Raw genomic sequence first — 56,956 nt, forward strand, 5'->3', positions numbered from 1 at the left:
TTCTCGCCCAGGCCGTCGCAGGCGGGGCAGGCGCCATGCGGGGAGTTGAACGAAAACAGGCGCGGCTCGATCTCGGGGATCGTGAAGCCGGAAACGGGGCAGGCGAACTTCTGCGAGAACAGGATGCGCTCGCCGCCATCCACCATCTCGATGACCGCCAGCCCATCGGCGAGGCCGAGTGCGGTTTCGAAACTGTCGGCGAGGCGGGTTTCGAGGCCCTCCTTCACGACCAAGCGGTCCACGACCACGTCGATGTCGTGCTTGTATTTCTTGTCGAGCGCGGGCGCCTCTTCGATGGGATAGACGGTGCCGTCGATCTTCACGCGCTGGAAGCCGGTGCGCCGCCACTCGGCGATTTCCTTGCGGTATTCGCCCTTGCGGCCGCGCACGACGGGCGCGAGCAACATGAGCCGCGCGCCTTCAGGCATCGCCATCACGCGGTCGACCATCTGGCTGACCTGCTGCGCGGCGATGGGCTCTCCCGTGGCGGGCGAATAGGGGATGCCGACGCGCGCCCAGAGGAGGCGCATGTAGTCGTAAATCTCCGTGACGGTCGCCACGGTCGAGCGCGGGTTCTTCGAGGTGGTCTTCTGCTCGATCGAGATGGCGGGGGAGAGGCCGTCGATATGATCGATATCGGGCTTCTGCATCATCTCCAGGAACTGGCGCGCATAGGCGGAGAGTGACTCGACGTAGCGTCGCTGGCCTTCGGCATAGATGGTATCGAAGGCGAGGCTCGACTTGCCCGAACCGGACAGGCCCGTGACGACCGTCAGCGTCTCGCGCGGAATATCGAGGCTGATGTTCTTGAGGTTATGCTCGCGCGCGCCGCGGATCGAAATGTGGGTCAACATACGGGGGGCTGTCGTTTCCTGTTTGTTCCGGTCGGACACTAGCCGCAAAACGGCGCCGGGGGAAGACAGCAGATGGGGGCGCAGGGTGCGCTTCGCAAGGATGGCAAGCGGCGGACCGGGCATGCGCTCCGATCCGCCAATCGCGTAGAGAGGTCAGGCGGACTTGCGGCGGCGCAGGCCGACGGCGGCGGCGCCGAGGCCGAACAGCGCCAGCGTGGCAGGCTCGGGAACGTCGGTGCCGTAGGGCTCGACCGTCACGCTGTCGAAGTTGAAGTTGAAGCTGACGGCGCCCGCGGGCGGCGCGCCGGTGCCGCGATTGACGAACAGCGAGAAGTTTTTCTGGCCGGTGAAGATCGCGGGATCGAACACGCCGGGGAGGTCCGAGGTCGAGAGCGCGGAGAAGGGGCCGGACATGCCGATCGTCACCTGGAACCGGACGGTGCCTGCGGGCTCGCCCGTCGTTTGGGCCGGCGTCAAGAAGATGTTGTTGAACGACAGCCGGTCCTGCCCGACGGTGAACTGGTCGGAAACCTGCATCGAGCCGAGGTCGCCGCTCGCGGTGCCGCCGATGCCGCTGCCGAGATCGAAACCGATCTCCTTGATCGCGCCCGCGTAATTATACGCCGAGCGGCTCGCGTTGACGACGAAGGGGGTGCCAGCGGTTTCGTCGTCGTAGATCACATAGCCGGTGATCGTGGGCACGGCGGTGCCGAACACGTTGGGCGCGACGGGGCTGGAATTGGTGCCCGTGAAGCTGACCTTGACGAGACCGGCCTCAGCGCCGGTGGAAACGAGCATCGCCAGCGCGGCGACGGAGAGGAAATGACGCATCGCAAATGTCCCTGTTGCGGCCGACACGCGCGGTGGTTGTCGGCGGTTGTAGATGGGACTTCGTTAACCATTGGGTGCGTCGGGGGGATGACGAGGGGGTAACGATTGGGTGACGGTGGCGGAATTGCGATGGACAGAAGCGGAAGGAGAGGACCTCAGAAATTAGTTGGCATGAGATCGTGAGCCGGGAGCCTAAACCGCCCCATAGCTCGCATAGTGCGACCAGAAGTCGTTATCCCTCGCGAAGTTCGTGAAGCTCATGCCGATCGTGACGTCCAGCCCCTCAACATGGTGCCACCAGCCGACGGGGAGGAAGAGCGCCTCGCCGGGGCCGATCTCGGCGATCATGACGGGCGGACGGGTGTCGTCGCCGGGGCCGGGTTCGAGGGGCTGCGTGCCCCAGTCGCTGAAGCAGTGGCGGCTGTTGCGCATCTGCGCGCTGTGGTGGCTGGAGACGAGGCGCACGCGCTTGCGGCCGGAAATCTGCAAGAGAAGATTGTTGGTGAGATCGTGGTGCCACGGGGTGATCGTGCCCTTGGGGCCGATCCAGAGGAAACCGCCGGGGCCGCCGGGTTCGGCGAGATAGCCGGGGATGGGGCCGGTGTCGCCGTAGAGCGGCGCGAGGGCTTCGCGGTTGTGCGTGTGGTTGTTGGCGGTGACGTAGAAATCGTTCGTGGGGGCGGTCTCGCTGGCGCGCAGGCGGGTGATGATTTCGCGGAAAGGCCTGACAGCGCCGTGCGCGTCTGAATTGCGCTCGTAGTCCTGATCTGAATCGCGCGCCCATTGCACGCGGACGTGCGCCTCGCCAACGCGGGCTTCGAAATCATCGAGCGACCAGCGCTTCATCGCAGGCCAGTGATCGACGAGGCCGGTGAGGACGACGGGGCGGTGCGCGGTGTAATAATCCGCGTAGAAGGTTTCGGCCGGCAGCGCGTGGACACGCGGCACTTCGCCCGATGCAGGCGCGGCGAGCTTCGCATAATTGGCGAGGAACCAGTCGCGCTTCTGGAGGCGCGCGCGCAGCCGCTCCCCGGCAGCAAGATAGGGACTCTTTCGCGCGCGTTCGATTTCCGAGACAGCAAGTGCGTGGCCGATGCCCCGGCTGGCGATCCGCTGCGCGAGGCGCGCGGGATCATCGCCGCCGAGCAGCGCCTCGGCGATCTCGCGGCGGAGATCGTCATTCACTGCGGTTACCGCGCCGCCAGCTTTCTTCGCCTTGCTCATGCCTGCCCGATCATCGTGTTCGTGCGCCGTCTATGGGCGGTCGATGTTTCACCGATTTGACACATAGTCGTTTTCGTCCGGCGCTGTCAGCCGTTCGTCGACGGCAATGATCGTTCGTCGAGCGGGCTTCGCGGGCAATCGAAGCGGTGCGGCGGCGACAAACGAAGCGCGGTAACAACAGGATGCGGATCGGGAGCGACGGACCCCACAGTCCCAGCAAAGTCCGGACGTTCCCGGTTCGCAGCCTAGAAATTCTCCGCCTCCCACAGGCGAACAGGAAGGACCATTGTGATGACCCTCGTGAAGATCAGCGCGATTGCGTTCGCCGCCGCAATGACGACTGCCGCTTTCGTTCCCGCCGCCTATGCGATGGACGAAACCATCGTCGAAGCGAACATGGTGCGCACGGTTGCCCATGTGCAGTACGGCGATCTGAACCTTGCCAGCGACGATGGCGTGAAGACGCTGCACAGCCGCGTGCGCCGCGCTGCCCACGCGATGTGCTTCGAAGGCGGACGCCAGGATCTGCGCCGCGACCTGCTGTCGATGGAATGCCGCAATGCCGCGATCGCAAGCGCCAAGCCGCAGATCACCGCCGCGATCAACAACGCCGGTACGCAGGTCGCCGCGAACGCCGGCGCGGCAATCACGATCGCGATGCCATAACCGGCGGCAATCCCAGATGCCGCCATCAGGGCGGGCACCACGTCCCAGGGGTGCCCGCCCTTTTCTTTTTTATTTGGCCGCGATGCGCTTCACGTCGGAGAGATAGGTGCGGCCGATGCGGTGATCGCCGCCGTCGCCAAGATCGACCGACCAGACCCCGTAGCCGAGATGGACGAGGCCCTTGATGCGGTCGCGCCGGATGATCTTCGAACGGTGGATGCGGATGAAGAGATCCGGGTCCAGCCGCCGCTCCAGCTCCTTGATCGTCTGGTGGAGCAGGAACGAGCGGTCGGCGGTGTGGAGCCGCATATAGTCCCGCTCAGCCTCGACCATATCGATCGCATCGACATCGACGCGGATGATTTCCGAGCGATGCGGAACCCAGAATTCCTTGACGTAGCCATCATCTTCCGCAGGCGCTGCGGGCGCGTTCACGCGCAGCTCGCGTACACGCGCCAGCGCCTTGCCGAGGCGCGCCGGATCGACCGGCTTCAACAGATAATCGGCCGCGGCAACATCGAACGCGGTGACGGCATATTGATCGAACGCCGTGACGAACACTACGGCGGGTCGCTGCGGCAGACGCTGGACCGCCTGCGCGACGCCGATGCCGTCGAGCCCCGGCATCGAGATATCGAGCAGCAGGAGATCGGGAGAAAGCGCCTCGATCAGGCGCAGCGCCTGGCCGCCGGTGCTTGCGGTTCCAACAAGATTGACGTCATCGAAACGCGAAAGCAGAACCTGCATACGTTCGATCGCCATGGCTTCGTCGTCGACGACCAGTGTGCGGAGTGGACTATCGGACATAGGATACCGGTCGCTTCACGGGGATGGCAATGTCTACGCGGAAGCCGCCGCCGGGCCAAGGGCCCGCCTTGAACGCCGCGGCATCTCCAAAGCGCGCGCGCAGACGATCGCGGACATTATTGAGCCCGGTGCCGGTGCCGTCCACATGCGCCTGCGGCGCCGCAAACGCGCCGTCGTCCTCCACCACAATATGGAGCATGGCATCGTGCAGGCTCGCCTTCACGCGAATGCACACCGGCGCGTTCGAAGGCGAAACCGCATATTTCACGGCGTTCTCGATCAGCGGCTGAAGGATCAGGCTGGGCACGCGCTGGCGCGAAGCGTCCGGATCGATATCGAAGGCGAATTCGAGGCGGTCGCCGAAGCGGGCGCGCTCGACCTCCAGATAGAGGCGCTGCTGATCGAGTTCGTCGGCGAGCGGAATGTCCTCGGTCGGATCGCTGGTGAGGCTCGCGCGGAAGAAGGTGGAGAGGTTCAGGATCATCCGCTCCGCCTCGTCGTTGCGATTGGTGAGGACGAGCGACGACAGGGAGTTCAGCGTGTTGAAAAGGAAATGCGGATTGATCTGATAGCGCAGCGCGCGGAGCTGCGCGGCCTGCGCTTCCTCGCGGAAGGCGGCGGCGCGGCGTTCGGCTTTCGCTGCATCGGCCGCATATCCGAGCGCCAGATGGAAGGCCGCCCACGCTGCGAAGAAGAAGAACCAGGTGACCGTGCCCTCGAAGATGATCGCCAGCAGCATCGCGAGCGAGCGTTCCTTGTGCGCGAAATCCTCGGCGACGGAAGGCAGCGGTTCGTAGACGTAGAAGGTGTAGAAATTGAAGGTGGTGAATAGCGCCGCAGCGGGCACGCAGAGTAGGAACATCATCAGCGCGCGCCTGCGCAGGGGCGCCTTTTCGAGCGGGGCGAGCGCAAGATAGAGCGCCCAGCTGATGGTCATGCCGATGATCGTGACGACGGCGCGCCGCCCAGCCATCGGAAGCAACTCTTCGAAGCCGAGCGCAAACGCACGCAGCGTCACGATGAGGAAATAAAAGAGCCAGAAGCCGAAAATCGACTGGATGGCTGTGCGTGCCGAATCGTTCGCGAGCACGCCTTTTAGCAACGACCTGTTCATTGGCCTCCACAATAGCGCATTATCGAGGGGATTGCGCGGGGGGAGGTGCATCCTTCGTCGAAGCGCATGGCCGCTTCGCAGGAAAGACGAGACCAAAAGAAAAGCCCGGCGCGTCGTGGATACGAAACGCGCCGGGCCATTCCTCTTTTAACGCTTACTTCTTGGGCGCAGGCCGCGACGACGGACGCGGTCCGCGACGGCGCGGCGTGAGGCCCGCAGGCGCGACCGGCTTAGCGGGCGCAGCGGCGGCAGGCTTCGCAGCCGCCGTCTTCGGCTTCGGACCCGGCTTCGCCTTCGGTGCGGCGGGCGCTGCCGTTACGGCAGGCTTCGGCGCGGCGGCCTTCGGCTTGGGACCGGGCTTGCCCTTCGGCTTCGCGGGCGCAGCGGCGGCAGGCGCGGCTGTTGCGGGCTTGGCGGGTGCAGCAGCCTTCGGCTTCGGACCGGGCTTACCTTTCGCCTTCGCGGGCGCCTTCACGGCCGGCTTTGCAGCAGCGGCCTTGGGCTTCGGGCCCGGCTTACCCTTGGGCTTGGCAGGTGCCGCAACAGCGGGCTTCGCCGCAGCCGCTTTCGGCTTCGGACCGGGCTTGCCCTTGGGCTTGGCAGGCGCCGCAGCAGCGGGCTTCGCAGCCACCGCTTTCGGCTTCGGACCGGGCTTGCCCTTCGGCGTCGCCGGTGCCTTCACGGCCGGCTTTGCGGCAGCGGCCTTGGGCTTCGGACCCGGTTTGCCCTTCGGCTTTGCGGGCGCCGAAGCAGCGGGCTTCGCTGCAGCTGCTTTCGGCTTGGGACCGGGTTTGCCCTTCGGCTTCGGACCCGGTTTCGCCTTGGGCGCAACCTTGGCGCCGATGTTTGTCGACGCAGCAAATTTCGTGATCTCGTTCGCGACGTTGCTGGCGAGTTCCTTGGCAATCTTTTCGAAGCCGGCGCGCGACTTGATGTCGTCGACAAAGGTCTGCACGCCGCTCTTGCGCAGCGTCGAGGATGCCTGATCGAGCCACTGCCCGAACATCGCTTCCGCACGCGCCTGCAGCTGCGCACCGGCGGCTGCGAGATGTTCACCGAAATCCTGACCGGTCGACTGCTTCTTCGCAGCCGGCTTCTTCGCAGCCGGTTTGGCAGCGCTAACCTTCTTCGGCTTCTTAGCCTTCGCTACCGTTTCTTTCTTCTTCGCCATCATGATCTCCCATTGACGGATGGAGGACGCTAACATGTCCACAAAATTTGAAAAACTACCAACGCGCAGATAGTTCGTAATAATTGCCATATTCTTGATGGAATTAGTCATGGCAAAACGCAAGATAGGATTTCTGGAGATGCGTTCGGTTCTCAGGGCCGAGGATGTAAAGCAACTGAAACCCGATCCTTGCGATCAGGATGCGAAGCTCGACATCGAACGCGGCGAGAGTTCCCCGGCAAGTGATCCGCACTCGCGGATGCAGCCGGAACATGACTGAGGGGAGGCAGGAAAATACGATGACGGTCACCAAGCTGATAACACGCCGCATCGAGAAGCCGTGGGGCAGGCGGCATCTCTCACCTTTCTTTGAAGACGTCCCGGAGAGTGATGAAAAGATTGGAGAGATTTGGTTCGAGACTCCCGACGGACGTGACCCTGACCTCCTCATCAAATACCTGTTCACGAGCGAGCGATTGTCCGTGCAGGTGCACCCCGACGACGCCGCCGCGCGCGCTGCGGGCTATGCGCGCGGCAAGGATGAAGCATGGCTCGTGCTTGCTGCCGAACCCCACGGCACGGTTGGGCTCGGCACGGTGCGACCGCTGTCTTCAGAAGAATTGCGCGAGGCTGCGATCGACGGTTCGATCGAGCAATTGATCGACTGGAAGCCGGTGAAGGCGGGTGATTTTATTTATTCGCCGGCCGGGACCGTGCACGCGATCGGTGCCGGAGTCACCATCCTCGAGATCCAGCAGAACGTCGATCTCACCTACCGACTCTATGATTATGGACGCCCCCGCGAGCTCCACCTCGAAGAAGGAGTCGCGGTTTCGAATGCGCATCCGTTCTTCGTTTCGGACGAACGCCACGACCTTTCGCGGGGACGAACGCTGCTGTCATCGGGGGGCAAATTCGTCGTCGAACGCTGGCGCACCGGCGCACGTTTGCACCTCCGTCCACCACGCGGACGGGCCGTGTGGATCACGGTGATCGATGGCCGAGCCGGCGATGCGAGATCGGGCGAGACGCTGCTCGTGGAAGGCGATGCCGATCTCGAAGCCGTGCCCGGCAGCGATCTCCTCGTTGCCTATCCCGGCAGCGAGGTCGCGACGATCCTGGAATTCTGAAGGCGCGTTACGCGCGGCGTGCGGTCTCCAGCGGCTCGCGCGTCACGGGGTAGCCGATGCCTTCCGGGATGCAGAGATGGAGGCCGTCGTCGCACATGCGGACCTCGGGCTGCACGGTGACGATCGGCGTTTCCATCGCGTGCGCGATGAGCGCGTCGATGCTCGCGTGTTGCGCGAGGCGTTCGAGATTGCGGCGTGTGGGGAACATCACGTCGGCTTCCCGGCGATCCGCGCGCGCGATCGCTTCGGCCGGCGTGATCCACCATGACGTCGTCGCCTCGTTCCCGTCATGCCCCGCGTTCGCGCCTTCCGGCATCCGCGCCAGATAGAAGCGCGTGTCGTAGCGCTTGCCGTGAAGGCCGGGCGGCGGCACCCAGCGCGCGAAGGGGACGAGCACGTCGAGATCGATCTGATGATCGTGGCGCGCAAGGAAATCGGAAAACGCGAGCGCGCGCGAAGCGATCGCGGGCTGCGCTTCAATGAAGTCCAGCGCGGCGATCTCCGGCCCGTGGGTGAGGAGCACGCCGGCCTCCTCGAAACTTTCGCGAATGGCGGCGACACGCGCGGCGATCTCTTCAAGATCGAGATTGCCGCTGCTTGCAACGAGCCGCGACGCAGCGAGTTCCATATCGTGGGCGTCCACCTTGCCGCCCGGGAAGGCAATCATCCCCGCTCCGAAACCCATCGTCTTCGCGCGGGTCTGCATGAAAATTTCGGGTCTGCCATAGCCTTCACGCAGAAGGATCAGCGTCGCGGCGGGCATGGCGTCATCTTTAGGCGTAGACATGCCGCGTATGTGGACCCGCAATGCCCGCTTGCCAAGCAGGGCAATGCCTATCATTTTCTCGCGCATGGGCCCGATCGAACTGCTCGGTGTCGCCGCCAGCCTCAGCCTGCTCGCGGGATGGCGGCTCTATGCCACGGTGTTCGCTGCAGGTCTCGCGATGCGGCTGGGTGTCCTCGACCTGCCCCAGCATCTTCAAAGCCTCGATGTTTTCGCCAGTCCCTGGGTGATCGGAATTGCCGCGATCGGTCTCGTCGTGGAATTCTTCGCCGACAAGATCGCGTGGCTCGACAGCATCTGGGATGCGATCCACACCGCGATCCGTCCGCTCGGCGGCGCGCTGATCGCGCTTGCGGTCATCGATGCGGGCGACCCGGCATGGCAGGTGGCGGCGTTCCTGCTGGGCGGCGGCGCGGCGTTCGTCAGCCACAGTGCAAAGGCGAGCGGACGCGCGGTGGTGAATGCAAGCCCCGAACCCTTTTCGAACGTGATCGTTTCGGGTTTGGAGGACGTGCTCACCATCGGCGGCCTCACGCTCACGCTTGTCGATCCGGTGCTCGCCGGGATCGTCGCGGTGTCGCTTCTCGCGGTAACCTTACTTCTTCTTTACGCAAGCTGGCGCATCCTGAAGCGCATCGACGTGGTGCTGCGGAAACTCTGAAATGACCTTCACAGAAGATTATGCCCGGGATGGTTACGCCATCGTTCGGCAGTTCCTTCCGCCTGCCGATGTCGAACGCATCGGCGCGGCGATCGACAGCATACACGCGGAAGCCGCCGCACATGGGCGCAGCTTTCGCCACGGCAATCTCTTCTACAAGATCGCGAACGGCGACGTGCGCATGGCACAGTGGCCATCATGGCGGAGCGCGGCTCTGGATGAAGCGCGAACCGATCCGCGCTTCGCGGCGCTGCTCCGCGGCATGATCGGCGGCGACATCAAGCAGATCATCAACCAGATCCACTGGAAGCGTCCGGGCGGGAAAGGCGACTTCGCCTTTCATCAGGACTCGCGCTTCCGCCGTCCGCCGGATGCCTACCGCAATCTCGGCGCGAGCTACGTGCAGACCGGCCTCGCGATCGATCCGCACACTGCGCGCTCAGGCGGAATGCGCATCCTGCCCGGCAGCCACCGGCTCGGCGCGCTCAATATGGAGATGGACGGCGCGGTGATGGACAATGCCGCCGCCGAAGATGCGCTCGTCGCGCTCGGCCTCGATCCTGCAGGGCTCATCGACCTTGAGCTCGACCCCGGCGATCTTGCGCTCTGGAGCCCCTATCTCGTGCACGGATCGGGCGCGAACCGTGCCGATCACCAGCGGCGCTTCTATATCAACGGTTACGTCCGCGCCGCCGATTGCGACCGTGGCGAATGGGCGTTCCGGGACGGGCAGCCTGTCCCGCTCGGGCCACAGCCGGCGCTCGTCCACTACGAACAGCTTCGCGAACGGCCGGAGCCGCACTTCGTCGATTGATGGGAAAAACAGGAAATCCGGATGGTGGAGCTGAGGGGAATCGAACCCCTGACCTCTGCAGTGCGATTGCAGCGCTCTCCCATCTGAGCTACAGCCCCGATCCGGACGGCGCTCTATAACGATGCCTCCCCGCCGATGCAACGGGGTTTGCACGGGGGGCGAAAATCGCCTTCAGGACTGCTCGTTCTTGATACGCTCGTGGTGGCGGATCACTTCCTCGATGATGAAGCGCAGGAACTTTTCGGCGAGTTCCTCGTCCAGCCGCGCGTCGGCGGCGAGCTTCCGCAGCCGCGCGATCTGGCGGGCTTCGCGGTCCGGATCGGCGGGCGGGAGGCCTGCCACGGCCTTGTATTCGCCCACCGCCTGCGTGATCTTGAAGCGCTCGGCGAGCATGTGAATGAGCGCGGCGTCTATGTTGTCGATGCTGCTGCGATAGGCGGCGAGGCGGTCATCTGAACGGTCGTCGGTCATCAGGCTCCCCAAAACGTCGGCGCGTCGATGTGGCGCGGTGACAAAGCGCCGCGGATGTAGCATGGACGCATGACAGCGGAAACGTCGTGGGACAAGTCAGAGTCGTGAGCGCCACCATACACAGGTTGAATCCGGCGGAGCCTGCGCCGTCGATCGACGGGCTGATGCAGCTTGTGGCGCCCCAAATGAACTCCGTGAACCAGATCATCCTCGATCGGATGCAGAGCCCGGTGGCGGTGATCCCGGCGCTTGCGGGGCACCTGATTTCGGGCGGCGGCAAGCGGCTGCGGCCGATGCTCACGCTCGCCTCGGCGCGCCTGCTCGGCTACTCGGGCGAGCGCCACCACAAGCTCGCGGCGAGCGTCGAGTTCATCCACACCGCTACATTGCTCCACGACGATGTGGTGGATGGGTCGGACCTCCGGCGCGGCAAAAAGGCCGCGAACCTCATCTGGGGCAACCAGGCGACGGTGCTGGTCGGCGATTTCCTGTTCAGCCGCGCCTTCGAGCTGATGGTCGAGGACGGCAGCCTCCGCGTCCTCAAGATCCTCTCGAATGCCTCCGCCGTTATCGCGCAGGGCGAGGTCGACCAGCTTATGGTCGCGCGCCAGATCGAAACGAGCGAGGAAAAATACCTGCAGGTGATCACGGCGAAGACGGCGGTGCTGTTCGCCGCCGCCTGCCAGATCGCCGCCGTGGTCGCGGAGCGCGACGAGGCGTGCGAGGCCGCGCTCGAAAGCTTCGGCCGCAACCTCGGCATCGCCTTCCAGCTCGTGGACGACGCGATCGACTACATGTCGGACGCCGAAACCATGGGCAAAGGGCAGGGCGACGACTTCCGCGAAGGCAAGCTGACGCTGCCCGTGATCCTCGCCTATCGCCGCGGCGACGACGAGGCGCGGCGCTTCTGGCGCGACGCGATGGAAGGCCGCCGCAAGTCCGACGACGACCTCGCCGAAGCGATCGAGCGGCTGAAAACATCAGGTTCGATCGCCGATACGCTGGCGCGCGCGCGGCACTATGGCGAACTCGCCATCGATGCGATTGCGGATATGCCCGCGAGCAGCGCGAAGGCGGCACTTACCGAAACCGTGCGTTTCGCGATCGCGCGGGCGTTCTGACGACTTGACGCGCGGCACGCGGCTGCGCCATTGGCTTTGCGCGACGGTTTCGTGAGGACGACGACGATGGCAGTGCGGATTTACCAGCGCCCGAAAAACGCGATGCAAAGCGGCAAGGCGCGCACGCAGGAGTGGGTGCTGGAGTTCGAACGCGCCGATCCGCAGCGCCCCGATCCGCTCACCGGCTGGGCAGGCTCCGCCGACACGCGCCGCCAGCTGACGCTGTGTTTCGACAGCGCGGAAGCCGCCACGGCCTACGCCGAGCGCGAGGGCTTCGCCTACACGGTGCTGCCGCCGCGCACGCACCGGCTGAAAATCCAGACCTACGCCGACAATTTCAAATAGCGCGCATTTGCGCTAAGGCCCCTTGCGGGCGCCCGTAGCTCAGTCGGATAGAGCACGAGCCTTCTAAGCTTGGGGTCGCAGGTTCGAATCCTGCCGGGCGCGCCATGATTTTTCGGGAGGTATTCCGCGTGAATCACAAACGCGGCAGGCCCAGAAACCGTCGTGCGGGCTGCAAGATGTGCAAGCCCTGGAAGGTCAACGGCCATCGCACCGAGCGTCGCGACGGGGAAAAATTCAGCGACCACCGGCGCCGCACGGGGGCGAGCGACCTGACACGGAGCGAATAGGGCGCCGCAGCCGCTAGTCCGGCCTTTCTCGCGAATTGCCGCGTCGATCCCGGCGATCGCCCCAATCACCGCGGTCGCGGTCCGGCCGCGTGATCCGCGGGCTTTCGTGACCCCGATCGGCGTTCACGCGTCGATCCCGATCACGATCACGCCATTTCTGACGATCGGACCGGTCCCACTTTCCATCGTGCCGATCGCGATGACCGGCATAACGATCGCGTTGACGCTCCATCCAGTAATCGCGTTGCCGCGCATTCCAGCGATGGCGTTTTCCTGCGCGGTCCAGCACATAGTAGCCGCTGCCGGGGTAATAATAGCCATCGTACCAGCCATAGCCGTAGCGGGGATAATCATAGCCGTAGCGATCGTGGTAGCCGCCGTGGCCGACCGAAACACCCGCTCTGCCGTATCCGTCGTACATGCAGCCGCCGAGGGCGACGGCAGACAGCAGCATAAGTGCGCTCGTTACGCGTCTTCGAACAGTATTCATGGCCTTCTCCTGCAGTACAGTGGGCCATGAAGCGCCTGAACCCCAGGTGAAGGCGGTTACCAAAAAAACGCCGGCTCCGTTTGGGAGACCGGCGTTCAGGTGTTGCATTGGGGTCAATGCACTGAACCTGAACGCCTATTGGACGAAATGTTTCCGCCGCCTCAGATTGTGAGGCAGAGGTACTTCATCTCGACATACTCATCGATGCCGTAGCGCGAGCCTTCGCGGCCGAGGCCGGACTGCTTGACGCCGCCGAACGGCGCCACCTCCGTGGAGAGGATGCCCGAGTTGACACAGACCATGCCCGACTCGATCGCTTCCGCCACGCGCCAGACGCGGGAGAGGTTGTTCGAATAGAAGTAGGAAGCGAGGCCAAACTCGCTGTCGTTCGCCATCGCGATGGCGTCCTCTTCGTTTTCGAAGCGGATGACGGGGGCGAGCGGCCCGAAAGTTTCCTCGTGCGCGACGAGCATGTCCTGCGTGACGTTCGCGAGCACAGTCGGCTCAAAGAACGTGCCGCCGAGCGCGTGGCGCTTGCCGCCCGCGAGGATCTTCGCGCCCTTGCCCGTCGCCTCGGCGATATGCTGCTCGACCTTCTCGACCGCCGCCATGTTGATGAGCGGGCCCTGTTCGGTGCCGTCCTCAAGCCCGCTGCCGACCTTCAGCTTCGCGGCGGCGGCGGCGAGCTTCTCGACGAACTCGTCGTAAACGCCGGCCTGCACGTAGAGGCGGTTCGAGCACACGCAGGTCTGGCCCGAATTGCGGTACTTGGAGGCCATGGCGCCGACGATGGCGGCGTCCACATCCGCGTCGTCGAACACGATGAAGGGGGCGTTGCCGCCAAGCTCGAGGCTGAGCTTCTTGATGGTCTCCGCCGACTGGCGCATCAGCAGGCGGCCGATCTCGGTGGAGCCGGTGAACGACAGCTTGCGGACGATGGGGTTCGACGTGAGTTCGCCGCCGATTGCTGAGGCCTTGCCCGTCAGCACGTTGAAGATGCCCTTGGGAAGTCCCGCCTCTTCGGCCAGCACGGCGAGCGCGATGGCGGAGTAGGGCGTCTCGGCGGCGGGCTTCAGCACGATCGGGCAGCCGGCGGCGAGTGCGGGGCCGGCCTTGCGCGTGATCATCGCGTTCGGGAAGTTCCACGGCGTGATTGCGGCAGCGACGCCGATCGGCTGCTTAAGCACAACGATGCGCTTGTCCGCCATGTGGCCGGGAATGACGTCGCCGTAGAGGCGCTTCCCTTCTTCCGCGTACCATTCGATGAACGCGGCGCCATAGGCGATCTCGCCCCGCGCTTCGGCAAGGCTCTTGCCCTGTTCGAGCGTGAGGAGCCGGGCGAGCTCGTCCTGATTGGCCATGATGAGCTCGTACCAGCGGCGGAGGATGACGGCGCGCTCCTTCGCCGTCTTTGCCCGCCACGCAGGCCATGCGCGATTCGCCGCCTCGACGGCGCGGCGGGTTTCGGCCGCGCCGCAGTTCGGAACGGTGCCGAGAACCTCGCCAGTGGCCGGATTCGTGACGTTTATCGTCTCGCCGCTGTCTGCCTTCACCCATTCGCCGTCGATGTAGCAGGCTTCGCGAAGCAGCGGCGAACGGGTCATGGAGACTCTCCTTTTACAGGGCTTTCAGTTTCGGCATGGCCAAATCCAGCGAACGGCGGATGATGTCAACCAGGTCGTCGATTTGCTGGCGTGAGATGACGAGCGGCGGCGACATGACGATGGTGTCGCGAATGCCGCGCACCATCAGGCCGTTTTCGATGCAGAAATCGCGCACGACCGGTCCGGCGTTGCCTTCCTTGCCGCCGAAACGCGCGGCGGTCTTCTTGTCGGCGACGATCTCGACCGCGCCGAGCAGGCCGATCGAGCGCGTTTCGCCGACGAGCGGGTGGTCGTCGAGGCGCTTCAACGCGGCATTCAGATAGGGGCCGACATCGTCGCGCACCTTGCCGACGAGGTTCTCGCGCTCAATGATCTCGATGTTGCGAAGCGCGACGGCAGCGCAGACCGGGTGGCCGGAATAGGTAAAGCCGTGGACGAAATCGCCGCCCGTCTTGAGCACATCCACGACATCCGATGACACGGCGACCGCCGAGATGGGGAGATAGCCCGAGGAGAGCCCCTTGGCCATGGGGACGAGATCGGGCGTGAAGCCGAGCGTCTGGTGGCCGAACCACTCGCCCGTGCGCCCGAAACCGCAGATCACCTCGTCCGCGACGAGGAGGATGCCGTATTTGCGGCAGATGCGCTCGACTTCCTGCCAATAGCCTTCGGGCGGGATGATCACGCCGCCCGCGCCCTGCACGGGTTCGCCGACGAACGCGGCGACGTTTTCGGGTCCGACTTGGAGGATGCGGTCCTCGATCGCCTGCGCGCAGAGCTTGCCGAATTCGCGCGGCTCCATGTCGCGTCCCTCGCCGAACCAGTAGGGCTGGCGGACGTGCTCGATGCCGGGGATCGGGAGGTCGCCCTGCGCGTGCATCGCCTTCATGCCGCCGAGGCTGACGCCCGCGACCGTGGAGCCGTGATAGGCGTTCCAGCGGCTGATGAAGACCTTGCGGCTCGGCTCGCCCTTCACCTGCCAGTAGTGGCGCACCATGCGGAACACGGTGTCGTTCGCCTCTGAGCCCGAGGCGTTGAAGAACACGTGCTGGAGCTTGCCGCCGGTGAGGCCGGCGATCTTCGCGGCCAGTTCGATCGTGGGCGGCGTCGCGGTCTTGAAGAAGGTGTTGTAGAAGGGAAGCTCGCGCATTTGCTCGGCGGCGACGTCGGCAAGCTCTTCGCGGCCGTAGCCGACGTTGACGCACCACAGGCCCGCCATGCCGTCGAGGATGCGGTTGCCGTCGCCGTCGGTGATGTAGCAGCCTTCGGCGTGGGTCACGATGCGGCTGCCGCCCATGTCCTCGATCAGCTTGTAATCCTGCTGCGCGGGAAGGTGGTGCGCGACGTCGAGACGGCGCAGCGCGGGAATGTCGTAGTTCTTGCGGACGGCGGTCATGCTGTTCCCCTGAGAGTCTGGCCAAGCAGTTTGAAGAAGGTCTGGCTGTCCAGGTTCGATTCCGGATGCCATTCGGGATGCCACTGGACGGCGACGACGGGCGATTTGCCGATGGTCGCCGAGTACGCCTCGACGAGGCCATCGGGCGCGGTCGCTTCCACGGTCAGGCTGTCGGCGAGGCGACCGATACCCTGAAAGTGAACAGAGTTCACATCGAGCGATGGCGTATCGTAAGTACGCGCGAGAAGGCCGCCGGGGACGAGATCGACGCGGTGGCGGTGATCGAACATGGCATCGAACGAAACCCCGTCCGGCGCATGATGGCGGATGAGGTCGTCGCTCGCGGAGGTGTCGCGGCGCAGCGTGCCGCCGAGCGCGACGTTGATTTCCTGAAAGCCGCGGCAGATGCCGAACACGGGACGCCCACGCCCGATCATCGCGTCCACCATCGAAAGTGCGATCTCGTCACGGCCGGGATCGAACGGGCCTTCGCCACCCTCATCGTCATAGCGATTTCCCTCGATGTTCGAAGGGCTGCCGGTGAGGAGCACGCCGTCGAGACGGGGGGCGACCTCGGCCGCGGTCATCAGGTCCGGAAGCGAGGGGATCAGCAGCGCGGCAACGTCCGCATAGCGCATCGCCGCGCGCACATAGCGCTCGATGACGGCCTGCGCGGGCTCGGTGCCCACGGTGCGCTGGCAGCAGATGATACCAAGAACGGGACGGGCTGTGGTCATACTCAGTGCTTTATCATGACATGCCGCGTCGCAAGATAGTGTTCGAGGCTGTAGACCGAAAGATCGGAGCCGTAGCCCGAAGCCTTCACGCCGCCGTGCGGCATTTCGGTGGCGTTCACCGAGTGCGTGTTGATCCAGGTGACGCCGTATTGCAGGCGCGCGGCAAACGCCGCCGCCTTGCCGACATCGCGCGTCCATACCGAGGAAGCGAGGCCGTATTCGCTGTCGTTCGCCCAGTCGAGCGCCTGCGCGTTTTCATCGAAGCGCGTGACCGAGACGACCGGGCCGAACACTTCCTTCTGGACGATCTCGTCGCTGTTTTTGGCGCCCGCGATCAGTGTCGGCTGATAGAAGAAGCCGGGGCCCTCGGGCGCCTTGCCGCCGGTGACGACCTCGGCATCCGTGTCGGCGGCGGCGCGGGCGACAAACCCATCCACGCGGTCGCGCTGGCGCGCGGTGATGAGTGGACCGAGGGCGGTGCCGGGCGCGGACGGATCGCCCATAGGGATCGCCTCGACCGCGCTCTGAAGCGCGGCGATCAGGCGGTCGTGGATGCTCGCATGGGCATAAACGCGGCAGGCGGCGGTGCAGTCCTGCCCGGCATTATAGTAGCCGCCCTCGGCAATCGCCTCGACGGCGGCGGCGATGTCCGCGTCCGCCAGCACGATCACGGGCGCCTTGCCGCCAAGCTCGAAATGCGTGCGCTTTATGGTCGGCGCGACGGCTTCCATGATCTTGCGTCCCGTGGCGACGTCGCCGGTCAAGGACACCATGCGCACGCGCGGATGCGCGACGAGCCGCGCGCCGACGTTCGGCCCATTGCCGGTAACGACATTGACGACACCCGCCGGCAGGAACTCGGCGCACACTTCGGCGAGCCGCAGCGCTGTGAGCGGCGTGTGCTCGGATGGCTTCAGGACGACCGTATTGCCCGCGGCGATGGCAGGCGCGATCTTCCACGACGCCATCATCAGCGGATAGTTCCACGGCGCGATGCCGACGACGACGCCAATGGGATCGCGGCGGATCATCGAGGTGTGGCCGGGCTTGTATTCGGCCGCCGCCTGACCGGGGATGGCGCGCGCTGCGCCCGCATAAAAGCGGAAGACGTCGATGGTGTTGCCCACGTCGACGGCGCGCGCGGTACCGATCGGCTTGCCGCAATTGCGCATTTCAAGCTCGGCGAATTCATCCGCCAGCGCCTCGATCCGGTCGGCGATACGGAGCATCCGCAGCGAGCGCTCCTTGGGCGACATTGCGGACCACACCGCGAAACCGCGCTCGGCGGAAGCAATGGCGGCATCGACCTGCGCTCGGCTTGCACTGTTCAGCGTGGCGAGTGTGGCGCCTGTCGCCGGATTGAAAACCGGTTCGTGCGCGTCTTCGCCGTCGAGCGCGTGTCCGTCGATAAACTGGCTGGTCCGGTCGGTCATGAGGGATCGGCTTTCCGCGTGAGAGATCGACCGGACGATAGGGATGGGGCTGCCTCATCGGAAATACGAAATGATACATACTATCTATCGGTTTTCCCGATAGCTTAGCGGTAATCCTCGCGCGCGATTATTCTGGTTCGCATCCCTGCGAGCCACGCTTTCGCTTCGGGCAGGCCGGCGACCTTGGGACCGGTATTTATCGGGACTGTACGCCCGGTCTTTTCTTTCCCCACGGGCGGCGAATAGACCCACACTATGCCGCCACTGTCTGAAGCGGCCTGTTCATAAAGACGTTTTGCCTTGCGATAACTTTGTGGAACCCCGATCCCTGCCTCAAAGCGTTTTCCAAGCGCGAGTTGGGCGTATTTGTCCCCCGCCATCGCGCGCCTGGCCTCTTCCTGGACCAAGGGCGACGCCGCCCCGGGTTGCAGCGCGATATCGGCATAGGGATCAACGGCGCAGCCCACGAGCAGAGCTGCGACAGCGATGGAAAGATGATGGCGCTGCAGGACTGTGCGCCGATTCAGGACTGCAGCACCACCGGGCTCGATCCGTGCCACGAGAGCCAGACCTTGTCGTCCCAGGTGAAGTCTTCCTGATCGTAGCGCGACAGGTTGGGACGAGAGACGCGGATGACGCGGCCGGTATCCAGCTTCACCTCGTAGATCGTGATGTCGCCGAGGTAGGACATGCCGCGGATCTGGCCGTGCGCGATGTTGTCGCCTTCCGGGCATTCCGGGGCCGTCGGCTTGCCCTTCGCCTCGGGAATCATCGCGATCTTTTCGGGGCGCAGCGCGACGTGGACGTTCGCGTCATGCGGACCGGTAACGCCGTGGTTGAGGTAAATGCGACCGATCTCCGGGCAGTCGACGACCGCCTTGTCCGGCTCGTCCACGACCAGCCTGCCGTCGAACAGGTTCACCGATCCGATGAAGTCCGCAACGAAGCGGTTCGCCGGGAACTCGTAGAGGTCGGACGGTGTCGCAAGCTGTGCGACGAGACCCCGGTTGATGACGGCGATGCGGCCCGCCATCGAGAGCGCCTCGTCCTGATCGTGCGTCACTGTGACGAAGGTGATGCCGACCTGCTCCTGAAGATCGGCAAGTTCGAACTGCATCGCGGCGCGCAGCTTCGCGTCGAGCGCGGAGAGCGGCTCGTCGAGCAGCAGCACCTTCGGGCGCATGACGAGCGAGCGGGCGAGCGCGACGCGCTGGCGCTGACCGCCCGAAAGCTGATCGGGGCGGCGGCCGCCGAAGCCGTCGAGCTTCACGAGCGCGAGCGCTTCCTCGACGCGGGATTTGATCTCCGAAGACGGCACGCGGGCAATGCGCAGGCCATAGCCGACATTCTCCGTCACCGTCATGTGCGGGAACACGGCGTAGGACTGGAACACCATGTTCACCGGGCGCTTGTTCGGCGGCACGTGCGCCATGTCCTGCCCGTCGATGACGATGCGGCCTTCGGTCGGCACTTCGAAGCCGGCAATCATCCTGAGCAGCGTGGTCTTGCCGCAGCCCGAAGGGCCAAGCAGCACGAAGAATTCACCGGGCATGATGTCGAGCGAGACATTGTCCACCGCCGCCACCGCGCCGAAGCGCTTGGTGACGTTCTGGATGCTGATGATGGGCTGTTTCGGTGCGGTCGCCATGGTGATCAGTGGCCTTGCGGGGTTCCGCCCATCCGGCTTTGCACCTTCAGGGCTATGGTCGTGAGAATGACGGTGAGGGCGATGAGCAACGCGGAGGCGGCATTCACCTCCGGCGTCACCGAGAAGCGGACCATCGAATAGACTTTCACCGGGAAGGTGATGGTGTTCGGGCCGCTGGTGAAGAAGGTGATGACGAAATCGTCGAGGCTGAGCGTGAAGGCGAGGAGCGCGCCGGCAACGAGGCCCGGCTTCATGTGCGGCAGCAGCACGTCGCGGAACGCCTGCCATTCGCTGGCGCCAAGATCCTTCGCGGCTTCCTCTTCCTCGCGGTTGAAGCTGGTCAGGCGCGAGCGCACCACCATCGTCACGAACGGGAAGCAGAAGGTGATGTGCGCGATGATGATTGCGCCGAGGCTGAAAGGCCACGGCAGGTCGGTCGGGAAACCGATCTTGGCGAAGAACACGAGCATGGCGACGCCCATGCAGATTTCCGGCACCACGATCGGCAGCGCCATCGCGCCTTCGGTCGCGGTCTTGCCCGGGAAGCGGAAGCGCCAGAGCATCACGGCGGCGAGCGCGCCGATGACGACGCTGACGATCGTGCTGATGAAAGCGATGGTGAGCGAGTTGCCCATCGCGACCATCAGCGAGTCGTTGTCGAGCGCTTTCTCGTAATATTTGAGCGTGAAGCCGCGCCACAGGATGTTGCGCTTGCTGTCGTTGAAGCTGAACGCGACGAGCGTGATGAGCGGCGCATAGAGGAAGAACAGCACGAGGCCGACCCACGCGCGCATCCAGAGGCGCTTCGTGTATTCGAGCGGGGCGAGCGGGACGCGGGCCTTGAAGAGGCTCATTGGCGGCGCTCCGCCTGGCGCGATTTCATGGCCTGGAACGCGATGGCGATGAAGGTTGCGTACATCAGAAGGAACGACAGCGCCGCGCCGAACGGCCAGTCGTTGGCGCGCTTGAACTGCCGCTCGATGACGTTCGCGATCATCTGGCTGTCGGTGCCGCCGAGGAGGTCCGGTGTCAGATACGCGCCGAGCGCGGGCACGAAGGTGATGATGATGCCCGAGATGATGCCGGGCGCGGCAAGCGGCGCGACAATGCTGAGCAGCGTGCGGACGTGCCCGGCGCCAAGATCCAGGCTCGCCTCGATGAGCGATTTGTCGAGCCGGTCGAGCGCCGCGTAGAGCGGCAGCACCATGAACGGCAGGTGGACGTAGACGAGGCCGAGGACGACGGCGAAATTGTTGTAGAGCAGCGGGAGCGGCTCGAAGGTTCCGAGCGGTTGGAGACCTGCAAAGGTCATCACCCCGCTCCATTTGTCCCACATCCAGCCGATCGTCTGGTTCGCATAACCTTCGGTCCGTAGCACCGCCATCAGCGCATAGGTGCGGATGAGGAGGTTCGTCCAGAACGGCAGCATGATCGCAAGGAGCAGCCATGGCCGCCACTTTTCCGTCGCGAAGACGATTGCGAGCGCCACCGGGAAGCCAACGACGAGGCAGATGATTGTGGTGAGCGCGGCGACTCCGACAGATTTCACGAAGATGCCGAGGTAGAGCGGTTCGAGCGCCCGCGCATAATTCGCGAACGTGCCGCTGATATCGATTTCGGTGAGGCCGACGTTTCGGCCGAAACTGTAAAGCCAGACGAGGCCGAGGGGGACGACGAAGAACAGGAGCAGCCAGAGGATGGGCGCGCCCGCAATGGTTGCGAACAGCGCCCGGTTCAGCTTCCAGTCCTGCATCTCGCGCTCCCCCTCGCGCCCTGTCCGCTAGGCCGCGCGCACGCGGGTGAAGGCTTCCTCGAAGATCGGCTGCATCTTGCCGTCGTAGGCGGCATACTCGCATTTCGCGAGTGCTTCCGCGGGCGGGAAGATAACAGGGTTGTTCTTGTAATCGTCAGGCATCAACGCCTTCGCCGCCTCGTTCGGCGTGGGATACAGAATATATTCGGCGATCTTCTTTCCGGCTTCCGCATCGAGCAGATAATTGATGAAGGCGTGTGCGTTCAGCGGATGCGGAGCGCCCTTGGGGATGCACAGCGTATCGGAATTGAGCTGGCTGCCTTCTTTCGGAAGCACGAAGGCGATGTCGTCGTCCTCGGCCATGATCTGCGCAATGTCGCCGTTGTATTCCAGAACAAGATCAACCTCGCCCGAGAGCAGCAGATCCTGGCCGTTGTCCTCGTGGAACGCCTTTATGTTCGGCTTCTGCTTGATGAGCATCGCCTCGATCTGCTGCACGAGTTCAGGGGTAACGCCATTCACCGAATGGCCGAGATACTTCGCGCTGAGACGGAACATGTCGCCGGCTTCCGAGAGAACGGCGATGCGGCCTTTGTACTTGTCCGAATCGAACAGCCACTTCCAGCTGTCCGGCACGCCGTCCACCTTCGATTTTCGGTAGCCGATGCCGAGCGTGAGCCAGGTGTACGGCATCGAGAACTTGCGGCCCGGATCGTAGGCGACATCTTTGAATTCGGCGCCGATGTTGGCGATGTTGGGAATCTTCGCATGGTCGAGCGGCATCAGCATGTCCGCCTGCACCATGCGCTCCACGAAGTCGTTCGAGGGCACGATCACATCGAAGCCGGGGTTGCCCGCGCGCAGCTTCGCGAAGAGTTCGTCGTTGGTCGCGAACAGGCTCATGTTGACGTCGATGCCCGACGTGTCCTTGAAATCGTCGAGCGTGGTTTCGCCGATGTACGTGTCCCAGTTGTAGAAGTTGAGCTTGGGCTCTTCGCCGGTGGAGGCTTCGCCGGCTTCCTTCTTCTCGCAGCCCGCGAGCGCGCCGGTGAAGGTGATGCCGATGGCGGCGGCGCCGAGCCCCTGCAGAAGCGAGCGGCGGCCGATGCGTTTACGGATGCTGTCGAAGCTGTTCATGGTCCCTGTCTCCCGTTCATCGCCCGCCAGCGATCATCCCCGGACTTCAACGCTCTGACGGCGCTCGGCGGATGCTAACGCAGCCGTGACTGGCCGCAAGCCCCTCAGTCTCCCGAGGGTCATCAAAACCGTCTACCGCCGCCCGCGCAAATGCATTATGCAAACCGTGAGGTATCGAAAAATCCGATGGCAGAGATGAACATCACGTTCCGCCAGATCCGCTATTTCATCGCGGTCGCCGAGGCCCGGTCGGTCTCAGGCGGATCAAGTGCGGTCGGCATTTCGCAGTCAGCGGTGACGGATGCGATCCGCACGCTGGAGGCGGAAACCGGCGTCATGTTGTTCCACCGCCATGCCAAGGGCGTGACGCTGACGCGTGAGGGGCACCAGTTCCTGCGCCACGCGCGCTCGATCATCGACGCCATCGCCGACATGCAGGGCGGGGTCGGGCGCGAGCAGGACCTGACCGCAGGCAGCGTCCGCGTGGGCGTCACGCCCGTCGTCACCGGCTATTTCCTCTCCGACCTGCTGTCCCGCTTCAGGCGTATGTTTCCCCGCATCGAGGTCCAGCTCGTCGAAGAACGCCGCGACTACATCGAACACTTGCTCATCAACGGCGAACTCGATCTCGCCGTCCTGATGGTGAGCAACCTCGAAGAGCGCAGCGCGATCGACCACGAGGTGCTGCTCCGATCAGAATGCCGCGCATGGGTCGCTCCCTCGCACCCGCTGTCGGACGTCGATGGCCTTAGCCTCACCGACCTCGAAAACGAGCCGGTGATCGCCCTCACGCTCGACGAGCTCGAAGGGCTGATCGACGGCATCTGGTCCAAGTTCGACCACCCGCCGCGCGTCGCCTACCGCACCTCGTCGATGGAGGGCGTGCGCAGCCTTGTCGGCACGGGGGCGGGAATCACGCTGCTCCCCGATCTCGTCTACCGGCCCTGGAGTCTCGAAGGCGACCGCATCATCGCCAAGCGCACGCGCGAAAGCCTGCCCACCGTGGACATCGGCATCGCCTGGAGGCGCCTCACCCGCCACAGCGAAGCGGCGACATTGTTCATGGAGACGGTGCACGAGCACCGACGGTAAAGTTCAGGAAGGCCGCTTCGCGATCCAGATGATGTGGCGGGCGCCGCGGCGCTCGCCGTTGGTGCGGACGACGGTTTCTTCCACCTCGAAATTCGCCTTGATGAGCCGGTTCTTGAATGCGTGGTCCGGCGCGGCGGACCAGACGGCTAGGATACCGCCGGGTCGGAGCGCCTCGCGGGCGGCGATCAGGCCCTTGCGGCTGTAGAGCCGGTCGTTGTCCGGGTGGGTGAGGCCGTCGGGGCCATTGTCCACATCGAGCAGGATGGCATCGTAATGCGATCGCACGTCGCCGATCAGGTCCGCGACATCCTCCACGGCCACCGTGGCGCGAGGGTCGTCGAGACACCCGTCGAAGATGTGCGCCATCGGCCCGCGCGCCCAGGCCACCACCGAGGGGACGAACTCGGCGACGGTGACCGACGCGTCTGCCGGAAGTTTGGCAAGTGCGGCCCTTAGCGTGAAACCCATGCCGAGGCCGCCGATCAACATCCGGGGCTGCGGGCGCGACTGGATCTTGCCGCATGACAGGGAGGCAAGGGCTTCTTCCGAGCCCTTGAGGCGGCTGTTCATCAGCTCGTTTGAACCGAGCATTATCGAGAATTCGGTGCCGCGCTGGATGAGGCGCAGTTCGCCTCCGCCGGGTATCTTCGCGGTATCGATCAGAATGCGCGGAAGCACGGCTGTCTTTTCACCTTGCGGTCGCGTTCCGGATGATCAGCGCTTCGAACGTTTTTTCCGAGCGGCGTAGCGCGCATCGCGGGCGGCTTTCTTTTCGGCCTCGGTCAGAGCGGCCGGCACAGCGGCTGCGGTGCTTGCAGCCTCGCGCTTCTGCGCTTCACGCTCGGCCCTGGCGGCCGCGTCTGCAGCGCGGCGGGCGGCGCGCTCTTCGGCTTCGGCCGCTTCGCGCGCAAGACGCGCGGCCTTGAGCTCTGCGAGCGCAGCCTCATCCACCGGAGGCTTAGCCTTCAACTTTTCGAGGGCTTTTTGCTTCGCCTGTTTGGCGAGGGCGGCACGATCCTGGAAACTCGGAACCTTGAACGACGTCATATTTGGTGAAGCTCTATCCGCTGGTGGGTTGAACGATCGGGCGGGCATCCGCTGGGGACACCCGCCCGGATACGCGTCAGGCGACCTGGAGGTTGACTGCCGAGGTCTTGCCGCGCTGATCGGTTTCCAGCTCGTAGGAAACGCGCTGATCCTTGTCGAGCGTGCGAAGACCGGCCTTTTCGACCGCCGAGATATGGACAAACGCATCGTTTCCGCCCGTTTCCGGCGCGATGAAGCCATAGCCCTTGTCTGCATTGAAGAATTTTACGGTTCCGGTGATCATAATGGGTATCCTTTGGCCCAATGTGTGACGGGAACGCATCAACAGCGATGCTTCCCGGCTTCTGTAAGGCTAGGCAGGGACAAAAGAGACCGAATCTCGGCCCGATATCCGTCGCTCGCGACGTCAGCGGGCGAATCTATAACCCAAAATCACCGAAAGCGCAAAACGTGCTCCGCGTCAGGCGTTCCTTAGGTACCATTCGTAGTCTAGCTCGGTGACCTCGCCGTAGAAACGGGCCATTTCGGTACGCTTCACGATCGAATAATATTTCACGAAGCGCGCCCCTAGATAGTCGTTCATCAGCGGCGAGCCTTCGAAGGCGTCGTTGGCGGCAAACCAGTTGTTGGGGAGCTTTACGCCCGCGCTCGCCTCATCCTCGTAGCCGTTGCCGACGACGGCGGGGCCGGGATCGATGCGGTTCGTGATGCCGTGGTGCATCGCGGCGAGCACGGCGGCGACGGCGAGGTAAGGGTTCGCGTCCGCGCCGCAGACGCGGTGCTCTACGTGGCGCGAGGCGGGCGAGCCTGCGGGGATACGCAAGGACACCGTGCGGTTGTTGACGCCCCATGTCGGCGCGACGGGCGCATAGCTGTTCGCCTTGAAGCGGCGGTAGCTGTTGGCATTCGGCGCGAAGACCGCCATCGATTCGCCGAGCGCGGCCTTCATGCCGCCGATGGCGTGGCGCAGGATCGGCGCGCCTTCGGGGTCTTCGCTCGCGAAGGCGTTGGAGCCGCTTTCGTCGGCCATCGAGATGTGAAGGTGCATGCCGTTGCCGGCCTCGTGCGCGAACGGCTTCGCCATGAACGTGGCCTCCAGGCCGTGTTTGACGGCGACGCCCTTCACGAGGCGCTTGTACATGACCGCGTCGTCCGTGGCGCGGAGCGCATCGGGCTTGTGGCGCAGCGTCAGTTCGAACTGGCCAGGGGCATATTCGGAAATCGCCGATTCGAGCGGAATGTTCTGGGCGTCGCACGCGGCGTAAAGATCGTCGAAGAACGGCTTGAAGTCTTCGAGCTCTCGCAGGCCATAGACCTGATTGTCGCCTGAGCGGTGGGGAGTGAGCAGGCCCTTTGCGGGGCGCGGCGTGCCGCCGGAGATGTCGAGCAGGAAGAATTCGAGCTCGACCGCGACGACGGGCGTGAGCCCGTCCGCCGCCAGCCGGTCGATGACGCTGCCGAGGACATGGCGCGGATCGAGATCGTTCGGCGTACCGTCGAGCTCATAGAAGCTGGTGAGGAACTGGCCGGCGTTCTCGCCGAGCCAGGGCGCGCGGACGAGCGTGCCGGGGATCGGCTTCACATACCGGTCGGCGTCGCCGTCTTCCCAGACGAGGCCGGTTTCCTCGGTATCGCGGCCGGTGATATCGACGACGACGGCCGAGCCGGGCAGGAAACGGCCGGATTCGTAGACGGCGATCACCTCGTGCTGGCGCAGGCGCTTGCCGCGCGGCACGCCGCACATGTTCGTGAAGATGATGTCGACCGCATCGATATCGGGGTTCGCCTCGAAAAAGGCGCGGGCCTCCGAAACGTCGGCGATCTTGTTGGAGGCAAGGGGCAGCTTGGTCATGGGTTCATTCCATAAGGCTTGAGAGGCATTCGCCCAAGACATTGCCGCGGGCGGCGGCGGGCGCAATCACAGCCGGTCTCTCAGCGCGTACCAGAGCATACCGGCGACGTAGAGCGGGTGGCGCAGCAGCGGCCCGCCGGGGAAGGGCTTCACGGGCAGCGATGCGAACAGGTCAAAGCGCTCGGCGGTGCCGCGCATCGCTTCGGTGATGAGTTCGCCTGCGAGCGTCGAGAGCAGGACGCCGTGGCCCGAGTAGCCGTGTGCGTAGAAGATATTGCCCTTGCGGCCGAAGTGCGGAAGGCGGTTCATGGTGACGCCGACGAGGCCGCCCCACGCATAGTCGATGCCGATGCCTTCAAGGCCGGGGAATGCCGCCTCCATGTAAGGCCGCACGAACCCGGCGACGTCGCGCGGCGGGCGCGGCGTGTATTTCTCGCCGCCGCCGAAGATCAGGCGATTGTCGGCCGAAAGGCGATAATAATTGAGGACGAAGCGGCTTTCGGAGATTGCAGCGCCCGACGGGATGAGCGCGCGGGCGCGTTCCTCGCCGAGCGGCTGCGTCGCGACATTGTAGTTCGCCACCGGCATCGTGTAGCGGCCGAGATTGGCGTCTATCTGGCTCGTGAAGGCGTCGCACGCGAGGACTACGTGGTGGGCGGAAACGCTGCCGTGCGTGGTGGTGACGCCGGGCCGATTGCCACCCGTGATGCGGAGGACAGGTGAACCTTCATAGAGCCGGACGCCGGCCGCGCGCGCGGCTTCGGCGAGGCCGAGCGCGTAGTTCAGCGGATGGAGGTGGCCGCCCGCCGAATCGTAGATGCCGCCGTGATAGCCCTTCGCCGAGACGATTCCCGCGGTCTGCTCCGGGCGCACAAGCTGCGCGGTGCCGTAGCCCATCACATAGTCGAGGCATTCCAGCTCGCGCTCCATGGCGGCGAGGTCGGCGGGTTTGCAGGCGGCGGTGAAATGACCGTGGCGGAGATCGCAGGCGATGCCGTGCCGGGCGATGCGGTCGTGGACGCGCGTGCGCGCCGTGTCGGCCACGCTGAACAAGCGCTGGGCGGTTTCCTGCCCGAAGCGCTCCACGAGATCGGTCGCGGACCAGCGCAGGCCGGGGATCATCTGGCCGCCGTTGCGTCCCGAAGCGCCCCAACCGATACGGTGTGCTTCGACAAGGGTGACGGCGTAGCCGGCTTCGGCGGCGGAGAGCGCGGCAGAGAGGCCGGTGTAGCCGCCGCCGACGACGCAGACGTCTGTGGCCGCGCTGCCTGTGAGTTGCGGCTGGGCCGGGAAGGGGTTGGCGGTCGCGGCGTAGTACGACGGCGCGTGCGGCTCAGCCAAGATCAGACCCTCAAGAGGAGGTGTTCGCGCTCCCAGGAACTGATCACCGACTGATACGCGAACAGCTCGGATTCCTTGATCGCGTAGAACACGTCGAAGAAGTCCTCACCGAGATGGTTGCGGACGGCCTTGCAGTGGCTGAAGCGATCAAGCGCGCTTTCGAGCGTGCGCGGCAACGTGCGCGCGCGGTTATAGGCGCTGCCCTGCAGACTCTTGGGCGGCTGCATCCGCTCGGTCATGCCGACATAGCCGCAGATGAGCGAGGCGGCGATGGCGAGATAGGGGTTTGAATCCGCGCCGGGCAGGCGGTTTTCGATGCGCCGGTTCTTCGCGTCCGAAACCGGGATGCGCAGCCCGCAGGAGCGGTTGTCGCTGCCCCACTGCACGTTGATCGGCGCGTCGCTATCGGGCCGCATTCGGCGGAACGAATTGACGTTCGGCGCGAACATCGGCGCGATCTGTGGCAAAAGGCGAACGAGACCTGCGATGTAGCTGCGGAACAGAGCGCTATCGCGGCCCTGCGGCGTGGTGAACAGGTTTCGGCCCGTGTCGCTATCGAGCAGCGACTGGTGGATGTGCATCGAACTGCCGGGCTGGTCCGACATCGGCTTGGCGAGGAAGGTGGCGTACACGCCATGTTCGAGCGCGACCTGACGGACGATGCGCTTGAAGAGCAGCACCTGATCGGCAAGCGCAAGCGGATCGCCGTGGACGAAATTGATCTCGAGCTGGGCGGCGCCGGACTCGTGGATCATCGTGTCGATGTTGAGCTCTGCCTTCTCGCAGAAATCGTAGATGTGCTCGATGATGTCCTCGAACTCCCCGAGCGCTTCGAGGCCGTAAGGCTGGCTCGCGGTTTCCGACCGGCCCGACCGGCCCGCGGGCGGTGTGAGCGGAAAATCGGAATCGAGGTTCTTGGAGACGAGGTAGAATTCCAGCTCCGGCGCGATCACCGGTTTCCAGCCGCGCCGCTCGTAGAGATTCAGCACCTTTTTCAGGATCATGCGTGGCGCGATGCCGAGCGGTTTCCCCTCGCGCGTATAGGCGTCCGCGATGACATAGGCGGTCGGTGTCTTGAACCCGGGCGCTTCGCGGATCGTCGACGGATCGGGCACCATCACCATGTCGGGGTCATAGTCGGGAATGATGTGATTGATGTCGTCCGGATATTCACCGGTGACGGTTACGGTGTAGACGCTGCCCGGAATGCGGAGCGTCTGGTCCGTGAGCGACTTCAGGAACTTGCCGGCAGGCAGAACCTTGCCGCGCTGAATGCCGTTCATATCGGGGACGATGCACTCGACCTCGCTGATACCGCGTTCACTGATCCAATTTGCAATTTCGGCTGACATGATCGGATAAACCCCCGTCTGGCATCATACTGCGCGGGCGGCACGCGATTGGCCAGAGGGATTTGCTGGAGCAGGGGGTATCGGTTTTTCCGATGGGGTCAACCGCCATCGACTGACAGCTTGACCGGCAACGCGGGGCTCAGCAGGTTCAAACACATGTCAACCGCACCGGACGCCCGTCAGCGCGCTGAACGCGCCCGCACCTTTCTGAAAACGCATCCCGGCAACGCCGATGCCCTTCGCGCGCTTGGTGCCGCGCTACGCAGCATGGGGGAGGAGGCGGCCGCCGAGGAGGCCGAAATGGGCGCGATCCAAGCCTCGACGCGCGACCCGGTGCTTGTCGAGGCCGCTGCCGCGCTTCTCGACAACAATATCCCGATCGCCGAACGCATCCTGCGTGCGCGGCTGAAGGAAAAACCCACCGACGTCGCCGCCATCCGCATGATGGCGGAGATCGCCGGGCGGCTCGGGCGCTATGGGGACGCCGAAAAGCTGCTGCGCCGCGCGCTCGAACTCGCGCCCGCATTCGGTGCGGCGCGTGCCAACCTGGCGACCGTGCTCTACCGGCAAAACAATCCCGCGGATGCCGTGGCGGAGCTTGACCGACTGCTCTCGGACGACCCCGACAATGCCGCGCACCGCAACCTCAAAGCCGCGGCGCTCGGGCGGATCGGCGGCTACGAGGAAGCGATCGCGCTTTATGAATCCGTGCTTGCCACCCACCCGGCGCAGCCGCGCGTGTGGATGAGCTATGGCCATGTGCTGAAAACCGTGGGTCGGCAGGCGGATTCGATCGCCGCCTACCGCAAGGCGATCGAACGCGCTCCGGGGCTCGGCGAGGTGTGGTGGAGTCTTGCCAACCTCAAGACCGTGCAGTTCACCGATGCGGACGTGGCGACGATGCGTGCGGCGCTGGAGAGTGACGGCATTAGCGACGATGATCGCTTCCACCTGCATTTCGCGCTCGGCAAGGCGCTCGAAGATGCGAAGGATCGCGCAGGTTCGTTCGGCCACTATCTGCAGGGCAACGCGCTACGCAAGGCGATGCTCGATTATGATTCGGGCGAAATCAGCAGCCTCGTTCGCGAGGCGGCGGCACTGATGGACCCAGCGTTCTTCGCGGAGCGCAAGGCACAAGGCGATCCAGCGCCCGATCCGATCTTCGTTCTTGGAATGCCGCGCGCGGGATCGACGCTCATCGAGCAGATTCTGTCGTCGCACCCGATGATTGAAGGGACACAGGAACTGCCCGATATCGCGGCGATGGCGCGGCGGCTTGGCGGCCGTAAGATGCGCGGCGAGGAGACCGCCTATCCGGCGTGCCTTGCGGACCTGTCCGCCGATGTGCTCGCCGAACTCGGCGCCGAATATCTGGAGCGCACGCGCATCCAGCGCAAGACCGACCGACCGCTGTTCATCGACAAGATGCCGAACAACTGGGCGCACACGGGCTTTATCCATCTGATCCTCCCGAATGCGAAGATCATCGATGCCCGCCGACACCCGCTCGGCTGCTGTTTTTCGAACTTCAAGCAGCATTTCGCGCGGGGGCAGGCTTTCAGTTACGACCTTTCCGACCTCGGCCGTTACTACCGAGATTATGTGGCGATGATGGCGGTGATCGACGACGCGCTTCCCCGCCGCGTGCACCGTGTTTTCTACGAAGACATGGTCGAGAATACGGAAGGCGAGGTACGGCGGCTGCTGGATTACGTGGGCGTGCCGTTCGATCCGGCGTGCCTGCGCTTTTTCGAAAACGACCGCGCGGTGCGAACTGCCAGCTCCGAACAGGTACGGCGTCCGATCAACCGGGAAGGCATGGAGCAATGGCAAGCGTTTGCGCCGTGGCTGCAGCCCCTCGAAGCAAGTCTCGGGCCCGTGCTTACCGCGTATCCGGGGGTGCCGCCGGTCGCTTTGCTGTTGCAATAATGTGACGCCCGATCAGCAATATGACATCTGTATAATAAAGCGGCCGGACCCGAATTGACCACTGTTCCGTGCGACGCCAATCTTCACGCGGGACAGCAAAAGCTGAAGGGGGAAAAGGGTGCACCTGCGAAATCATGTGACGATCAGGGCTGCAGTCGCCAGTGGCGTACTGCTTGGTTCCACCATGCTCACGGCGCCGGCGCTCGCACAGGAAGCGCAAGAGGCCATCGGCGACACCATCATCATCACGGCGCAGAAGCGCGAGGAAAACCTGCAGGACGTGCCGATCGCAGTCGTCGCGCTCGGCACGCAGAAGCTCCAGCAGCTTCAGGTGCAGGATTTCGACGACTATGCACGCTACCTGCCGAGCCTTTCGTACCAGTCGCTCGGGCCGGGCGCTTCGAATGTCTATTTCCGCGGCGTCGCTTCGGGCGAGAACGCGAACCATTCGACCTCGCTACCGTCGGTCGGCATGTATCTCGACGAGCAGCCAATCACGACTATCCAGGGCAACCTCGACATCCATATCTACGACATTGCGCGCGTAGAGGCGCTCGCGGGTCCGCAGGGCACGCTGTACGGGGCATCGAGTCAGGCCGGTACGGTGAAGATCGTGACGAACCGCCCGGACACGAGCGGTTTCTACGGCGCTGTCGATGCCGAGGTGAACACGGTCGCGCACGGCGAGGAAGGCTATGTCCTCGAAGGTTTCATCAACGCGCCGCTTTCGGACAATGCGGCGGTGCGCGTGGTCGGTTGGTACGACAAGGACGGCGGCTATATCGACAATATCCCGGGCTCGCTGACCTTCCCGACATCGGGGATCACCTTCAACAACGCGCCCTATGTCGAGGACGACTACAACGACGTCGAGACCTACGGCGGGCGCATTGCGCTTGAGATCGATCTCAACGAGAACTGGACGGTGTTGCCGTCGCTGATGGGCCAGAAGCAGAAAAGCTACGGCTCGTTCACCCAGGAAGCCGGGCTTGGCGAGTTGCAGGTGCAGCAATTCAACCCCGAACGCTACAATGATCGCTGGTTCCAGGCCGCACTCACGATCGAAGGCAAGATCGGCAGCTGGGATCTGACCTATGCCGGCGCCTACATGAAGCGCAAGATCGACAGCGAGTCCGACTATGTCGACTACGCGTATTTCTATGATGCGCTCTTTGCGTCAGGCGGTTCATTTTACGACAATGACGATAATCTGGTGAATCCAAACCAATATATCATTGGCACCGATCGTTTCACCAAGCAGAGCCACGAGTTGCGCATCGCTTCGCCGGCGGATCAGCCGCTGCGCTTCATCGGCGGCGTGTTCTATCAGCGGCAGTCGCACAACATCGAGCAAAACTACATCGTCGACGACATCGCCGATTCGATCACCGTGCCGGGAACGGACAGTAATATCTGGCTGACCAAGCAGCTTCGCATCGACCGTGACTATGCCGCGTTCGGCGAGGTTTCATACGACGTGACCGAGAAGCTGACGCTGAGCGGTGGTATCCGCGTTTACAAATACAAGAACTCGCTCGAAGGCTTCTTCGGGTACAGCGATGGCTTCAGCAGTCGGACGGGTGTTGCGGCGTGTTTCACGGACGACGAAGGTGAGTTGCTTCCGCCGACCATCAAGGGGAGCCCCTGCACAAACCTCGACAAGACGACATCGGACACCGACTTCATCCATAAGCTGAACGCGACCTATAAGCTGACCGATGATGCGATGGTCTATGCAACATGGTCGCGCGGTTTCCGGCCGGGCGGCGTCAATCGCCGCGGCACACTGCCGCCTTACGGAGCGGACGAACTCGACAACTACGAACTTGGCTGGAAGACGACGTGGGCTGATGGCGCATTCCGCTGGAACGGCGCCGTCTATTACGAGAAGTGGACCAACATCCAGCTCTCGTTCCTTGGCGCCAACGGCCTCACCGAGGTTCGTAACGCCGGCGATGCGCGCATCTGGGGTATTGAAAGCGATATTTTCATCCGCGCGTCGGAAGGCCTGACCTTCAACGCGGGCTTCAGCTACAACGACGCGCAGAGCACCAAGGACTTCTGTCTCATCGCGAACCCACAGTTTGATTGCACGCTGCCGGGGCCAGACGACGAGGAAAATGCATTGCTGGCGCCTTCCGGTACGCGTCTGCCCGTCTCGGCCAAGTTCAAGGGCAACGCCTTTGCGCGCTACGAATTCCCGGTGGGCGGTCTCGAGGCGCATCTGCAGGGTGGCCTCGTCTATGAGGGCAAACGCACCAGCGATCTTCGCCTTTATGAACGCGCACTCGTCGGTTCGTTGCCGTCTTACACGACGGTCGACATTAGCGCGGGCGTAACCAACGGATCGTGGTCGGTGGAACTCTACGCCCGCAACCTGTTCGACTCGCGCGGGCAGGTAACGCGCACGATCCAGTGCGGCGAGAGCGTCTGCGGCGACCCCGACGGCGTGACCGATATCGGCGGCAAGTTCTACACGGTGGTAACGACGCCGCGGACCATCGGCCTGAAGGTCGGCACCAAGTTCTGAGGCCGCGCGGCGGGAGCTTCGTGTGAATAACGAGGCTCCCGCCCTCGGCTGCTCGGTTCTGGATAGCGCTCGTGCAGTTGATTGCCGGGCTTGTTCGTGCGCCGTCAAAAAGCAGCGCTGAATGGAGATCAGGGCGCGACAAAAGGTTAACGCGCCGATATAGGAGCCTCGCAGCTTTGGGAGGGTGAGGTTGGCACGCGCGCAGTTTCAACGTCTGGATCCTGATTTTCGGCGCCAGAGCCTGATCGACGCGACCGCGCATTGTCTTGCCCGCTACGGAATCGGCGGCACGTCCGTACGGGTGATTTGCGCGGAGGCGGGCGTTTCTGCCGGGCTGCTGCGCCACTATTTCGCTGGCATCGACGAGCTCGTCGCCGAAACTTATGCTGACGTCGGCGACCGGCTGGTGGCGAACATGATTGCGGCGGCGGACAAGGCGGGGCCGGACCCACGCGAACAGCTCCGCGCCTTCGTCATGGCAAGCTTCAAGCCACCGATCGCCGACCCTGACCTTCTGGCGACGTGGCTCGCATTCTGGAGCCTTATCAAAAGCGATGCACGCATCCGCGAGCTTCATACCGAAAACTATGCGAGCCACCGGCGGCCGGTGGAAAGGATGGTCGCGGAAATCCTGGGCCCCGAGGCGAGCCATGTGGACGTGCGGCTGACGGCCGTGGGCGTGACGGCGCTGGTCGACGGGCTCTGGCTGGAGCTTTGTCTCGACGCATCGAGCTTCACGCCCGAGGAGGCGTCACGCATTGCTGACAAGTGGCTGAACACGCTCGTTGGCGACCCGCTGAAAGTGCTTGCCGACTGAGCCACTCATTTCTTACACCTGTAAAACAGGTGGGAGATTATTTCGAATGCTGAAAACCGGAACTTCGCTCGTCCTCGCAGCCCTGCTGGCGGCTGCTCCGAGGTTGGCTGCAACCCCGGCGCAGGTCGACGACGCCAAGGCCATGCTCGGCAAATCGATTGCCTTTCCCACCGTCGCCGGGCGCGGACAGGTGCCAGTTTACGCGGCCTATCTGGCGGGCGAACTCAAAGGCGCTGGTTTCAAGGACAGCGAGATCAGCATCGAACCGCTCGGCGAAACCGCCTCGCTGATCCTGACGTGGAAAGGGGCCGGCAAGAAGAAGCCGATTGTGCTCAACGCGCATATGGATGTCGTTGAGGCGAAGCGCGAGGACTGGGAACGCGACCCGTTCGTGATGGCGGAAGACGGCGGCTATCTCTTCGGGCGCGGCATCAGCGACAACAAGTTCGACGTCGTGATGCTCGTGCAGACGCTGATGACTCTGAAGCGCGAAGGCTTCAAACCGTCGCGTGACATCGTGCTGTTCCTGACCGGCGACGAGGAAACCGCGCAGAAGACCGTGGCAGCGATCGCGCCCCGCTACAAGGACGCAGCGATGGTGCTGAACGGCGATGGCGGCGGCGGCACACTCGGCGCCGACGGGAAGCCACTCTATTATACGATGCAGACGGCGGAGAAGACCTACGCCGACTACAAGCTCACCGTGACTGATCCCGGCGGCCATTCGAGCGCGCCGCGTGCGGAAAACGCGATTCTGGAACTTGGCGCGGCATTGAAACGGATCGCCGATGCGCCGTTCCCGCCCGAAACGAGCGAGACGACGCGGGCCTATTTTGCGGCGTCGGCGAAGCGGACGCCGGGAGAGGCGGGGGAGGCGATGGCGCGCTTTGCGGCCAACCCAACCGATACGGCTGCGGCGGATATCCTGGCGAAGTACCCCGAGCACATCGGGACGACACGCACGACCTGCGTGCCCACCATGATCAATGGGGGCCATGCCGAGAACGCGCTGCCGCAGCGTGTGGTGGCCAACATCAACTGCCGCATCTTCCCCGGCACGGCACCCGAAGCAGTGCGCCAGCGGCTGCAGCAGCTGGCGGGCGCCAAGGTGATGGTGACTCTCCCCGAACCCTTCCCGCAAAGCTCCACATCGCCGCTGCTGCCGGAGCTGGACGCCGCGCTCCGCAAGGCCGTGGACGGGCGAGCAAAGGGGCTTTCGATCATTCCGAGCATGTCGGCGGGCACCACCGACAGCTTGTTCTTCCGTGCCTCCGGCATCCCGAGTTACGGCGTTTCCGGCTTGTTCATGAAGCCGGAGGACGAATATGCGCACGGCTTAAACGAGCGCGTTCCGGCGAGTGCGATCGGCCCAGCGCTCGATCACTATCGGACGCTGATCGCGTCACTAGCCCGATAACGCTCCTCGCTATGCGGCCTGCCGCGCTGATGGTACTGTCCGGGCCGGGGCTAGTCTGGACATACTGCTATGAAGTCGTTTCTGAAACGGGCTTTCACGGACACGCTGCGCCGGCGCGAGTATGAGCTGAAGGACGTCCAGCACCCCTTGCGGAAAGCGCCCGCCTTCTTTCGGGCCATGACACCCAAGGGTCTTAATCCGGGGACGGTTATCGATGTCGGTGTGGGGTACGGCACGCCTTGGCTGATGGAAGGCTTTCCCGATGCCTACACCGTGCTCGTGGAACCCAATGAAGGGTTTCGCGAACACATCGAACACGTGATGGCGCCCCGCAGGGGGGAAGTTCATTTCGCTGCCGCAGGGCGCGAGGCATCGGAAATGACGCTGAACCTGAACATCCGGCGCCCAACCAGTTCCACGATGTCGAAACCTTCGGCGCGTCAGGTCGATGAGTTTGCGCGCCGCGGCTGGACGCGCGAGACGCGCGCCGTCACCGTGCCGGTCAAACGCCTCGATTCATTCGACCGCACCGCTTGGCCGAAACCATACCTGTTGAAGGTCGACTCGGAAGGCTTCGAGCTGGAGGTTCTGGCCGGTGCGACCGGCCTCTTTCCCGACATTCAATGCCTTATCGCCGAGGTTTCCGTGGCCGAGCGGTATGAGGGTGGATACGAATTCGCGACCTTCATTTCGACGCTGGACGGCTATGGGTTCAAGCTGTTCGACATTACGGACATGCTTCAGTTTGGGCGCAACGGCCGCCTCTCGACGATCGATGCAGTTTTCATACAGAAGGGGTCAGCGCTCCTCAGCGCCTGAGCACGGACGGTTTTGCGTTCGTGCAAAAACGTCTAAACACGTCCGATGTCTGTGCTTTCCATTTCCGGCCTTTCCAAAACCTACGCCGGCGGCTTCACTGCGCTGAAGTCTGTCGATCTTGAAATCCGCAAAGGCGAGATTTTCGCGCTGCTCGGGCCGAATGGCGCGGGAAAGACGACGCTGATCTCGATTGTGTGCGGGATTGTGACACCGACGACCGGCACGGTGATTGCCGACGGGCATCATATCCAGCGCGACTACCGTGCCGCGCGGATGAAGATCGGGCTGGTGCCGCAGGAGCTTCACACCGATGCCTTCGAAACCGTGTGGGCGACGGTGAGCCTGAGCCGGGGCATGTTCGGGCGGGCGCCGGATCCGACGCTGATCGAGCAGATCCTGAAGGACCTTTCGCTGTGGGAAAAGCGCAAATCGAAGATCATGGAGCTATCGGGCGGCATGAAGCGGCGCGTGATGATCGCGAAGGCGCTTTCCCACGAGCCGGAAATCCTGTTCCTCGATGAGCCGACGGCGGGCGTCGACGTCGAGCTGCGCCGTGACATGTGGAACCTCGTGCGGGGGCTGCGCGAACGCGGCGTCACCATCATCCTGACCACGCACTACATCGAGGAGGCCGAGGAGATGGCCGACCGCGTGGGCGTGATCAACAAGGGCGAGCTTATCCTCGTTGAGGAAAAGGCCGCGCTGATGACGAAGCTCGGCCGCAAGACGCTGACGCTGAACCTCGCCGAACCGCTCGCTGCCTTGCCGCCCGAGCTTGGCGATTGGAACCTGAAGCTGAAGGCGGACGGCAACGAGATCGAGTACGAGTTCGATGCGAACGCCGAGCGTACCGGCGTACCCTCGCTGCTCCGGCGCATGAGCGACATCGGGCTCACGTTCAAGGATCTCAATACGCGGCAAAGCTCGCTTGAAGACATTTTCGTCGATCTTGTCAGCGACCGGCAGGAGGTGCGGCCGTGATCTTCAATCGCTACGCCGTCTGGGCGATCTACAAGTTTGAACTGGCGCGCTTCCGGCGCACGATCTGGACGAGCCTGATCACGCCCGTCATCACGACGACGCTCTACTTCGTCGTGTTCGGATCGGCGATCGGCTCGCGGATGCAGGAGGTCGGCACGGTTCCCTACGGCGCGTTCATCGTGCCGGGGCTGATGCTGCTCACCATGCTGACCGAAAGCATCTCCAACGCCTCGTTCGGCATCTACATGCCGAAGTGGGTAGGAACGATCTATGAGCTGCTGTCCGCGCCGATCTCGGCGTTCGAGATCGTGCTCGCCTATGTCGGCGCGGCCGCAACGAAATCGGTGATCCTCGGCGTCGTGATTCTCGCGACTGCCAACCTCTTCGTCGACATCGATATCGTGCACCCGCTCTGGATGATACTGTTTATGGTGCTGCTGGCGGTGACGTTCTGCCTATTCGGCTTCATCATCGGCATCTGGGCGAAAAACTTCGAGCAGCTTCAGATCATTCCGCTGCTCGTGGTGATGCCGCTCACGTTCCTGGGCGGCGCCTTTTATTCGATCGATATGCTGCCCGCGGCGTGGCGCACGGCGACGCTGTTCAACCCCATCGTCTATCTGATGAGCGGCTTCCGCTGGAGCTTCTTCGGCCAGGGCGATGTGAGCGTCGAACTCAGCCTTGCGGCGATGTTCGGTTTCCTGGCGCTTTGCCTCGCCATCGTCGGGTGGATCTTCCGGACGGGCTACCGGCTGAAGAGCTGAGCGAAGGGTCTGCGCCGTCTCCGCGTCCGGGGCTGCGCCAGCAGCAGGTACATGACCGGAGTGACGATGCGGCTGAGCAGCGTCGAGGAAATGAGACCCCCGATAATCACCCACGCCAGCGGCGAATAGAGCGCCGAGCCGCCGAGTGCGAGCGGCATCAGGCCGCCGATCGCCGTGACTGAGGTGAGCAGCACCGGCAGGAAGCGGATTTCGCCCGCCTGTTCGATCGCTTCGCGAAGGCCGAGCCCGCGCGCGCGAAGCTGCGAGGTGAAATCGACGAGCAGGATCGAGTTCTTGATCTCGATGCCGATGAGGGCGACGAAACCGATGATACCCATGTAGCTCATCGGATAGCCGGTGAGCAGCAGCGCGATGATGCCGCCGAACATGCCGAGCGGGATGACGCCCGCGACCACCGCGACCTCGCGGAAGCGGCCGAATTCGGCGACGAGCACGGCCATGATGCTGAACACGGCGAGCAGCAGGATGCTGCCGATGCCGTCGAAGCTCTGCGCGCTCGCTTCCGCCTCTCCGCCGATGCCGAGCGCGTAGCCTTGCGGCAGCGTGAGGCTCTGCAGGCGCTCCACGACATCCTTGTTGACGCGCGAGGTAAGATAGCCGGCCTGCGTCCAAGCGGTGACCGTGATGTTGCGTTCGAGCTGGTAGCGATCGATGCGCGGCGGCACGCTCTTAAGATACGGCTTGGCCACTTCCGCGAGCGGGATGGCGTTGCCGCTGCTGGTGGTGACGTAGACGGATTGCAGCGCGGAAACAGGCTGCCGCTCCTCCATGGGAAGCCGCACGACGACGGGATAAGTATCGCCTTCATCGTCGCGAAAGTTCGCGGCGCGTTCACCGGCGATGGCGAGACGCAGCGCGCGCCGGGGCTCTCCCGGCTGCACGCCGAGCAGCGCTGCCTTGTCCGCATCGAGACCAAGGTCGAGATCGACGCGGTCGACCGCGAGGGGATTATCGATATCGCGCGTGCCGGGCGTGGCGCGAATGATCTTCGCAACTTCGCCGGCGATCATTTTCAGCACGCTGTTGTCGGGGCCGCTGATGCGGATAGCGATCGGCGCATCGATCGGCGGACCGTTCTCGAACATGCGAACCGTGATGCGGGCGTCTGGATCGGTGCTGAAAGTGCCGCGCAGCCGATCGAGCATCGCTTCGCTTTCATCGGCGATCCATTCGTTCAGCACGACGAACACCGCGCCCTTGCGCGATTCCTCGGTCAGCGAGCGCACGTTGTAATAGACTTGGGGATTGCCCGCTCCGCTGTTTTCCATGAGCGCGGCGACGTTGCCTTCCTTCGCGACTTCGGCGGCGACGCGGCGGACGACCCGGTCGGTCTGGGCAACGCTCGTCCCTTCGGGCGTTTCGACCTCCACCATGAAATAGGGCGCATCCGACGCAGGAAAGAGTTGCCAGCCCGCCACCGGGATGAGGCCGAGCGCGCCGATGCAGAGCGCCATTGAAATCGCGAGCGTGCGCTGCGGTTTTTCGAGCGCGTAGTGCAGCACTGGGCCGTAGAGCCGGTGGATACCGCGGGTGAGCGCCTTCAGGATCGCATTGCCTTCGGGATCATCGTCGCGGCGCAGAACGCGGCTGGCGAGAAAGGGGATGATCGTGAGTGAGACGACGAGCGACGCCCCGACCGTGTAGATGACCGCAAGCGGTAGCGAGCGCGTGAACTCGCCGGCCCCGCCAGGGAGGAACACCAGCGGCAGGAACGCGAACAGCAACACGCCCGTGGAGCCGAATACGGCGGCGGTGATTTCCTTCGTACCCGAAAGCGCGGCGGCGGTGCGCTCCGCGCCCATGCGCAGGTGGCGGGAGATGTTCTCTGTCACCACGATCGAGTCATCGACGATGAGACCGAGCGCGAGGATGAAACCCGAGACAGAAAGCTGGTTCAGCGAAAAGTTGAACACGTGCAGCAGCAGCACGCCGGTCGCGAGGCTGAGCGGGATCGAGATCATCACGATCAGCGAGGCGCGGGGGCCGAGCGGCAGCAGCGTGATGAGCACGAGGCCGAGCGCGATGCCGAAATCGCGCGCGAGCGTATCAAGCCGATTGCGGATATCGCGCGACTGATCGAAGCCGAGTTCGAGCTTGATGTCGGGCGGAAGCTGGCTGCGTGCCGCTGCGAGCGCGGTCTCGATGTCCTTGCGGATGCCGAGGACGTTGCCGTTTTCCTTCTGCATCGCGGTGACGAACACGGCGCGCTTGCCGTTGAACCGCGTGATGTGCGTGTGTTCGGCAGTGGACCAGTTTACCTCGGCGACGTCGCCGACACGCACCAGCGTTCCATCTTCGGCGCGGATCGGCACCGCGCGAATCTCTGCCAGGTCGCGATAGGCGCCGCCGGCGTCGACGTTCAGGCGATGCTCGCCCGAATGGACGGCGCCCGCGGGCAGATCGACGCCGCCGCTCTGGAGCGCGGTGACGAGCGACGAGGGCGGAATCTTGAGCTCTGCGAGGCGGCCGCCGTCGATGGCGATGCGGACCTCCGGGTTCGGCAGGCCGTAGATCTCGGTGGAGCGGATGCCATCGACGCGCGAAAGACGCTCGGAAAGGTCGGTCGCATATTTTTCCATGCGCCGCCACGAGGCCGAATCGCTCACGAGTGCAAGCTGAACAACAGCCGCATCGCTGGTGCGGACTTTCAGGTATTCGAGACTGGCAAGACCGGATGGAAGCCGGTCACGAATGGCGCCGATCTCGCGCACGACCTCGTCGAAATGCTGTTCCGGATCGCCGCCCCATTCGAACTCGGCGGTGATGACCGAGGCGCCGTCCTTCGAGGTGGAATCGACGTCGACGATGCCGTCGAGGCCCTTGATCACCTCTTCGATCGGCTTTGCGACGGTTTCCTCCATATCCTGCGCATCGGCGCCGGGCTGCGAGGCGACGACCAGCACAACGGGGATCGGCAGATGCGGATCGACGGCGCGCGGAATGTTGAGGAAGGCATAGATGCCAAGCGCGGCAAGCAGCGTGAAGAGGACGAGCGTCAGCTGCCAGCGGCTGACGGCGAAGCCGGCGAGGTTCATGTGCCGGAGACGGTTGGGGTGACGCGGCTGCCGTCGGTAAGCTGGCTGATCCCGGTGACAGCGATACGGTCTCCGGCCTTGAGCCCCGCGAGCACCGCGACGCCCCGGTCATTCATGGCGCCAGTGACGATGCGGCGAGCCTTTACCCGCTTGCCGCTCTCATCAAGTACATAGACGAAGGCTTCCCCGGCGCGCGCCGCGAACACCGCGCTGCTTGGCACGAGCATCGTTTCCGGGCCGCCACCGCGCATGGAGAGCGTCGCATGGCCGATCTGGCCGGATCTCAGCGCCGGATCTGGTGGGAGTGCGAGTTCGACCGCGAAAGTTCCTGTGCGCTCATCTGCGCGGCCGGCAACCTCGATGATGCGGGCGGCACGGGGGGCGGGGCCGAGCGCGGCAATGTCGATGGGAATGCTGCCGGTGCGGATGATGCCGGCGGCCTGTACATCGGTGATGGGGACACGCAGCACGAAGCCGTCGCGATTATCGCCGAAACTGATGACCGGTGTTCCGGCGTTCACGACCTGGTTCACCTCGGCAAAGCGACGGAGGATATGGCCGTCCGCAGGCGCAGTGATACGGGCCGTGCTGGCGGCGAACTGGGCGGACGTGGTTGCGGCCGCCGCTGCGCGATAGGCGGCTTCGGTGGTGTCGAGCCGCGCGCGTGTGACCCAACCCTTCGCGAAAAGATCGCGCGCACGGGCGAGATCGGCCTGAGCGCGGGTGCGCTCGGCTGCGGCGGCGGCGAGATCTGCACCGACGGTGGTCGTGTCAAGCGCCGCGAGCAGCTGCCCCTTCCGCACGCGGTCGCCTTCCTCCACCGCGATGGCTGCGATGCGGCCCGGTGTCGTGAAGCCCAGATCGATTTCGCGGCGCAGCCGGACGGTTCCGACCGCGCGGAACGCGTCGGCGCTCTCCACGGGGCGGGCTTCGGCCACGCGGACCGGCACGGGTGCGGCTTCGGACGGCTTTGCCGCCTCATCGTCCGCCGAACATGCGGCGAGGGCAATGAAGAGGGCCGCTGCGAAGGGCCGAACGGAGTTCATAGCGGGCAATCCACTTCCGAGTCGTACTCAGACGCATACTGGACAGATGATTCTAAAGGAAGATAGCGCCTAAAAATCAATGACGATACGTCACAGGTTCAATCTGCCGTCGCAGGCGCGGGCTAGCGCGCGACGCTGGGCGCCTCGGCGAGCGTATCGGGAACCAGCTCGACACTTCTCAGCGCACTACGGCCATATTCGTCCTCGGCGGCGTTCTGGATGGCGCCCGACGTTGCGCTGCGCGAAGCGACCTCGATGCCGCGGTCTTTCAGCGCCGCAGCGACAGCAGCGGCGCGGTCCTCCGCGAGTTTATCGCGGGCCTCGCCGCTGTCCGCCTCACCGCTCGCGACGCGGCCGTTGACGAGCACGGTGGTGATGCCCCAGCGCCTGAGCGCCCAGGCGGCATCCACGACGGCCTCGCGCCCCTTCGGTGACAGGGTGGCAGTCCCTTCATCGAACGGAATGAGTGGGAGCTGGCCGACCGGCGGGATCACCATCACCGTCCAGCCTGGGTGACGAACGGCGACGCGTACTTCGAGCGCGCGCCATGCCGGAAGGCGAATGCCCGGCATTGCCTCCGCCGTCATCGAAGCGAAGCGGCGGGCGAGATCGACATTTACGGACGAGGGAGACTGAGCGCCGAGGATCGCCAGTTCAGCGGCGACCTGCTGCGCGTCGGCTTCCGTTGCCTTGCGCAGCGATTCGCCCTGCGCGCGTTTTGCGGCTTCGAGTTCGCGCTGTTCGCGCTCCTTCAGCGTTGCATCGCTGTCGACCAGAACCTGCGCCAGGTTGATCGCCACCGGCTCGTCCAGCCGTGCACGCAGACGCGCGCTGATTTGTTGGTCGGCATCGTAGCGCCGCCGCGGGGTCTGTACCGTCGCGCGCGCGACGATCGGCTCGGCGGAAAAGTCCATCTCGAGTTGGGACACGCGTGCGTCAGGACCGAAATAGGCGCCGATCGCCTCGCGGGTGAGGCGGCTGGCGAGGGCTTCCCATGCGATTTGGTGCAGAGAGAACAGCAGCGGCACCGAGAGCACCGTGAAGATCGCGAGGACGCCGATCGTCTGAATGCGCGTAGACCTGTCGGACATCGCAGTGCCGAACCCGTAAACTTTCGCCATCACCGCTGCGCTCAGCGCGATCGCAAGCAGATTGGTCATGAACAGGCCGAGCGCGCCGAAGAACACGGTGCCGTTCAGGGTCGCGAGGCCGTAGCCGACGACGGCGAGAGGGGGCATGAGGGCGGTGGCGATGGCAACGCCGACGATGGTTTCACCGCGCCCGCGAATCACGGCATAAGCGCCAGCGAGCGCTGAGAAGATCGCAACGAGCAGGTCGAAGAAGTTCGGGCGCGTCCGCGCGAGAATTTCGGGGGTGACGGCTTGCAGTGGGGATAGATAAACCACCACCGCGCAGAAACCGACCGCAGCGGCGACGCCGATGCCGAGCGTTGTCAGCGAGAGCTTCGCTTCGGGCAGATTGAAGCGAGCGAGGCTGAACCCCAGCGCCATGATCGGACCCATCAGCGGCGATATCAGCATTGCGCCGATGACGACCGCTGGCGACGAGAGCAGCAGGCCGAGCACCGCGATGCCCGCCGACATGATGAGCATGAAGCCGAAGCGCGCGGACCAGTGCGCTTCGCCGTCCAGCTTCGAGTTGACCTCTGCGTGATCAACCGAGCGCACTACGGAACGCCGCCAGTAGGCGCGCTGGCGGCGCCACAACGTCGATGCGTAATGGAGTGTTTTATCGAGGCGGGGCTTCAGCCCCTTGCGCGTCGTGCTATCCAAATCCTCTACTCAACAGCCAGGCCGCAACACCGATGACGATGACTGAAACGCCCACCCCCATCCGCGCATAATCCGAGAACCGATAGCCGCCCGGACCCATGACGAGCAAGTTGTTCTGGTGCCCGATCGGCGTCAGAAAATCCGAAGATGCTGCGATCAGCACCATGATGAGGCCCGCATCGGGCGAAAAACCCATGTACTCCGACATCTGGATCGCGAGCGGCCCCATGATGATTGCCGTCGCCACGTTGTTGAGCAGCGCCGAGAGGAGCAGCGTCGCTGCGCCGATCGCCGCGAAGGTGACGAACGCGCTTGAACCGCCAAGCTGAGCGCTCAGCCATTCCGAGAGAATGTTGACCGCCCCGGTCGATTCGAGACTTTGGCCGACTGGGATCATCGCCGCGAGCAGAACCACGACCGGCCAATCGATCGACCGGTACACTTCCGAAGTCGGAATGAGGCGCGTCGCCGCCAATATGGCGGCGGCGGCGAAGAACGCGATGGCGGGGGAAAGATCAAACGCCACGATGCCGACGATGGCGGCGACGAATATGCCGACGATGGCGGCCGCGCGGCTCGGCTCCACCGGCGGCGTATCGAGCCGACCGATTTCGAGCAGGCGCGCGTTAGCGATGAACGCGCCCAGTTGGGTCTCCGGGCCGTGGATGAAAAGCTGGTCGCCAGGCTGGATTTCCATTTCCGAAAGCGGCAGGCGCTCATGCGCGGCGCGCGGCCCCGCCGCGACGACGCGGAGCTGCTGTCCGCTCCGCCATGTCACGGCCTCGTACCGCTGGCCGATGAGAAAGGAACCGTGCGCCACCGCGGCTCGTACCGTTGTCGCATCGGGCGCAGGATTGCGGGTGACGGTCGGATAGGTGCCGGTCGCGTCGGACAGCTCCCACGGATCCTTGCGACTGAGCACGAGCACGCGGCGCCGGTCGCCGCCGATCGCCTGCGAATAGCCGTCGAAGCTCGCAAGGAGTCGGCTCCCTGCCTTGCGAAGCGCTGCCCGGAGTTCGGCATCGTCGGTTTCCACCGGAACATCGAGCTCGAAGATGCGCCACGGGTTAGCGAATGCGCGGACAGGCGCGCGCGCATCGGGCAGCAGCCGCCAGCCGATCACCGCCATGTAAAGCAGCCCCGCCGCCGCCACGCAGCTTGCCACCGGCGTCATCTGGAAGAAGCTGAAAGGCTCCCCGAGCGTGTTTTGCCGGATCGATGACAGGATAAGGTTTGCGGGCGTGCCGATCAGTGTCGTCATGCCGCCGAGGATGGTGGCGAAAGCGAGCGGCATCAGCGCCGCGGACGGGGAGCGCCGCGAATCGATGGCGACCTGCGTGGCGATCGGCATGGTGATGACGAGCGCGGCGATGTTATTCATGAACGCCGACAGCACGGCGCCGACCACCATCACGATGATGAGCCGGATGGCAAAGGGGGCATGGCCCGGTATCACCCGCCGCGTGAAAGCAGCCGCCACGCCGCTAAGTTCGACCGCGCGGCCGACGATGAGCACGGCCGCAACGGCGATAACGGCGGGGTCGGAAAAGCCTTCCAGCGCCGCTTTGGGACTGACGACACCGCACACCAGCGCAGCGAGCAGCGCGATGACCGCGACAAGGTCGTGCCGCACCTTTTCGCTGATGAAGAGCACCAGCGCGAGAGCGAGAATCGTCGAGCTGACGATCGCGGGATCGAGAGGCAGGCTCAGCCTAGTCGAACGCCGGCAGCGCCGGCGACCTCCTGCACATATTGCCACGCGACGCGCCCCGAACGCCCGCCGCGCCCCGTCGCCCATGTGACGGCGGCCAGCGGATCGATGTCGAGCCCATAGGCGCGGCCATAGGCGTCCACCATCGCCAGATAAGTTGTCTGGTCGCAGGCATGGAAGCCCAGTGAGAGCCCGAAGCGGTCCGCAAGCGCAAGGCGATCATCGAGCACGTCGCGGGCGTTGATGCTGTTCGCCAACTCGTTCTCGCGCATTTCGCGCGGCACGATATGGCGTCGGTTTGAGGTGACGTAGAAGCGGCAGTTGTCCGGCCTTGCTTCGATGCCGCCTTCGAGGACAGAGCGCAGGCGGCGATATTGGCGTTCGTCCGTATCGAAGCTGAGATCGTCGCAGAACAGAACGAAAGCGCGGTCCAGCTTCGCGAGGCGGCGGAGCAGCAGCGAAACGTCGGCGATGTCATCGCGCTCGATCTCGACGAGCGCAATGGCCTCGCCCGCCGCTTGCAGGTGCGAGACCGCCGACTTCACGAGGCTGGACTTGCCCATCCCGCGCGAGCCCCACAGCAAAATGTCGTGGGCGGGCAGGCGTTTGGCCAGCCGCTCGGTGTTGCGGAGCAGCGCTTCACGCTGCGCATCGATCCCGACGTAGCGGTCCAGCGGCTGCGCGCTGAGCGTCGCGACCGGCCGCAGCGTGCCATGATCCCAGGCGTAAGCGGGGGCATCGGGCAGCGCCTCGATGGCAGCCGGCGCTGGCGCAAGCCGTTCCAGCGCGTCCGCGATGCGCGCAAAAAGGCTGATTTCAGGAGATTCGGGCGTTTTCATTGCGTCTCGCTCTTGCATTTGTATAGTCGCGCGCCAAATCGCAGCCACACGCTTTCGAAAGCAAGGGTCTCAATGCTCATTTCTCCAGCCTATGCGCAAGCCGCGGGGGCAGCGCCGGGAGGCGGCGCGGCTTTCCTTAACGCGATCATGCCCTTCCTCCTCATCATCCCGATCTTCTACTTCCTGCTGATCCGTCCGCAACAGCGCCGGTTGAAGCAGCACCGCGAGATGATCGCGAACGTGAAGAAGGGCGATACGGTGGTGACAGCCGGCGGCCTGATCGGCAAGGTCGCGAAGGTGACGGACGACGAGGTCGAGGTCGAGCTTGCGCCGTCCACCAAGGTCCGCGTCGTGAAGACGACGTTGTCCGAGGTGCGCACCGCCGGGACCGGCAAACCCGCCAACGACACGGCCGCCTGAAGGTTGACCCCGCGCCATGCTTGAATTTTCCAAGGCGAAGATCTGGTCGATCATCGCCGTGCTCGTTGCGGGCGTGATCTTCGCGATCCCCAATGCCTTTCCCGAAGAGCAGGTTCAGGCCTGGCCGAGCTGGGCGCCCAAGAAGCAGATGAACCTCGGCCTCGACCTTCGGGGCGGGAGCCACATCCTGCTCGAGGCGAATGCCGAGGGTCTTGCGCGCGCCAACATCGACAAGATGGAGGAAGACGCGCTTTCCGAACTGCGCCGCGCCGAGGGCGGGGCGATCGCGGTGGGCGACGTCAGCAACCGGGGCGGGCGGGTGAGCTTCCTCGTGCGCAATGTTGACGATGTAGACCGCGCGGTTGACCTGCTGCGCAACCTTTCCATGCCGATCGGCGTGACGGGGCAGCGCAGCTTCAACGTGGAAGTGGCGGACGGTAACCGCATTGTGCTGACGCAAACTTCGGCGGGGCGCACGCAGGCGCTGGAAGGCGCGATGACGCAGGCGGTGGAAGTGATCCGCCGCCGCATCGACGAACTCGGCACCCGTGAGCCGACGATCATCCGGCAGGGAACCGAGCGCATCGTCGTGCAGGTGCCGGGGCTTCAGGACCCTTCGGCGCTCAAGCAGCTACTTGGCAAGACCGCGCAGCTTGAATTTAAGCTGGTCGATATCGCAGCCGACCCGGCCGACGTCGCCGCGGGCCGCGCGCCTGCGGGCAGCCAGATACTTCAGATGGCGGATACCGGCCAGCCGATCGCGGTGAAGCGCCGCTCGATCATCACCGGCGACCAGCTGATGGACGCGCAGCAGACGCTGCAGCAGGGCCAGTGGGTCGTGAGCTTCCGCTTCGACAGCGCGGGCGGCCGCCGTTTCGCGCGCGTGACGCAGGAGAATGTCGGCAAGCCGTTCGCGATCGTGCTCGACAACCGCGTGATCAGCGCGCCCAACATCAATGAGCCGATTCTCGGCGGATCGGGCGTCATCTCCGGCAGCTTCAACGCGGAAAGCTCGAACGAACTGGCGATCCTGCTGCGTTCGGGCAAACTTCCCGTCGAGCTGAAGGTGGTCGAGGAACGCACGGTCGGCCCCGATCTCGGCGCCGATTCGATTCGCGCCGGCACCATCGCGTCGCTCGTCTCCGTGCTCGCCGTCGGCCTGTTCATGCTCATCACCTACGGGCGGTTCGGCGTCTATGCGAACATCGCGCTCGTGCTGAACGTCATCCTGATCCTTGCGATCATGTCGCTGACGGGCGCGACGATGACGCTGCCGGGCGTGGCTGGCATGGTGCTCACCATCGGTGCCGCGGTCGACGCCAACGTGCTCATCAACGAGCGTATCCGCGAGGAACGCCGCAAGGGCCGGAACGTCAGGGCGGCTGTGGAAACCGGCTTCAAGGAAGCCAGCCGCACGATCTGGGACGCGAACACGATGAACCTGATCGTCGCGGCGGTGATGTTCGCGTTCGGCTCCGGGCCGATCAAGGGCTTCGCCGTGGTTCTGACCATCGGCATCATCACATCGGTGTTCACCGCCGTCACCATCACGCGGCTGTTCATCTCCAATTGGCTGCACCGCAAGCGGCCCACGACCATAACAATCTGATCGGACCCTTCCATGCGGCTCCTGAAACTCGTTCCGGACAACACCAACATCGGCTTCGTGCGGGTGCGCTGGGTGGCGTTCGCCATCACCGTGGTGCTGACGCTCAGCTCGATCGCGCTCCTCGCGACTCGCGGGCTCAACCTCGGCGTCGATTTCGTCGGCGGCCTGATGATGGAGGTGAAGTTCGAGGAATCGGTGAAGCTCGACGAGCTTCGCGACACGGTGGACGGTCTCGGCTTCGGCTCCTCCGCGCTGCAGAACTTCGGCGGACCGGACACGGTGCTCGTGCGCCTGCCGCTGCCGCCGGGCGACGATGCGGCTGTGCAGAAGGTCGTGCAGCAGGTGCAGACCGCGATCAGCGAGAATCACGAGGACGCGACGTTCCGGCGCGTCGAAACGGTGAGCGGCAAGGTTTCCGAAGAGCTAATCCGGGACGGCATCATCGCGATCGTGCTTTCGATGGGAGCGATCGCGCTCTTCACGTGGTTCCGTTTCGAATGGCATTTCGGCGTTTCGACGATCGTCGCGCTCGTCCACGACGTGACGGTGACGCTGGGTTTCTTCGCGCTGACCCAGCTTGAATTCGACCTCAACATCGTCGCGGCGGTGCTCACCATCATCGGCTATTCGCTGAACGACAAGGTCGTCGTCGACGACCGTATCCGCGAAAATCTGAGGAAGTACCGGCAGATGGAGATCGGATCGCTGATCGACCTCTCCGTGAACGAAACGCTTTCGCGAACCGTCGCGACGACGATGGCGCTGATCCTCGCGCTCGGCTCGCTGCTGCTGCTTGGCGGCAACGTGCTGTTCGGCTTCACGGCGGCCATGCTGCTCGGCATCGTGATCGGCACCTATTCGTCGATCTTCGTGTCGTCCTCGCTGCTCATCTCGCTCGGTGTCGGGCCGCACACGTTCGCGCCCGCCGACACCGGAACCGCCGAGAAGGTCGGCAGCCGGTAGGCGGGTGCCGCTGGAACTTCAGACCGGCCCGCGCGGCGTCCATCGTATCGACGCGATTCGGGGCGGCCGGTTTGTCGTGGCCGGGGAACCCCGCGCGGCAAGCATCCTCATCTGGCCGGGCGGCATCGAAGACGCGGGGGACGCGCTCACGATCGAGGCTTTCGCGCCGCTGCTTGCGCTCGATCCCGCGCGGGAGGTTCTGCTCGTCGGCACGGGGGCTACGCTGCGCTGGCCGGATCAGGCCCTGCTCGACACGCTCGCCGCGAAGGGGGCAGGGGTTGACGTCATGACGTCGCAGCTCGCCGCGCGCACCTACAACGTGCTTGCCGGCGAGGGCCGTCTCGTGGGCGCCTTACTGCTGGGCCTCGGCGCTTGACGCGAGCCCCCGCAGGTGCGCGTAGAGCGCATCCGTGTTGGTCTTCCAATCGAAGCGCAGTGCCGACGCGCGCACGGCCTCGGGCGCGGGCGGCGCTTCCAGCGTGGCGCGGATCGCCTCGGCGAAAACCGCGGGCTGTGCATCGTCGATAAGCGTGCCGGCCTCGGGGCGATCGACAACCTCGGCGGCGGCACCGACATTCGCCGTGACGACGGGCGTGCCGCTCGCGAGTGCTTCGACCCACACGTTGGCGAGGCCTTCGCTCGACGACGCATGAACGAACACGTCCGCCGCTGCCATCAGGGCGGGCATGTCGGTGTGGTGTACGCCGCCGAGCAGACGAACGCGTTCCGACAGGCCCCGCTCTGCGATCATCGCTTCGAGTTTCCGTCGTTCGCGGCCTTCGCCGGCGATCAGCAGCGCGGCCTCGGGCAAAAGCTCCGCCGCACCGATGACGAGATCGAAGCGTTTGAGCGCCACGAGGTTGCCGACAGCGAGGAGCAGCGGCCCGGAAACACCGAGAGCGGCCTTGGCAGCCACGCGCTCCACGGGGCGAAAACGATCGAGTTCGATGCCCGTGCGGTGCACGCGAATCTTCGCTTCGGGCATTCCGATCGCGACCATGTCCGCCTTCAGCGATTCGGAGACGGCGAGCAGGCCGTCCGCCGCGTTTGCCGCATCCACCATCAGCTTCCGCGCGGCGGGACGCTGGCCCCAAAGGCGGATATCCGACCCCCGCGCCTTGATGGAGACCGGAATCCCGAACGCGCGGCCGAGCTGCACGGCGGCGGGGCCGTCCGGCCAGAAGAATTCGCAGTCGATCACGTCCGGGCAGAAGCCGTCTGCGATGAGATCGAGGAGCACACGCCGCCCCGCCCGGTACGCGAGCGCGGGGTTGAAACGCCAGCCAACGGCGGGGAGCAGCGGAAAACGCGGCCAGAACACCGGGATGCCGTTATGCTCGCCCCGCCCCGGCACGCGCGTGAGCGCGGCGTAGGGCCCGATCGGCAGGAACATGCCGACGGGCGCCAGAACTTTCAGGTCCACATCGCTGCGCGCGGCGAGGCGCGTTGTCTGCCGCTCGACGAATCCGCCGAAATTCGGCTGCACCGCATTGGGGTACAGCGAGGAGAAGGTGAGGACGTTCAGCACGGCGACATGCTGATAGCGTCAGTATCCCGCGCCTGCCAACCCATCAGCGCTTGGCGCACCGTTCGCGACCGGTTAAGGAGTGCCGCATGACAGCTTCGTCCAGTACCGGCCGCGCGACCGGCCGCGCCCTTCTGCTTCTCGTCGCCGCCGGCCTCGCGCTGTCGGCCTGTGCCGGCAAGAAGGGGCCGAACGTCTCCGACCGCAGCTACATCGCGCGCGACGTGGAGACGCTTTACAACTTCGGCAAGGATACGCTCGACAAGGGGCGCTACAAGCAGGCGGCGCTGATCTTCGACGAAGTGGAGCGGCAGCACCCCTATTCGACATGGGCGCGCCGCGCCCAGCTGATGAGCGGATTTTCCTACTATCTGGCGAGGGATTACCAGCAGGCGATCCTGTCTTCGCAGCGCTTCCTGTCGCTGCACCCCGGCAACAAGGATGCCGCCTACGCCTATTACCTGATCGCGATCAGCTATTACGAGCAGATCGCCAACGTGCAGCGCGACCAGAAGATCACCGATCAGGCGCTCTCCGCGCTCACCGAAGTGACGCGCCGTTTCCCTGATTCGCCCTATGCGGCAGACGCGCGGCTGAAGATGGACCTGGCCCGCGATCACCTCGCCGGCAAGGAAATGGAAATCGGCCGCTTCTATCAGCAGCGCCGTCAGTTCATCGCCGCCGCATCGCGCTTCCGCACGGTCGTCGACAAGTACGACATCACCAGCCACACACCGGAGGCGCTGCACCGCCTCGTGGAGGTCTATCTCGCGCTCGGCCTTCGCGAAGAGGCGCGCAAGACAGCCGCGGCGCTCGGGTACAACTATCCCGGATCGAAGTGGTACGAGCGCAGCTTCGCGCTCGTCGAACGCAACACGACCGGCTGAGGCGGCTGGCGTGCTGGCCGCGCTGGAAATCCGCAACGTCGTCCTTATCGAACAGCTTTCGCTCGATTTCGGCGAAGGTCTCGGCGTGCTGACCGGCGAGACCGGCGCGGGCAAATCCATCCTGCTCGACAGCCTCGGCCTCGCGCTTGGCGCGCGCGGCGACACCGGGCTGGTGCGCGTGGGCGCGGGGCAGGCGCAGGTGACGGCGGTGTTCAGCGTCGACGAAGGCCACGAGGCATTTGCGCTGCTTGGCGATCAGGGCATCGAGACCGAGGGGCGGGAGATCGTGCTGCGCCGCATCGTGCGCAGCGACGGCGGCAGCCGGGCGTTTGTGAACGACCAGTCGGTGAGCGCGCAGCTGCTGCGCGACGTCGGCGGCACGCTCATCGAGATTCACGGGCAGCATGACGAGCGGGGGCTGCTCAATCCCAAGGGGCACCGCGCGCTCCTCGATGCGTTCGCGGGCATCGATACCGGGCCGTGCGGCGAAGCTTACCGAGCGTGGCGGGATGCGGAAGCGGCGCTGGCGGCTGCGCGCGAAACGGTGGAGCGTGACGAACGCGACCGCGAGTTTCTGGAACATGCCGTCGCGGAGCTGCGCGCGCTGAAGCCCGAACCCGGCGAAGAGGAAACGCTCGCCGCGCGGCGCACCGACATGCTGAAGGGGCAGAAGCTTTCCGAAGACCTGGATGCGATCAGCGGCGATCTCGACGGCAGCGACGGCGGCCTCGCACGCCTGCGCACGGCGGCGCGGCGGCTGGACCGCGTGGCGGGCGAGCATCCGCTGCTCGGCGAGATGCTCGCGGCGCTCGACCGGGCGCTTGCCGAGGCGGGGGAGGCGGAGGATCACCTGCGTGCCGCACGTGAGGCGATGTGGTTCGAGCCAAGCGAGCTCGACGACGTCGAAAGCCGCCTGTTCGAGCTGCGCGGCGTGGCGCGCAAGCACCGGGTGGAGCCCGACCGGCTCGCCGATCTTGCCGCCGAGTTCGAAGCGCGCGCGGCGGCGATCGCGGCGGGTGAGGCCGGGCTTGCGGGGCTGGAGCGGAAGGTTGCGGCGGCGCGGGAGGCGTTCATCAAGGCTGCAGATACGCTCGGCATGGCGCGGCGGGCGGCTGCGGAGCGCCTCGACCGCGCGATGGCGGGGGAACTGCCGCCGCTGAAACTGGAAGCCGCGAAGTTTCGCACGGTGGTGGAAACGCTGCCCGAGGCGCAATGGTCGGAGGCCGGAACCGACCGCGCCGAGTTCGAGATTTCGACGAACCCGGGCGCGCCCTTCGGGCCGCTGATGAAGATCGCCAGCGGCGGCGAGCTTTCGCGCTTCATGCTGGCGCTGAAGGTGGCGCTTTCCGAAACGCGCGGGCAGGGCACGCTTATCTTCGACGAGATTGATCGGGGCGTCGGCGGCGCGACCGCGAGCGCAATCGGCGAGCGGCTGGCGCGGCTTGCGAAGGGGGCGCAGGTGCTTGTCGTGACGCACAGCCCGCAGGTGGCGGCGCGCGCGGCGCAGCAGTTTCGCATCGAAAAGGCGTCGGACGGTATGGAGGCGCGCACGGCAGTCATTCGGCTTGATGCGGCGGCGCGGCGAGAGGAGATCGCGCGGATGCTTTCGGGCGCCGAGATTACCGACGAGGCGCGCGCGCAGGCGGAAAGATTGTTGGCGTGAAGCGGATTGAAGAGCTGACCGAGGCTGAAGCGGCGGCCGAACTCGAACGCCTGGCGGCAGAGATCGCCCGGCACCGGCGGGCCTATTACGAGCACGACGATCCCGAAATCAGCGACGCCGAATTCGATGCGCTGGAGACGCGCAATGCGGCGATCGAGGCTGCGTTCCCGCAGCTTGTGCGTGTCGACAGCCCGTCGCGCAGCGTCGGCGCGGCGCCGGCCGGCGCGTTTGCGAAGGTGACGCACGCGAAGCCGATGCTCAGCCTTGAGAACGCGTTCAGCGCCGAGGAGGTCGAGGATTTCGTCGGGCGCATCCGGCGTTATCTGCGGCTCGATGCGGAGGAGCTCGTGGCGCTCACCGCCGAACCCAAGATCGATGGGCTGTCGTGCTCGCTGCGCTACGAGCGCGGCGTGTTCGTGCAGGCGGCGACGCGCGGCGACGGCAGCGTGGGCGAAGACGTCACCGCGAACGTCCGCACCATCGCCGACATCCCGCAGCGCCTGCCGATCGACACGCCCGTGTTCGAGGTGCGCGGCGAGGTCTACATGTCGAAGGCCGATTTCCTCGCGCTGAATGCCGAGCAGGAACGCTCGGGCGGCAAGATCTTCGCGAACCCGCGCAACGCGGCGGCGGGTTCGCTGCGGCAGAAGGATGCGTCGATAACGCAGGCGCGGCCGCTCAAGTTCTTCGCGCACGGCTGGGGTGAGGTGACGGCACTTCCCGCCGACACGCAGATGGCGGTGATGCAGGCGATCGCGGGCTGGGGCATCCCGGTCGATCCGCTGCTCGCGCTGGTGGACGCGGCCGAGGGCGCGCTGGAGCATTACCGGAAGATCGAGCACGCGCGCGCCGAACTCGGCTACGACATCGACGGCGTCGTCTACAAGGTGAACCGGCTCGATTGGCAGGAGCGGCTGGGCTTCGTCGCGCGGGCGCCGCGCTGGGGGCTGGCGCACAAGTTTCCCGCCGAACAGGCCGAAACCACGCTCGAAGCCATCAACATCCAGGTGGGGCGCACGGGCAAGCTGACGCCTGTGGGGCGGCTCGTGCCGGTGGGTGTGGGCGGTGTCATCGTTTCGAACGTCACGCTGCACAATGCCGACGAGATCGAGCGGCTGGGCGCGCGGCCCGGTGACCGGGTGCGTATCCAGCGCGCGGGCGACGTGATCCCGCAGATCGTCGAGAATCTGACACGCGACGTGGAACGCCCGCCGTTCGTGTTTCCCCATGAATGTCCCGAGTGCGGATCGGCGGCGGAGCGGGAGCCGGGCGAGGTCGACTATCGCTGCACGGGCGGGCTGATCTGCCCGGCGCAGCGGGTGGAGCGTTTGCGGCACTTCGTGTCGCGGCGCGCGCTCGATATCGAGGGGCTGGGCGAGAAGAGCATCGTCGAGCTGTTCGCCGAAGGGCTGCTGCAATCGCCGGCGGATATCTTCCGGCTGCACACGCACGCCGATGCGCTGAAAACGCGGGAGGGGTGGGGCGAGCAGTCGGTCGCGAACCTCGTTGCCGCGATCGACGCGCGACGGTCGCCGCCGCTCGACCGGTTCCTGAATGCGCTCGGCATCCGGCACGTCGGCGAGGTGACGGCGCGCGATCTGGCGCGGCGCTATTCAAGCTGGGCGGCGTTTCGCGAGATGATCGACCGGGCGCTTGCTCGTCGCGCGGAGCTTTCGCCTGTCGTTGGGGAGACGGAGGACAAGTTCCTCGCGCGGGAAGCGAAGGAGCTTGCGGCGATCATCGAAACGCCGGGCGTCGGGCCGGAAGTGGCGCTGGCGCTCGTCGATTTCTTCGCGGAGCCGCACAATGCCGAGGCGGTTGCCGACCTGCTGAGCGAGGTTTCCCCCGCCGATGTCGTGTTCGAGACGCGCGAATCGCGTGTCAGCGGCAAGACGGTGGTGTTCACCGGCACGCTCGAGGCCCTGTCGCGCGACGAGGCGAAGGCGCAGGCGCAGGCGCTTGGCGCCAAGGTCGCTGGATCGGTGTCGGCGAAGACCGATCTGGTTGTTGCAGGGCCGGGCGCGGGGTCGAAACTGAAGAAGGCGGCTGATCTTGGCATCGAGGTGATCGACGAGGCGGCCTGGCTGGAGATCGTCCGGCAAAGCTGACACCTGCGGCACGTGCGCGCAGGGCCGACCCAGTCACATAGATGACGTTTTTTTGTGGACATGGTAAAGACAGTCCGTAACCTGCTGGCGTATCGGCAGAACCGGGGGTCTGTTGAACATGAGAGGCTTGGCTGTCGCCGCGACGCATCCTGAGTCAGATGCGCTCGATGTCACGGCGAACGACTTGTACGGCGAGGGCCGCTGGCCCGAGGTTTTCGCGCGTCTGCGACGCGACGATCCCGTTCATTTCTGTCCCACGAGCTTTTACGGGCCGTACTGGTCCGTCACGCGCCATGCCGATATCGCGCATGTCGAGGCGCTGCCGCAGCTGTTCTCGTCGTCGTGGACGCACGGCGGCATCACCATCCTGCACAACGATCCCGACATCCAGCTGCCGATGTTCATCGCGATGGATCGGCCGGAGCACACGGCGATGCGGCGCACGGTGTCGCCCGCGTTCAGCCCGAGCGCGCTCACCGACCATTCCGAGGCGATCCGCGCGCGCACGGCCGCGCTGCTCGACAGCCTGCCAGTGGGCGAGCCGTTCGATTGGGTGGACCGCGTTTCGACCGAACTCACCACGCAGATGCTGGCGACGCTGTTCGATTTTCCATGGGAAGACCGGCGCCTGCTCGCGACCTGGGCGAACTGGGCGGGCGATTTCCGCGCTGCGGTGAGCCCCGCGCTACGTCGCAAGCGCCAGCGGATCCTGCAGCAGATGGTCGATTATTTCGGGCGACTGTGGGCCGAGCGGCGGAACAGCGGTCTCGCGCCCGATCTTTTATCGCGGATGATTCATTCGGACGCGATGTCCAACCTCCGTCCGCAGGAATTCTGCGGCAATCTGATGCTCCTGGTGATCGGCGGGACCGATACGACGCGCAATTCAATGACCGGGCTCGTCGTCGCGCTCGATC

General features: G+C 64.8%; 53 protein-coding genes and 2 tRNA genes (2 of these 55 running past the window's edge). 24 read left to right on the plus strand and 31 right to left on the minus strand.

Annotated features, from left to right (window positions below; translation table 11 throughout):
* From uvrA to H2052_RS03900, 3 genes are all read right to left on the minus strand, one after another.
* A protein-coding gene (gene uvrA, locus H2052_RS03890; RefSeq protein ID WP_293778323.1) for an excinuclease ABC subunit UvrA crosses the window boundary here: on the minus strand, positions 1-854 show its 5' portion. 2,071 nt of this gene lie to the left of the window's left edge; only the first 854 of its 2,925 coding nucleotides appear in the window; its start codon is at positions 852-854; its stop codon lies off the left edge, out of view.
* A 153-nt stretch (positions 855-1,007) separates the two neighbouring features.
* The gene (locus H2052_RS03895; RefSeq protein WP_293778325.1) at positions 1,008-1,685 is read right to left on the minus strand and encodes a PEP-CTERM sorting domain-containing protein; all 678 of its coding nucleotides are present in this window, start codon (positions 1,683-1,685) and stop codon (positions 1,008-1,010) included.
* Positions 1,686-1,877: 192 nt separating this feature from the next.
* Positions 1,878-2,909, minus strand: coding sequence for a cupin-like domain-containing protein (locus H2052_RS03900; RefSeq protein ID WP_293778327.1), 1,032 nt, complete (start codon positions 2,907-2,909; stop codon positions 1,878-1,880).
* Between the two features lie 291 nt (positions 2,910-3,200).
* Here H2052_RS03900 and H2052_RS03905 point away from each other — a divergent pair, with 291 nt between their 5' ends.
* The gene (locus H2052_RS03905) at positions 3,201-3,575 is read left to right on the plus strand and encodes a UrcA family protein (RefSeq protein WP_293778329.1); all 375 of its coding nucleotides are present in this window, start codon (positions 3,201-3,203) and stop codon (positions 3,573-3,575) included.
* 69 nt (positions 3,576-3,644) lie between these two features.
* On the opposite strand, the gene H2052_RS03910 is transcribed toward H2052_RS03905, so the two are convergent.
* From H2052_RS03910 to H2052_RS03920, 3 genes are all read right to left on the minus strand, one after another.
* Positions 3,645-4,382: a LytTR family DNA-binding domain-containing protein gene (locus tag H2052_RS03910; protein WP_293778331.1), complete on the minus strand. Its 738-nt coding sequence runs from the start codon at positions 4,380-4,382 to the stop codon at positions 3,645-3,647.
* Positions 4,372-5,496 (minus strand): histidine kinase, encoded by a 1,125-nt coding sequence (locus H2052_RS03915; RefSeq protein ID WP_293778333.1) that lies wholly within the window; start codon positions 5,494-5,496, stop codon positions 4,372-4,374. Before H2052_RS03915 ends, H2052_RS03910 begins: the two co-directional genes overlap by 11 nt.
* A gap of 154 nt (positions 5,497-5,650) precedes the next feature.
* The gene (locus tag H2052_RS03920; RefSeq protein ID WP_293778335.1) at positions 5,651-6,667 is read right to left on the minus strand and encodes a hypothetical protein; all 1,017 of its coding nucleotides are present in this window, start codon (positions 6,665-6,667) and stop codon (positions 5,651-5,653) included.
* Positions 6,668-6,776: 109 nt separating this feature from the next.
* Between H2052_RS03920 and H2052_RS03925 the strand changes: the two genes are divergently transcribed.
* Together H2052_RS03925 and H2052_RS03930 are read left to right on the plus strand one after the other, a co-directional pair.
* Entirely contained in the window at positions 6,777-6,947 is a 171-nt protein-coding gene (locus tag H2052_RS03925; RefSeq protein ID WP_293778337.1) for a hypothetical protein, read from the plus strand.
* Between the two features lie 19 nt (positions 6,948-6,966).
* Entirely contained in the window at positions 6,967-7,797 is an 831-nt protein-coding gene (locus H2052_RS03930) for a class I mannose-6-phosphate isomerase (RefSeq protein WP_293778339.1), read from the plus strand.
* Between the two features lie 7 nt (positions 7,798-7,804).
* Here the strand turns inward: H2052_RS03930 and H2052_RS03935 are convergent, their stop codons facing one another.
* On the minus strand, positions 7,805-8,584 hold the full coding sequence (locus H2052_RS03935; protein WP_293778341.1) for an NUDIX domain-containing protein: 780 nt from the start codon (positions 8,582-8,584) through the stop codon (positions 7,805-7,807).
* A gap of 43 nt (positions 8,585-8,627) precedes the next feature.
* Between H2052_RS03935 and H2052_RS03940 the strand changes: the two genes are divergently transcribed.
* Positions 8,628-9,242 (plus strand): DUF4126 domain-containing protein, encoded by a 615-nt coding sequence (locus tag H2052_RS03940; protein ID WP_366484198.1) that lies wholly within the window; start codon positions 8,628-8,630, stop codon positions 9,240-9,242.
* A 1-nt stretch (position 9,243) separates the two neighbouring features.
* Complete coding sequence (locus H2052_RS03945) at positions 9,244-10,056, plus strand: phytanoyl-CoA dioxygenase family protein (protein WP_293778343.1); 813 nt, start codon at positions 9,244-9,246, stop codon at positions 10,054-10,056.
* Between the two features lie 22 nt (positions 10,057-10,078).
* Here H2052_RS03945 and H2052_RS03950 read toward each other — a convergent pair.
* Together H2052_RS03950 and H2052_RS03955 are read right to left on the minus strand one after the other, a co-directional pair.
* Positions 10,079-10,154: transfer RNA gene (locus tag H2052_RS03950), tRNA-Ala, on the minus strand.
* 73 nt (positions 10,155-10,227) lie between these two features.
* Positions 10,228-10,527 carry a chorismate mutase gene (locus H2052_RS03955; RefSeq protein WP_293778345.1) on the minus strand — a complete coding sequence of 100 codons (300 nt, stop codon included), beginning with the start codon at positions 10,525-10,527 and terminating at the stop codon, positions 10,228-10,230.
* A gap of 104 nt (positions 10,528-10,631) precedes the next feature.
* Between H2052_RS03955 and H2052_RS03960 the strand changes: the two genes are divergently transcribed.
* From H2052_RS03960 to H2052_RS03970, 3 genes are all read left to right on the plus strand, one after another.
* A complete protein-coding gene (locus tag H2052_RS03960; RefSeq protein ID WP_293778347.1) occupies positions 10,632-11,648 on the plus strand; it encodes a polyprenyl synthetase family protein in 1,017 nt (338 codons plus the stop codon).
* 66 nt (positions 11,649-11,714) lie between these two features.
* Positions 11,715-11,993, plus strand: a complete 279-nt coding sequence (locus H2052_RS03965; protein WP_293778349.1) for an ETC complex I subunit — start codon at positions 11,715-11,717, stop codon at positions 11,991-11,993.
* Between the two features lie 28 nt (positions 11,994-12,021).
* Positions 12,022-12,098, plus strand: a tRNA-Arg gene (locus H2052_RS03970).
* 195 nt (positions 12,099-12,293) lie between these two features.
* Here the strand turns inward: H2052_RS03970 and H2052_RS03975 are convergent.
* From H2052_RS03975 to H2052_RS04020, 10 genes are all read right to left on the minus strand, one after another.
* The gene (locus H2052_RS03975; protein WP_293778351.1) at positions 12,294-12,770 is read right to left on the minus strand and encodes a hypothetical protein; all 477 of its coding nucleotides are present in this window, start codon (positions 12,768-12,770) and stop codon (positions 12,294-12,296) included.
* 161 nt (positions 12,771-12,931) lie between these two features.
* Positions 12,932-14,374 carry an NADP-dependent succinate-semialdehyde dehydrogenase gene (gabD, locus tag H2052_RS03980; RefSeq protein WP_293778352.1) on the minus strand — a complete coding sequence of 481 codons (1,443 nt, stop codon included), beginning with the start codon at positions 14,372-14,374 and terminating at the stop codon, positions 12,932-12,934.
* A 13-nt stretch (positions 14,375-14,387) separates the two neighbouring features.
* On the minus strand, positions 14,388-15,770 hold the full coding sequence (locus tag H2052_RS03985) for an aspartate aminotransferase family protein (protein WP_293778353.1): 1,383 nt from the start codon (positions 15,768-15,770) through the stop codon (positions 14,388-14,390).
* Entirely contained in the window at positions 15,767-16,507 is a 741-nt protein-coding gene (locus tag H2052_RS03990) for a gamma-glutamyl-gamma-aminobutyrate hydrolase family protein (RefSeq protein WP_293778354.1), read from the minus strand. The genes H2052_RS03985 and H2052_RS03990 overlap by 4 nt, the downstream gene beginning before the upstream one ends.
* A gap of 2 nt (positions 16,508-16,509) precedes the next feature.
* Complete coding sequence (locus H2052_RS03995) at positions 16,510-17,940, minus strand: gamma-aminobutyraldehyde dehydrogenase (protein ID WP_293778355.1); 1,431 nt, start codon at positions 17,938-17,940, stop codon at positions 16,510-16,512.
* Positions 17,941-18,044: 104 nt separating this feature from the next.
* Entirely contained in the window at positions 18,045-18,500 is a 456-nt protein-coding gene (locus H2052_RS04000; protein WP_293778356.1) for an SEL1-like repeat protein, read from the minus strand.
* Positions 18,464-19,588, minus strand: coding sequence for an ABC transporter ATP-binding protein (locus H2052_RS04005; RefSeq protein WP_293778357.1), 1,125 nt, complete (start codon positions 19,586-19,588; stop codon positions 18,464-18,466). The genes H2052_RS04000 and H2052_RS04005 overlap by 37 nt, the downstream gene beginning before the upstream one ends.
* 5 nt (positions 19,589-19,593) lie before the next feature.
* On the minus strand, positions 19,594-20,442 hold the full coding sequence (locus H2052_RS04010) for an ABC transporter permease (RefSeq protein ID WP_293778359.1): 849 nt from the start codon (positions 20,440-20,442) through the stop codon (positions 19,594-19,596).
* The gene (locus H2052_RS04015) at positions 20,439-21,341 is read right to left on the minus strand and encodes an ABC transporter permease (protein ID WP_293778361.1); all 903 of its coding nucleotides are present in this window, start codon (positions 21,339-21,341) and stop codon (positions 20,439-20,441) included. The genes H2052_RS04010 and H2052_RS04015 overlap by 4 nt, the downstream gene beginning before the upstream one ends.
* Before the next feature lie 27 nt (positions 21,342-21,368).
* A complete protein-coding gene (locus H2052_RS04020) occupies positions 21,369-22,478 on the minus strand; it encodes a spermidine/putrescine ABC transporter substrate-binding protein (protein WP_293778363.1) in 1,110 nt (369 codons plus the stop codon).
* 186 nt (positions 22,479-22,664) lie between these two features.
* Between H2052_RS04020 and H2052_RS04025 the strand changes: the two genes are divergently transcribed.
* Positions 22,665-23,570 (plus strand): LysR family transcriptional regulator, encoded by a 906-nt coding sequence (locus H2052_RS04025; protein ID WP_293778365.1) that lies wholly within the window; start codon positions 22,665-22,667, stop codon positions 23,568-23,570.
* A 3-nt stretch (positions 23,571-23,573) separates the two neighbouring features.
* Here H2052_RS04025 and H2052_RS04030 read toward each other — a convergent pair whose 3' ends face one another.
* From H2052_RS04030 to H2052_RS04055, 6 genes are all read right to left on the minus strand, one after another.
* A complete protein-coding gene (locus H2052_RS04030) occupies positions 23,574-24,248 on the minus strand; it encodes an MnmC family methyltransferase (RefSeq protein WP_293778367.1) in 675 nt (224 codons plus the stop codon).
* A gap of 36 nt (positions 24,249-24,284) precedes the next feature.
* Positions 24,285-24,617 carry a DUF6481 family protein gene (locus H2052_RS04035; RefSeq protein ID WP_293778455.1) on the minus strand — a complete coding sequence of 111 codons (333 nt, stop codon included), beginning with the start codon at positions 24,615-24,617 and terminating at the stop codon, positions 24,285-24,287.
* Between the two features lie 76 nt (positions 24,618-24,693).
* Positions 24,694-24,900 carry a cold-shock protein gene (locus H2052_RS04040; protein WP_121053057.1) on the minus strand — a complete coding sequence of 69 codons (207 nt, stop codon included), beginning with the start codon at positions 24,898-24,900 and terminating at the stop codon, positions 24,694-24,696.
* 177 nt (positions 24,901-25,077) lie between these two features.
* Positions 25,078-26,469 carry a glutamine synthetase family protein gene (locus H2052_RS04045; RefSeq protein ID WP_293778371.1) on the minus strand — a complete coding sequence of 464 codons (1,392 nt, stop codon included), beginning with the start codon at positions 26,467-26,469 and terminating at the stop codon, positions 25,078-25,080.
* Positions 26,470-26,535: 66 nt separating this feature from the next.
* Positions 26,536-27,810 carry an FAD-binding oxidoreductase gene (locus H2052_RS04050; protein ID WP_293778373.1) on the minus strand — a complete coding sequence of 425 codons (1,275 nt, stop codon included), beginning with the start codon at positions 27,808-27,810 and terminating at the stop codon, positions 26,536-26,538.
* Between the two features lie 2 nt (positions 27,811-27,812).
* Positions 27,813-29,162 carry a glutamine synthetase family protein gene (locus H2052_RS04055; protein WP_293778375.1) on the minus strand — a complete coding sequence of 450 codons (1,350 nt, stop codon included), beginning with the start codon at positions 29,160-29,162 and terminating at the stop codon, positions 27,813-27,815.
* Between the two features lie 300 nt (positions 29,163-29,462).
* Between H2052_RS04055 and H2052_RS04060 the strand changes: the two genes are divergently transcribed.
* From H2052_RS04060 to H2052_RS04090, 7 genes are all read left to right on the plus strand, one after another.
* The gene (locus H2052_RS04060; protein ID WP_293778457.1) at positions 29,463-31,091 is read left to right on the plus strand and encodes a tetratricopeptide repeat-containing sulfotransferase family protein; all 1,629 of its coding nucleotides are present in this window, start codon (positions 29,463-29,465) and stop codon (positions 31,089-31,091) included.
* A 118-nt stretch (positions 31,092-31,209) separates the two neighbouring features.
* The gene (locus tag H2052_RS04065; protein WP_366484201.1) at positions 31,210-33,621 is read left to right on the plus strand and encodes a TonB-dependent receptor; all 2,412 of its coding nucleotides are present in this window, start codon (positions 31,210-31,212) and stop codon (positions 33,619-33,621) included.
* A 190-nt stretch (positions 33,622-33,811) separates the two neighbouring features.
* Positions 33,812-34,438, plus strand: coding sequence for a TetR family transcriptional regulator C-terminal domain-containing protein (locus tag H2052_RS04070; protein WP_293778377.1), 627 nt, complete (start codon positions 33,812-33,814; stop codon positions 34,436-34,438).
* Positions 34,439-34,484: 46 nt separating this feature from the next.
* Entirely contained in the window at positions 34,485-35,855 is a 1,371-nt protein-coding gene (locus tag H2052_RS04075) for a M20/M25/M40 family metallo-hydrolase (RefSeq protein WP_293778379.1), read from the plus strand.
* A gap of 69 nt (positions 35,856-35,924) precedes the next feature.
* Complete coding sequence (locus tag H2052_RS04080) at positions 35,925-36,674, plus strand: FkbM family methyltransferase (protein WP_293778381.1); 750 nt, start codon at positions 35,925-35,927, stop codon at positions 36,672-36,674.
* Between the two features lie 45 nt (positions 36,675-36,719).
* Complete coding sequence (locus H2052_RS04085; protein WP_293778383.1) at positions 36,720-37,655, plus strand: ABC transporter ATP-binding protein; 936 nt, start codon at positions 36,720-36,722, stop codon at positions 37,653-37,655.
* Positions 37,655-38,419, plus strand: a complete 765-nt coding sequence (locus H2052_RS04090; protein WP_293778462.1) for an ABC transporter permease — start codon at positions 37,655-37,657, stop codon at positions 38,417-38,419. The genes H2052_RS04085 and H2052_RS04090 overlap by 1 nt, the downstream gene beginning before the upstream one ends.
* On the opposite strand, the gene H2052_RS04095 is transcribed toward H2052_RS04090, so the two are convergent.
* The 5 genes from H2052_RS04095 to H2052_RS04115 all read right to left on the minus strand — a co-directional run bounded on the left by H2052_RS04095 (position 38,401) and on the right by H2052_RS04115 (position 46,864).
* Entirely contained in the window at positions 38,401-41,475 is a 3,075-nt protein-coding gene (locus H2052_RS04095) for an efflux RND transporter permease subunit (RefSeq protein WP_293778385.1), read from the minus strand. The genes H2052_RS04090 and H2052_RS04095 overlap by 19 nt on opposite strands.
* On the minus strand, positions 41,472-42,521 hold the full coding sequence (locus H2052_RS04100; protein WP_293778387.1) for an efflux RND transporter periplasmic adaptor subunit: 1,050 nt from the start codon (positions 42,519-42,521) through the stop codon (positions 41,472-41,474). Before H2052_RS04100 ends, H2052_RS04095 begins: the two co-directional genes overlap by 4 nt.
* A gap of 122 nt (positions 42,522-42,643) precedes the next feature.
* Entirely contained in the window at positions 42,644-44,314 is a 1,671-nt protein-coding gene (locus tag H2052_RS04105; protein WP_293778389.1) for a DUF389 domain-containing protein, read from the minus strand.
* The gene (locus H2052_RS04110) at positions 44,307-46,073 is read right to left on the minus strand and encodes an SLC13 family permease (protein WP_293778391.1); all 1,767 of its coding nucleotides are present in this window, start codon (positions 46,071-46,073) and stop codon (positions 44,307-44,309) included. Before H2052_RS04110 ends, H2052_RS04105 begins: the two co-directional genes overlap by 8 nt.
* Complete coding sequence (locus tag H2052_RS04115) at positions 46,022-46,864, minus strand: ATP-binding protein (protein WP_293778393.1); 843 nt, start codon at positions 46,862-46,864, stop codon at positions 46,022-46,024. The genes H2052_RS04110 and H2052_RS04115 overlap by 52 nt, the downstream gene beginning before the upstream one ends.
* 72 nt (positions 46,865-46,936) lie before the next feature.
* Here H2052_RS04115 and yajC point away from each other — a divergent pair, with 72 nt between their 5' ends.
* From yajC to H2052_RS04135, 4 genes are read left to right on the plus strand one after another with little or no spacing between them, the layout of a single operon-like run.
* The gene (yajC, locus tag H2052_RS04120) at positions 46,937-47,284 is read left to right on the plus strand and encodes a preprotein translocase subunit YajC (protein WP_293778395.1); all 348 of its coding nucleotides are present in this window, start codon (positions 46,937-46,939) and stop codon (positions 47,282-47,284) included.
* 16 nt (positions 47,285-47,300) lie between these two features.
* Positions 47,301-48,893 (plus strand): protein translocase subunit SecD, encoded by a 1,593-nt coding sequence (gene secD, locus H2052_RS04125; RefSeq protein ID WP_293778397.1) that lies wholly within the window; start codon positions 47,301-47,303, stop codon positions 48,891-48,893.
* A 12-nt stretch (positions 48,894-48,905) separates the two neighbouring features.
* Positions 48,906-49,856, plus strand: coding sequence for a protein translocase subunit SecF (secF, locus tag H2052_RS04130; RefSeq protein WP_293778399.1), 951 nt, complete (start codon positions 48,906-48,908; stop codon positions 49,854-49,856).
* Positions 49,857-49,860: 4 nt separating this feature from the next.
* Positions 49,861-50,232, plus strand: a complete 372-nt coding sequence (locus H2052_RS04135; protein WP_293778401.1) for an Mth938-like domain-containing protein — start codon at positions 49,861-49,863, stop codon at positions 50,230-50,232.
* On the opposite strand, the gene H2052_RS04140 is transcribed toward H2052_RS04135, so the two are convergent.
* A complete protein-coding gene (locus H2052_RS04140) occupies positions 50,209-51,384 on the minus strand; it encodes a glycosyltransferase (RefSeq protein WP_293778403.1) in 1,176 nt (391 codons plus the stop codon). The two genes, H2052_RS04135 and H2052_RS04140, sit on opposite strands and share 24 nt — an antisense overlap.
* 86 nt (positions 51,385-51,470) lie before the next feature.
* Between H2052_RS04140 and H2052_RS04145 the strand changes: the two genes are divergently transcribed.
* The 4 genes from H2052_RS04145 to H2052_RS04160 all read left to right on the plus strand — a co-directional run.
* Positions 51,471-52,268 (plus strand): outer membrane protein assembly factor BamD, encoded by a 798-nt coding sequence (locus H2052_RS04145; RefSeq protein WP_293778405.1) that lies wholly within the window; start codon positions 51,471-51,473, stop codon positions 52,266-52,268.
* A gap of 10 nt (positions 52,269-52,278) precedes the next feature.
* Complete coding sequence (recN, locus tag H2052_RS04150; RefSeq protein ID WP_293778407.1) at positions 52,279-53,931, plus strand: DNA repair protein RecN; 1,653 nt, start codon at positions 52,279-52,281, stop codon at positions 53,929-53,931.
* Complete coding sequence (gene ligA / locus H2052_RS04155) at positions 53,928-56,039, plus strand: NAD-dependent DNA ligase LigA (RefSeq protein ID WP_293778409.1); 2,112 nt, start codon at positions 53,928-53,930, stop codon at positions 56,037-56,039. The genes recN and ligA overlap by 4 nt, the downstream gene beginning before the upstream one ends.
* A 118-nt stretch (positions 56,040-56,157) precedes the next feature.
* Positions 56,158-56,956, plus strand: the 5' portion of a protein-coding gene (locus H2052_RS04160; RefSeq protein ID WP_293778411.1) for a cytochrome P450. It continues 437 nt past the right edge of the window; only the first 799 of its 1,236 coding nucleotides appear in the window; its start codon is at positions 56,158-56,160; its stop codon lies off the right edge, out of view.

It is taken from the genome of Sphingosinicella sp., assembly GCF_013911755.1.
In the GTDB taxonomy this organism is placed as follows: Bacteria; Pseudomonadota; Alphaproteobacteria; order Sphingomonadales; family Sphingomonadaceae; genus Sphingosinicella.

What these genes read in the sequence shown, in the direction of transcription:
- H2052_RS04060 (WP_293778457.1), top strand. Translation starts at nt 29,463, where the DNA reads ATGGGCGCGATCCAAGCCTCGACGCGCGACCCGGTGCTTGTCGAGGCC.
- H2052_RS04080 (WP_293778381.1), top strand. Translation starts at nt 35,925, where the DNA reads ATGAAGTCGTTTCTGAAACGGGCTTTCACGGACACGCTGCGCCGGCGC.
- H2052_RS03955 (WP_293778345.1), bottom strand. Translation starts at nt 10,527, where the DNA reads ATGACCGACGACCGTTCAGATGACCGCCTCGCCGCCTATCGCAGCAGC.
- H2052_RS03895 (WP_293778325.1), bottom strand. Translation starts at nt 1,685, where the DNA reads ATGCGTCATTTCCTCTCCGTCGCCGCGCTGGCGATGCTCGTTTCCACC.
- secD (WP_293778397.1), top strand. Translation starts at nt 47,301, where the DNA reads ATGCTTGAATTTTCCAAGGCGAAGATCTGGTCGATCATCGCCGTGCTC.
- H2052_RS03945 (WP_293778343.1), top strand. Translation starts at nt 9,244, where the DNA reads ATGACCTTCACAGAAGATTATGCCCGGGATGGTTACGCCATCGTTCGG.
- H2052_RS04145 (WP_293778405.1), top strand. Translation starts at nt 51,471, where the DNA reads ATGACAGCTTCGTCCAGTACCGGCCGCGCGACCGGCCGCGCCCTTCTG.
- H2052_RS04020 (WP_293778363.1), bottom strand. Translation starts at nt 22,478, where the DNA reads ATGAACAGCTTCGACAGCATCCGTAAACGCATCGGCCGCCGCTCGCTT.
- H2052_RS04115 (WP_293778393.1), bottom strand. Translation starts at nt 46,864, where the DNA reads ATGAAAACGCCCGAATCTCCTGAAATCAGCCTTTTTGCGCGCATCGCG.
- H2052_RS03925 (WP_293778337.1), top strand. Translation starts at nt 6,777, where the DNA reads ATGGCAAAACGCAAGATAGGATTTCTGGAGATGCGTTCGGTTCTCAGG.
- gabD (WP_293778352.1), bottom strand. Translation starts at nt 14,374, where the DNA reads ATGACCCGTTCGCCGCTGCTTCGCGAAGCCTGCTACATCGACGGCGAA.
- H2052_RS04035 (WP_293778455.1), bottom strand. Translation starts at nt 24,617, where the DNA reads ATGACGTCGTTCAAGGTTCCGAGTTTCCAGGATCGTGCCGCCCTCGCC.
- H2052_RS03900 (WP_293778327.1), bottom strand. Translation starts at nt 2,909, where the DNA reads ATGAGCAAGGCGAAGAAAGCTGGCGGCGCGGTAACCGCAGTGAATGAC.
- H2052_RS03930 (WP_293778339.1), top strand. Translation starts at nt 6,967, where the DNA reads ATGACGGTCACCAAGCTGATAACACGCCGCATCGAGAAGCCGTGGGGC.
- H2052_RS03910 (WP_293778331.1), bottom strand. Translation starts at nt 4,382, where the DNA reads ATGTCCGATAGTCCACTCCGCACACTGGTCGTCGACGACGAAGCCATG.
- H2052_RS03940 (WP_366484198.1), top strand. Translation starts at nt 8,628, where the DNA reads ATGCCTATCATTTTCTCGCGCATGGGCCCGATCGAACTGCTCGGTGTC.
- H2052_RS03935 (WP_293778341.1), bottom strand. Translation starts at nt 8,584, where the DNA reads ATGTCTACGCCTAAAGATGACGCCATGCCCGCCGCGACGCTGATCCTT.
- H2052_RS04085 (WP_293778383.1), top strand. Translation starts at nt 36,720, where the DNA reads ATGTCTGTGCTTTCCATTTCCGGCCTTTCCAAAACCTACGCCGGCGGC.
- H2052_RS04005 (WP_293778357.1), bottom strand. Translation starts at nt 19,588, where the DNA reads ATGGCGACCGCACCGAAACAGCCCATCATCAGCATCCAGAACGTCACC.
- H2052_RS03990 (WP_293778354.1), bottom strand. Translation starts at nt 16,507, where the DNA reads ATGACCACAGCCCGTCCCGTTCTTGGTATCATCTGCTGCCAGCGCACC.
- H2052_RS04075 (WP_293778379.1), top strand. Translation starts at nt 34,485, where the DNA reads ATGCTGAAAACCGGAACTTCGCTCGTCCTCGCAGCCCTGCTGGCGGCT.
- yajC (WP_293778395.1), top strand. Translation starts at nt 46,937, where the DNA reads ATGCTCATTTCTCCAGCCTATGCGCAAGCCGCGGGGGCAGCGCCGGGA.
- H2052_RS04040 (WP_121053057.1), bottom strand. Translation starts at nt 24,900, where the DNA reads ATGATCACCGGAACCGTAAAATTCTTCAATGCAGACAAGGGCTATGGC.
- H2052_RS03965 (WP_293778349.1), top strand. Translation starts at nt 11,715, where the DNA reads ATGGCAGTGCGGATTTACCAGCGCCCGAAAAACGCGATGCAAAGCGGC.
- H2052_RS04010 (WP_293778359.1), bottom strand. Translation starts at nt 20,442, where the DNA reads ATGAGCCTCTTCAAGGCCCGCGTCCCGCTCGCCCCGCTCGAATACACG.
- H2052_RS03915 (WP_293778333.1), bottom strand. Translation starts at nt 5,496, where the DNA reads ATGAACAGGTCGTTGCTAAAAGGCGTGCTCGCGAACGATTCGGCACGC.
- H2052_RS03995 (WP_293778355.1), bottom strand. Translation starts at nt 17,940, where the DNA reads ATGACCGACCGGACCAGCCAGTTTATCGACGGACACGCGCTCGACGGC.
- H2052_RS03985 (WP_293778353.1), bottom strand. Translation starts at nt 15,770, where the DNA reads ATGACCGCCGTCCGCAAGAACTACGACATTCCCGCGCTGCGCCGTCTC.
- H2052_RS03975 (WP_293778351.1), bottom strand. Translation starts at nt 12,770, where the DNA reads ATGAATACTGTTCGAAGACGCGTAACGAGCGCACTTATGCTGCTGTCT.
- H2052_RS03920 (WP_293778335.1), bottom strand. Translation starts at nt 6,667, where the DNA reads ATGGCGAAGAAGAAAGAAACGGTAGCGAAGGCTAAGAAGCCGAAGAAG.
- H2052_RS04045 (WP_293778371.1), bottom strand. Translation starts at nt 26,469, where the DNA reads ATGACCAAGCTGCCCCTTGCCTCCAACAAGATCGCCGACGTTTCGGAG.
- secF (WP_293778399.1), top strand. Translation starts at nt 48,906, where the DNA reads ATGCGGCTCCTGAAACTCGTTCCGGACAACACCAACATCGGCTTCGTG.
- H2052_RS04100 (WP_293778387.1), bottom strand. Translation starts at nt 42,521, where the DNA reads ATGAACTCCGTTCGGCCCTTCGCAGCGGCCCTCTTCATTGCCCTCGCC.
- H2052_RS04055 (WP_293778375.1), bottom strand. Translation starts at nt 29,162, where the DNA reads ATGTCAGCCGAAATTGCAAATTGGATCAGTGAACGCGGTATCAGCGAG.
- H2052_RS04025 (WP_293778365.1), top strand. Translation starts at nt 22,665, where the DNA reads ATGGCAGAGATGAACATCACGTTCCGCCAGATCCGCTATTTCATCGCG.
- H2052_RS04015 (WP_293778361.1), bottom strand. Translation starts at nt 21,341, where the DNA reads ATGCAGGACTGGAAGCTGAACCGGGCGCTGTTCGCAACCATTGCGGGC.
- H2052_RS03905 (WP_293778329.1), top strand. Translation starts at nt 3,201, where the DNA reads ATGACCCTCGTGAAGATCAGCGCGATTGCGTTCGCCGCCGCAATGACG.
- H2052_RS04095 (WP_293778385.1), bottom strand. Translation starts at nt 41,475, where the DNA reads ATGAACCTCGCCGGCTTCGCCGTCAGCCGCTGGCAGCTGACGCTCGTC.